Source organism: Pseudomonas sp. PDM31, from assembly GCF_019218965.1.
Lineage (GTDB): Bacteria > Pseudomonadota > Gammaproteobacteria > Pseudomonadales > Pseudomonadaceae > Aquipseudomonas.
Map to the genome: position 1 here is coordinate 634,387 of NZ_JAHUWS010000001.1, position 57,671 is coordinate 692,057.

Consider the following 57,671-nt stretch of genomic DNA (forward strand, 5'->3'; position numbering starts at 1 on the left):
CGACCTCAGCCATGTGCTCAACGTGGCCAGGCAGATTGCCGACTACATGGAGGCCGACCGCACCCTGATCATCAAGTCCACCGTGCCGGTCGGCACCGCCGACCAGGTCAGTGCCACCGCCCTTCAGGAGTTGCAGCGCCGGGGCAAGAGCGGGTTGAAAGTACGGGTGGTCTCCAACCCGGAGTTTCTCAAGGAAGGCAGCGCCCTGGCCGATTGCATGCGCCCGGACCGCATCATCATCGGCACGGCTGACGATGAGGCCCGCAGCCAGATGGCCGAGCTTTACGCGCCGTTCTGCCGTAACCATGAAAAACTGATGTTCATGGACAACCGCAGCGCCGAGCTGACCAAGTACGCAGCGAACGCGATGCTGGCTACGCGCATCAGCTTCATGAACGAACTGGCCAACCTCACCGAACTGCTCGGGGCGGACATCGAATCGGTGCGTAAAGGCATCGGGTCGGACCCGCGCATCGGTTATCACTTCATCTACCCGGGTTGCGGCTTCGGTGGTTCGTGCTTCCCCAAGGATCTGCGCGCCCTGCTGCATACCGCAGAAAACAATGGCATGCCGCTCAAATTGCTGCGCAGTGTCACAGACGTCAACGACAGTCAGCGGCATATCCTGTTCAGCAAACTGCGGGCGAAGTTTCCCGAGGGGCTCGCCGGCAAGTCCATCGCGATCTGGGGGCTGGCCTTCAAACCCAACACCGATGACATGCGCGAAGCACCCAGCCGCTATCTGATGGAAGCACTGTGGGCCGAAGGCGCGAGCGTGCAGGCCTACGACCCGGAAGCCATGTCCGAATGCCGACGCCTCTACGGCTATCGCAATGACCTGCACCTGTGCGCCACCCGCGACGACACCCTGGAAGACGCCGACGCCCTGGTGATCTGCACCGAATGGAAAAACTTTCGCGTCGTCGACTTCGATCTGCTGGCGGGCAAACTGCGCTCACGAGTGATCGTCGACGGACGCAACCTGTACAACCCTGAACAAGTCGCGGCGGCGGGTCTGCACTACAGCGGCATCGGTTTGCGCCACATCGTCCCCGAGGCTGTACGCCCATGAAAATCCTCGTCACCGGAGCGGCCGGCTTCATTGGTGCCCATTGCGTATTGCGGTTGTTGCGCGACGGGCACCAGGTGTTCGGTCTCGACAACTTCAACGACTACTACGACCCGCAACTCAAGCACGATCGCGTGCGCTGGGTGCAGGAGCAGGCCGGCCCTTTCCAGCTCTCGACGATTGACCTGGCCGATGCCACGGCCATAGAGACTCTGTTTGCCCAGGAGCTACCCGAGGTGGTCATTCACCTGGGCGCCCAGGCGGGGGTGCGTTACTCCCTGGAAAACCCGCGAGCCTACGTCGACAGCAACCTGAGCGGGTTCCTCAACATCCTCGAAAGCTGCCGCAAGCACCCGGTCAGGCATTTGATCTACGCCTCGTCCAGTTCGGTGTACGGCGCCAACCAGCACACCCCGTACTCGGTGCAGGACAACGTCGATCACCCGCTGTCGCTGTACGCCGCAACCAAGAAATCCAACGAACTGATGGCCCACAGCTACAGCCACCTGTTCGGCATTCCTTGTACCGGCCTGCGCTTTTTCACCGTGTACGGTCCGTGGGGCCGCCCCGACATGTCGCCGATCCAGTTCGCCCGGGCGATTGCCGAAGGCCAGCCACTGAAGCTGTTCAACTACGGCGAGCACCAGCGCGACTTCACCTATATCGACGACATCATCGAGAGCATCGCCCGCTTGATCGACCGTGCGCCACAGGCCAATGCGCAATGGGACCGCGAGCTACCGGACCCGGCCACCAGCATGGCGCCCTGGCGGATCTACAACATCGGCGGCCAGCATCCGGTGGAGCTGAAGGATTACCTGGCGCTAATGGAGAAACACTTGGGGCAAAAAGCCCAGGTCGAGTTGCTGCCCATGCAACCCGGCGACGTACTCAACACCTGCGCCGATGCCAGCGACCTGGCACGAGCGACCGGTTTCCAGCCGCAAATCGAGCTGGATGAGGGACTCGGGCGGTTCATCGCCTGGTTTCGCACTTACTACTGATAACTACCCATCGACCATGCTGCTCGCGGCGAAGACTGCGGAGGACCCTATGACTGGACATGAGAAAAGTGTGCCGCTAAATCAACTGCGCCCCGACAAGCGCCTGGATCCCGAGCAGCGCATGCGCATCGATGCCGCCATTCATATGCAGGGCCGTGGCTGGGTTACCGGTCGAGACGGTGGCCGCCCATGGACCTTGTCGCGCACCAATCGCGTGCTCGCCTGCCTCGGTGCGCTGTCGATCCTGTTGATCATTTCGCCCGTATTGCTGGGGCTGGCACTGGTCGTCAAATTCACCAGCCCGGGCCCGGTGATGTTCGTACAGAAACGCACCGGTTACCGCGGCCGCATGTTCGGCATGTACAAGTTCCGCACCATGGTGGCCAATGCCGAGGAGCTCAAGGAGTCCCTGCGGCACTTGAACAAACACGGGGCCGACGCCATCGATTTCAAGATCGACAAGGACCCGCGCATCACCCGCATCGGCGGGTTCATGCGACGTACCAGTCTCGACGAACTGCCCAACCTGTTCAACGTGGTCACCGGCGACATGCGCCTGGTAGGCCCCAGGCCGACGTCGTTCAACGCCTACCGCTACAAGGACAGTCATCTCGCTCGCCTGAGCATTTACCCCGGCATGACCGGCCTGTGGCAAATCTCCGGGCGCAGCAACATCGACTTCGACCAGCGCGTTGAGCTGGACCTCAGCTACATCGCCAAGCAGAGCCTGCTGCTTGATCTGAAGATTCTTTTGAAAACCCCCTTCAAAGTGTTCAGCGGACACGGAGCCAGTTAAATGGACGGTTCAATTGCCAAAAGTCTCAGCATTGCCAACCCGAGCGAGTCCAACCTGACTTCGGCCGTACTCGATCAAGATCTGCGGATCCTCTTTCTGACCGCCGCCAACCCCGGCACGGGTACCACCACCAGCGCCCTGGCGCTCGCCAGCCAGCTGGCGCAAATGAGCGGCGGCCTGGTGTTGCTGGTAGACGCGAGCCAGTCGGCGACCAACCTCACACAACAGTTGGGGCTGACCAGGGAGCTGGGGTTTCGCGACCTGCTGTTCAATGATCAGAGCCCACCGCTATTGCAGGACTGCGTGGTCAACGTGTCCAGCCTGCCCTTCCACATCCTGCCGTTTGGTCGTTACTCGCGCAGCACCGAACACCTGACGCCGGAGCGCCTGAGCCCGCTGTTAAATCAGCTTGGCAGTCAATACCGCTTCGTGGTGATCGACGGTGACGCGGTGTATTCGGCCGCCGATACCCTGGTCATCAGCGCACAGGTCGATGGCGTGGTGATGGTCGTGCGTTCTGAAGACACCCGCTGGGAAGTCGCTCAGGCGGCGGTCCAGCGCCTGAGCCAGGCCGGGGCGAAACTGGTCGGCAGCGTGTTCAACCGACGCAAGTACTACATGCCCAAGTGGCTGTACAAAAACCTGTAAGCAATCAGAAAAGGATGACGCCATGAACGCCAGAATGCTTGTCCTGCTGTTGCTGCCGCTTGCAGGTTGCTCCAGCACCTCCGATAACGCGCAAAGCATGCCGGTGCAGATTCTCACTGCCGCACCGGCCAATGCCCAGGCCACCGATGTACCCAAGGTCGAGCAAACCCTGCGCCCTCAAGATGTGCTGGACGTGATCTTCCACATCAGCACCAGTGGCTCGAATGCCTATCGCGTGCAGTCCGGCGACACCGTCGCGCTGAACTTCACTGCCGCCAGCCAGCTCAACGGCACCCAACTGGTGATGCCTGACGGCACCATCGAACTGCCCGGTGCCAACACCTCGGTGAAAATCGAAGGGCTGACCCGTGATGAAGCCCGTCAGGAGATCCAGCGCGCGTACGAGCGCAAACAGTTGTTCCAGCCCAACCGCAATCAGCTGTCGGTGGTCGTCACCACCCCGCTGACCAATGAGCAGAACCTCAGGTCCGTACTCAACCACCCCGGCACCGGCATGAGCCGTGAGATCACCGTGGGCACCGACGGCTACGCCAGCTTTCCGGAAATCGGTTCGGTGCCGCTGCAAGGCATGACCGTCAATCAGCTCGAAGACTTCCTAAACAAACGCTACGCCCAACTGCCCGGGCGGATGACCGTGGACGTGCTGCTCAAGTCCACCGCCGGCAACGAAATCTATGTACTGGGTGAAGTCGGGCAGCCGGGGTCCTACCCCATCCGCCGTCCGGTGTCGGTCCTCGAAGCCCTGACCATGGCCCGTGGCTCCAACATCAAGGCACGCCTGGACTCGGTGATGATCATGCGGCGCAACGGCAATCAGGTGGTCGCGCACCGTTACGACGTGGAAAAAGCCTTGTCTGGCGACGCCACCCAGATCGCCTACCTGCAAGCCGACGACATGCTCTATGTGCCCAAGACCAAACTGGCCAGCGCCGGTGAACTGGCACGGCAACTGGCGGACGTGGTGTTGTTCCAGGGCGTGGGCATGAGCTTCAGCTACCGCGTCGACAACAAAGACAGTGACGACTAACTCACAGGTGACCGTTATGAATCCAAAGGAAAACTACCTGCACGAGTTCTTCAGGATCTTCTTCGCCAACAAGCAGTTGGTGAAACGAGTCTTCCTGGTCTTTGCAGTGATCGCCCTGGTCTTGCCGCTGTTGCTCAAGCAGACCTTCGACATCACCGCCCAGGTGATTGTGCAATCCAAGAAACTCTCCCAGGGCGATGCCACTACCTCGCTCAATCAGGAGAATGCGTCCTTCATTCCACCTTCGTTGGCGGACATGGAAACCGAGAGCAATATCCTGCGCTCGCCAGCCTTGATCCGGCAGACCATCAGCCAGTTGCGCGACAAGGGGGAGTACGATCCCCCTGTCAGCGTGCTCAACAAGCTGGTACTTGAGCCGATCCAGCGTTTTGTGACTCACCCGATTCGCGAACACCTGGTCAATCCGGTGCGCAATATGCTCGGCCTGGAAACCGATCCGGTACGTGACACCCTGCTCGATGCCCTGACCCAGGAAGCGTCCGACGATCTGAAGATCGAGACCTTGCCTGGCTCCAACGTGATTTCCATCATCTACAGTTTCCCCGACCCGGCCCAAGGCACCCGGTTTGTCGCGGCGCTGCTGCAGAACTACCTGGTCAGTCGTCAGGAACTGCAGTCCATCGACCTGCCGCAGAGCTTCTACGAAACCAAGAAAACGCAGTACCAGTCGCGCCTCGATGGCCTGGAAAACAATCGCCTGACGATGCTCGAAAGCATTGGCTCGTCCGATCCCCGGGAAGAAATCACCTTCCGCCTCAACGCCATCAACACCGAGGAACAAGCGCTGAACCTGTATCAGGATCGCCTGCTGCAGAGCCAACGCTGGCTCGACTACCTCAAGACCAACCTGGCCGCTGCCAGCAATGCCAGATTCAACGACTACACCTTCCCCTATACCTTCACCACCACCGTGGATAACGTGGCCTTCGAAGACCGTGAGGTGAAGCAACTGGGCGAGCAACTGACGACCCTGGTCAGCCGCTACATGAGCGACCTGGCGATCTTCCAGCCAAGCAGTGAACCGATGTTGCTGGCGCGTGAGCAAATCACCCGCACCCGCGCCCAGTTCCTCAAAGTGGTGAGCAACCGGATTCAGGAACGTACCAACGACCTGGCGGTTGTCAGCTCGGTGATCGACCAGAAAACCGCACGCATCGCCGAGTTCAAGAACCGCATCCACCAGTTGCAGGAAACCCAGAGCAAGCTGCGACAGATGGACACCGAGATCGACGCCCTGCACGCGGCGTTCTCCACCTACGCCCAGCGTTTTGCCGAAAGCAGCACCGCACGGGCACTGGACAACGACCTGTCTAACGCACGGGTCCTCAGCCCACCGTTTGAACCGACTGAAGCGGCGTTCCCCAAGCCGATGCTGATTATCCCGTTCGGCCTGTTCACCGGCTTGCTGTTGGCGATTGCCCTGGTCTACGTGCGTGAGTTCTTCGATCACCGCTTCAAGCATCCAGCGCAAATCACCCATGAACTGGGCCTGCCGGTGCTGCTGGTGATCAACGAGCAGAACACCCTGCCAAGCAATCCGCACAAGAACTGGAGCGTTCCGGGCCTGCTGCATTGGGTGCGCAATTGAACGCGCCGCTCGGTACCCCTCGCGCCCTGCCGATCATTCATTTGCTCAGCAGCGGCGGCTTCTATGGGGCCGAGCGGATGCTGCTGGACCATTGCCTGGCAACGCCGGGACAGCACCAGGTGCTGTTTCTCGATGCGCCGCCGGAACTCGTCGCGCGCTTTCGCCAGGCCGGCGTCGATTGTCAGGGCTGCGCGGGTTTGGGTCAGTTGCTGGGGTATTTGCGCCAGCGGCGAGACCAGCGCCCGCTGATCAATACGCACAATTTCAAAGGGCTGTTGTTCGGCTGGGTCGGCGCCACGCTGTTGCGCCTGCCGCTGGTGATTACCCAGCACGGCTTCACCCCGCGCAGTCGCAAGCAGAAGTTCTACACCTGGCTGAGCCTGCAACTGTGCCGCACCGCATCGGTGGACCGTGTGGTCTGCGTCGCCGAGAGCATCGCCGTGCTGCACCGCCAGGCCAATGTGCGCACGGAAAAACTGCAGGTCATTCCCAACGGCCTGCCGGCCGCCAACGAGCCGCCGCCAGCGGTCGGCGTACGCCAGCGCTGGCTGGCCGGGTACGTCGGACGATTGAGCAGTGAAAAAGGTCCGGACCTGTTTCTCGATGCATTGATCCCGTTGTGTCAGCAGTACCCGCAACTGGACGCCGTGATGCTCGGCGATGGCCCGGAGCGACAAATTCTGCAGGTGCGGATCGAAGCCGCCGGGTTGCGCGAACGCATTACGTTGCCGGGCTACCAGACCGAGATGCGCCAGTGGTGGCGGCGACTGGATGCGCTGGTGATCAGCTCGCGCACCGAAGGCACGCCGATGATTCTGCTCGAAGCGATGCAGGCCGGCGTGCCGGTGGTGGCGTTCGGGGTCGGTGGCATTCCCGACGTGCTGCAGGATCGGCACAACGGCTTGCTGGCGACGCCCACCGACAGCGTCGCCCTCGCCCGCCAGATCGACACGCTGCTGGCTGAGCCGGCCCTGGCCCGGCAACTGAGCGACAACGCCAGGCGCACCCAACTGGACCGTTACGACCTCAAGGCCCTGGCCGAACGCTGGTCGCAGCTTTATATCCGTACTGCACGGGAGGCACGCGCGTGATTTTTCCGCTCTCGATCGTCAGTTTGCTCGGTCTGGTCTGCCTCGCTTTGCTGGCCAGCCCTTATCCCTTTCTGGCGCCGGGAGCGGTGCTGGGCCTGGTGGGCGTTGCGCTGCTGTACCGCAAGCCGACCTGGGGCCTGTTGGGCATTGCCGCCATCCTGCCCTTTGAAGGCCTGTTCAAGGACAACGCCTTTTCCGGTTCCAAGTTCCTCGGCGCATCGCTGGTGCTGATCCTGATGCTGCAACTGGCGATGCACCAGATTCCCTCCGAGCGTCTGCGCAGCAACATCTGGCGCTACCTGGTCGGCTTCATGACCCTGTACCTGCTGAGCATGCTCAACACCGACAACATGGGCATCTCCCTTGGCCATCTGCGCGAACTGAGCGTGGGCGTGATTCTGTTTGTCATCACCCTGCTGATCGGGCGCGAGATGAATCTGGCCATGTTCTCGCGGCTGGTGGTCGTCAGCATCGCCGTAACCTGTGCCATGGCGATATTCTCGGCCAAATATCAGGAAGCGGGGCGAGCTTCGGGCTTGCTCAAGGACCCGAACAACTTCGCCCTGTTGATTGCATTCGCTGTGCCTTTGGCCCTGCTGCTGGTGATCCGCAGCCCAAACCTGTTGCAGCGGATTTTCTGGGGTGGCTGCACGCTCCTGCTGCTGGGCGGCATGACCAAGACCGACTCCCGTTCCGGCCTGGTGGTACTGTTCCTGAGCCTGATGATCGGCGCATGGCACTATCGCGCTTACTTGCCGCGCATCCGCCCGCGCCACCTGGGTTTCGCCATGCTGGGCCTGGCGATCGTGATTCCACTGGCGCTGTATGCGATGCCGGCCGGATACGTGGCGCGCATTCAGTCGCTGAGCATCCTCAGTTCCGGCGCCAAGAGTCAGGACCCCTCCCTGGGACGTCGCTCTTCCTACATTGTGGTCGGCAGCGCGATGATCGCCGAGAACCCGCTGCTGGGCACCGGCCCCGGCACCTTCCCGCTGCACTACGCAACCACCGGCTACGCCAAGGCGTTTTCCAACACCGGCAAGCCCGAGGACCTGTACCGCCGCGCCCACAACACTTACCTGGAAATCTTCAGTGAACTGGGAATACCCGCCGGCCTGATGTTTGTCGGAATGTTGGGCCTGGGCTTGTACAACCTGGCCCGGGCCCGACGCGCCTGGATGCTGCGGCGCAATTGGGATCAGGCCAATGTTTTGACCCACCTGGGCATGAGTTTCCTGTCGTTGACCTTGTTCCTGATGTTCCTCAGCGCACCGAACCATAAGTACCTGTGGATCATGCTCGCGCTGACCAGCGTGCTGCGCACCCAAGCGGAACAAACGCCACTGACGGAGGCCAGGGCATGAAGAGCATCAGTATCGTCATTCCGATGTACAACGAAGCGCGGCACATCAGCCGGACCCTGTTTGCCGCGCAACATGCCGCCGATGCTGCCGGCCTCAAGTGCGAGTTGATCGTGGTCGACAACGGCTCCACCGATCAGGGCCCACAGATCGCCCGCCAATTCGGCGCCGAGGTACTGGTGATGCCCGGGTTGCTGATTGGCGCCCTGCGCAATCGCGGCGCAGCCATTGCCCGCAGCGAATGGCTGGCGTTCATCGATGCCGATATCGAAATGCCCGAGGACTGGCTGGTGCGACTCATCGAGCTCGAGGCCGATGGCCAGGCCGACGTGATCGGTCTGGACTTGCACACCCCGACCGAGGCCCCGTGGTTCGCCGATGCCTGGCAACGCCGCACAGCGCGCCCCGACGCCCAGCCGCTGCAGGTCGTGCAATGGTTGCCCACCTCCAACCTGCTGATGCGCCGTCGCTGGTTCGAAAAGGTCGGTGGCTTCAATGAACAGTTGCGTACCGGCGAAGACAAGGAACTGACCATGCGCCTGGCCGAGGCCGGCGCGCGCCTGCTCGCGGTCAACCAGAGTGTGGCGTTGCACTGGGGTTACGAAGCCACCTGGCGCGAGTGGATGGGCAAGGAACTGTGGCGCCAGGGCAGCCATCTGCAACTGCTGCGTACCCATGGGGCGAGCCTGCGCCTGCTGCGCTTTCCGATGCTGTCGCTGGTGGTCTGGCTTTTGGATTTTTTGGCGATATCCGCCCTGTTCGATGGTTTCCCCCATCACGCGCTGATGATGGTGTTGGTGACCACCCTGCCGGCACTGGTCTTGAGTGTGCGCCAGAGCGCCAGACACCGTGACCTGTTCCTGACCCTGCAACTCTGGGGCCTGCACTGGGTGCGTCTGCACCTGGCCGGCGCCGCGTTCATCCTCAGCCTTTGTCATTGGAATGCCAGGAGGCCCGCCCGTGGCTGAACTCATTTTCTGGTTGTGCCTGCTATTACCGGTGTATGCCTACCTCGGCTATCCGCTGCTGCTGACCTTGCTCGCGCCCCTGTATCCGGCGCCACGTCACGGCCCGGCACAACCGATGGACGTGAGCATCGTGATTGCCGCGCACAACGAAGCACGGCATATCGAAGCCAAGTTGCGCACCGTGCTCGCCCAGGATTATCAGGCGCGTTCGCTGCAGGTGATTCTGGCCAGCGATGGTTCGACCGACGACACCGTGGCCTGTGCCCGCAAAGTCATCGACCCGCGCATCAGCGTGCTCGACCTGCCACGCCAGGGCAAGACCACCACGCTCAACGCAGCGGTACCCCTGTGCAGCGGCGAGATTCTGGTGTTCACCGATGCCGACAACCAATGGTCGAACGACACCCTCGGTCACCTGCTCGCGCCCCTGGTCGATCCGCAAGTGGGCGCCTGCGCCGGGCACATGCTGATCCCCGTGACCGGCAAAGGCCTGAGCATCGGCGACAGCCTGTATCGGCACTACGAAGGCTGGCTGCGCAAGGTGGAAAACCGCACCGGCTGCATGGTTTCCGCCGATGGCGCCCTGCTCGCCTTGCGCCGCGAGTTGTTCCAGAACATCCCGGCGGAGGTCAACGACGATTTCTTTATCAGCACCTGCGCGCCGGCGGCGTCCAAACGCATTGTCTACGTGCCCGAAGCCCGGGTGACCGATCAGGGCGTCGACGAAGCCGACAAGCAGTTCCGTAGACGCCAGCGGGTCACCGTCGGCGGCCTGCAAAGCCTGGCCCAGCGCCGGGAACTGCTGAACCCGTTCAAGCATGGCCTGTATGCGATCGCCTTGATCAGCCACAAGCTGATCCGGCGTCTGGCGCCGGTCCTCTTGCTGCCGTTGCTGCTGAGCAACTTTTGGTTGTGGGACGAGCATGCCTTCTATCGTCTGAGCCTGATCGCGCAACTGTGCGGTTACACGGTGGCCATCGCCGGCCTGCTGGATTCGCAACACCGTTTGCCCAAACCCTTTCGCCTCGCCGCGTTTGTCCTGGTGACGCTCGCCGGGATGAGTATCGGTCTGTGGCAATTCCTGCGTGGCCAGCGCTATGCCCAATGGAACCCCGAGCAAAATCGATGAGAGGCGCAAGCCATGGCGATTAAACAACTGCTCAAGCGCACCAGCGGCTGGCTGTATCTCAACTCCCCGGTGGGGCGCAATCAACTGCACGGCGCCGGGGTGATCCTGATGCTGCACCGGGTGCTGGCCGACGACAGCGCGGCCGAACTGCCCCATCGCAATGAGCTATGCGTCGGGCCCAAGGCTTTCGAGCACCTGCTGGTGTGGCTGAAAAAACACTTCGACTGTGTGCCGCTGATGGACATCCTGCAGCCGGCGCTAGCCTCGCAACGGCCGAAAGTGACGCTGACTTTCGACGACGGTTGGCGCGACAATGCCCTGCACGCCTTCCCGCTGCTGCACAAGCATCAGGTGCCAGCGAGCGTTTTTCTCTCCACCGATTTCATCGGCAGCCGCCAGCGGTTCTGGTGGGAAAGCATTGGCGAAACCCTCTGGGGCAGCCATGGCGAACAGCCGCGCCTGCACCTGATCGAATGCCTGCAACAGATCGGCCGTCCATTACCGGGCCAGTACGATGATGCGGATGGGCAACGCCGCAGTCTGGCCCTGCTGCACTTTTTGCAGAACCTCAAAACCCTGTCACCCCTGGACCTCAATCGCCTGACCGACGAGTGCCCGCAGGAGTCGTTGCCCCAGGCGCTGGACTGGCAGCAGGTGCGTGCGCTGGAGGCGTCCGGCCTGGTGCGCTTCGGTCCGCACGGTGCCAGCCACGCGATCCTCACCGGGCTCGACGATCAACGTCTTGCGCAAGAATTGAGCCGCAGCCGCCAGGCGCTGATCAACGGTTGCAACCGGCCATTGCCGGTCTACTGCTACCCCAATGGCGATAACGATGCGCGGGTGCGCCGGCAGGTAGCCGATCACGACTACCCGTTTGCCCTGGGTACCGGAACCGGAATCTACCGGGGCACCGAAGAACCGCTGAACCTGCCGCGTTTCGGCGTCAGCCAGCGCACTGCGCGCAATCCTGAGCTGTTGTCCTGGCGCCTCTACCGTGGGGCCCGCCCATGAGTCGCAACCGTTACCTCAAACACTTGGCCCTGAGCATGGGCACCAAATTGGCGATGATTGCCCTGCGCCTGCTGCGCAATGTACTGCTGGCACGGATACTCGGCCCCAGCGAACGCGGGCTGTTTGCCTTGCTCAGCACCCTGCCCGACCTGATCAGCGCCGCCACCAGCGGCGGGCTGAATTCGGCGGTGGGTTTCCAGGCGGCCAAGCAACGGCCGATGGGTTTGCTGTTGAGCCAGGTATTGGTGTTCGGCTGTCTGCTGGCGGGCTTGCTGACATTGCTGGCGGTTGCGCTGACGCGCGAGTTCGGTGCCGAACTGGAGATCACCACGCAACTGGGCCTGCTCGCCTGGCTGCTGTTGCTGGCCGTGCCGCTGACCGTGCTCAAGAGTGGCTTGCTGACCTTGCACAATGCCTCGGGCGGTGTGGTCGCCTTCAACGCCCTGCGTCTGATCGAGTCATTGACCCCGTTGCTGCTGTTCCTGGCGATGTTCTGGATGTGGAAAAGTGCCGCCCTGGAAGCGGCATTGATCAGCTGGCTGGCGGGTATCAGCCTGGTGGTGATCGCCGGCTGGGTCTGGCTCAAGCGCGATCAACCGCTGACCCTGCAATGGGACCGCAGCAGCCAGAAGGAACTGCTGCGCTACAGCGCCCGCAGCCATCCCGATCTGTTGTTTCAGCAAGTGATCCTGCGCTCTGATTACCTGTTCATCGGCGCCTTGCTCGGCACCACCGCACTGGGCCATTACGCCATGGCCAGCGCCGCCGCCGAGTTGCTGCTGATTGTCCCGGAAGCGGTGACCACGCCGCTGATGAAACGCTTGCTGCAACAGGAAGAAGGCATCGAAAAAGTCACGCCCCTGGCCCTGCGCCTGACCGCCACGGTGATGCTCGGCGCCTGCCTGAGCATGGCGGTGATCGGGCAATGGCTGATCGTCACACTGTTCGGCGCGGCCTATCAACCGGCCTATCCGGCCTTGCTCGCGCTGCTGCCGGGCCTGCTCGGCCTGTGCTACGCGAGCATCCTGCGTCTGGACCTGCTGGGCAAGAACCGTCCCGGTACAATCTCGCTGTTGATGGGCATCGGCGCCCTGCTCAACCTGGCGCTGAATCTGCTGCTGATTCCGCTCTATGGCATCGTCGGCGCCGCCGCCGCATCGTCCATCGCCTATCTGGCGGTGACCGTTGCCCTGTTGGTGATGTATTGCCGGCTGAGCCAGGTACCGGTCTGGCAAACATTGATCATTCTGCCCAGCGACGTCGCGCCGATGCTGCAGATGCTGCAACGGAAATCGGCATGAGAGGCCTGCTGTTGCTGGTGAGCCTTGGCCTGGGCCTGGAGGTCCAGGCGGCGCACATGCGTTGGGCCGACATCCGCGACGGTAGCCTGTACCTGCAAGCCGATCGCCCGGACATACTGAAAGTCGTGTGGGCGCCGGCGTGGCAGGCCGAGGCCAATGAAGAGCGCCTCTACCTGCTCGACGGCCAGGGCAAGCTTGCGGGCGAGCGCAAGATCGCTGCCAGTGAAGTGCGCGGCAGCCAGAGCTGGCCCCTGGCACCGGGTGCCGCCAGTTACCGGCTGGAGGTTCCGGGCTACAGCTTCCGGCGCTATACCCTAGAACACGACGATCGCACAGTGGCGCTGTTCGCTCCGGCCAAGGTGCATTTCAGTGCCGAGCCCCGGGACGGCGACGAACTGTTTTTCAAGGTCGCGGCGGGCGAGCACGCGGTGCTGGCCGGCAAGTACCATGGCGGCGTCGGCGGTTTGCAGGCACAGCGGATCGGTGACGGCAAACAGTTGTCGCTGTCGCTCAAACCCTACCCCGCCTATTGGCAGTTCGACAAAGTCGAGCTGCCCGTGGCCCCGGTCGATCAGGTATGGCGCCTGCGCCTGCGCGGCAGCGGCAAGGTGGCGTTCTGGCTCGACGGTACCGCCAACCTGTTTGCGCAGAACCCGCAGCAACTCAAGCCCCTGCGCGAAGATGATGGCCAGGTCCGGCTGACGCTCAGCCCGCAAGTAATCGGCACCACGCCGAACCTGGGCGTCGCCCTGCCGTACGTGCTCCCGCCGGCCTCCAGTTTCGCCGTGCTCGATGCCCTTCAGGTCAAGGCTGCCACCTATTACAGCCTGGTCGACATCATGGCGACGCGGCCGCACTACGAAGACAAATTCCGTCGGCTGTATCAGGACCGTTTCGGCATCACCCAGGACATCACCCTGCTGGCCGGCAGACAACGCCAGGCCGATCTGCGCGCCGACAACACCAGCAACGCCGGTCTCGACGCCTGGCTTGCAGCTACTCGTGCACTGGGTGGCAAGGGCACCCACTACATCGGCTTTGCCGATGAACCAAACCTCAACTACCCGGACTACGCCAGCTATCAGCGCATCTTCGACAGCATGGCCCGGCAAGTGCGCAGCAACCCGGAAAACGCCAAGGCCGGCGTACGCATCGCCATGCCGGCCAGCTCACGTTTCGTCAACGGCCCGTTCATCAACAACGCCGCCGACAAGCGCGGCATCGACTGGGCCCGGCGCCTGCTGGCCGAATCAGGCGACAAGATCGATGCCCTGGCCTGGCATGAATGGATGATTCGCGACCTGCTGGCCACCCGTGTCTATCGCGACAGCGTGCGCCGCGCCGCGGACCTGGTGGGGCTCGACGCCCAGGGCCGGCCGCGCAAGGCCTTGCTGCTGGACCAGACCAACATGTCCAGCGGTGCCAGCCTGAGCCCTTACGATCAGGAAACCCACTACGCCTCTTTGTGGTGGGCCTCGGTCGTGATCAATTCGTCCCAGGACGGCTTGCTCGACATGCTCGCCTTCTTCCAGGCCGCCGATGAGCCGGAGTACCCCAAGGGCATGCTGCGCGTGCTCGGTGACAATCACTTCGAGCTCAAGCCCGTGGGCCTCGCGCAGCAATTCATTGCGCAGCACTGGCTGCACGATGTGATGCGCCTGGAGAACGAATCCTTCGAAGTCGACGCCCTGGCCATGGCCACCGAGCTGCAACGCAGCCTGCTGGGCGTGAACAAAGGCGCGCGCTTGCAGCGTGTGAGCCTGGCCGGCGTGGCGTGCCCGCTGACCAAAGGGGCCCTGCGCTATTTCGGCGCCGACAACCGCAGCCGCGACGCACCGTTCAACTGCCAAGACGGTCGCGTCAGCTTTGATCTGCCGGCAGAAACCCTGTTCGCCCTGAGCTGGAGCGCCCCATGAAGGTCATTGGTTGTTTTGCCGCGCAGCCGACAGCTCGCGCATTGAGTCACTCCACTCACGGTCAACGCCGTCAGGAGTCAACACATGAATATTTTGCAAAAACTCAGCGAACACATCAGACAAAAAGGCCTGCGTGCCACCTTCAATAAAGTCTGGAAGCACTACGTGTTTTTCCACGAGGAACTGCTGTGGATGGAGCGCGACCTGGTCAGCCCGGTACCGCCGCACAAACTTCGGGCCTACAAGCCGCTGCGCCTGGAAACCATCACCGCGCAAAACGCCGTGGCGTTCACCCGGCACTTCGGCGACCGCGTGGGCACCATGGCCGAACTGGCGCGCGAGGGCCATACCGGGCAAATGTACCTGGATGAGAACGGCGACACAGTGGCGTTTATCTGGGGCAGCAAGCGCGATTACCACGACCGCCACTACTACGGTTGCCTGTTCCCGGTGAAGCCCGGCGAGTTCTTCGAATTCGGCGGTGAACTGACCCGGGCCTATTGGGGCACCACGCTGTCGGTGGACTTGCAACTGGACCTGTGGAAAACCATGGCCGCACAGGGTTGCAACAAGGTGGTGGACGTCTGCGAGTCGCACAACATACCGGCCCTCAAGCTGCACATGCGCATGGGCTATCGCGAGCAAGGACGAATCATGAACGTCTACAGTCTGTTCGGCTGGCGCTTCTACCGTGAAACCCGTTACAGCGACTCACGCCTGGATGCCCTGCGCAAACCGGCACCCTCTCCCGTTACAGCCGAGGCGACCTGACCTTATGTCTGCACGATTCGAATGGCGCACTTCACTGTGTGCCCCCGACTTTCCGGCAGCGGCTTACGAAGCGTTGCGCTTGCGCGTAGCCGGGCACACGCCATTCAACACCCTGGCCTGGATGTGCGCCTCGCAACAGGCGCTCAGAACCGGGGAACAGTTGCACGTGTTGCTCGCCTGGCAGGGCGATGAACTGCTGCTGTGCCTGCCATTGGTGGCGTCCGTTGAGCGCTTTGCGCGCTTGCCGTTTCGGGTCCTGCATCACCTGGGTTATCCACTGGCCGACCGCCTGGCACTGCTTTCGAGGCTGGACGGCGAATCATTGGCAAAAGCGCTGACGCAGATCCGCCAGCGCTTGCCCCACGCCTTGCTGCAACTCAATGAACTGCCCGGCCTCACGGGTGAGCAAAGCCCCCTCGATGCATGGGTGGCGCGCAGCTCGACCGCTGAGCAACGCCTGAGTTGTCGGGTGCCGGTGCATCTGATCAGCGAGGCCGATCACCAGGAAGTCTCTGGCGATCCCCGCTACAAACTGCGCCGGGCGCGCAAACGCATCGCCGCCTGTGGCGCGCAAATCCGCCGCATCACCCCGGACGCGTCGACCATGGGGCCGCTGCTCGAGGCCATCGCCGAAGTCGAAGCGGTGAGCTGGAAAGGCGACGAAGGCGTGGGCATATTTTCCGATGAGCGCCATCGCCAGTGCATGCACCGCGCCTTCACCGCCCTCGCCGCCCAGGGCCTGGTGCGCGTGGTGTTGCTGGAACTGGAGGGGCGGTGCATCAGTTATCGCCTGGGTTTGCTGGAGCAGGGCCGGCTGTACGACTACAACCTGGCGTTCCTGCCGCAGTACGCTGATCTGGGCAGCGGTCGGGTGCTGCTCGAAGAATGGATTCACTGGGGCCTGGACGACCACTGGCAATGGATCGATGCCTCGCGGGTGAGCCTGGAAAATTCCAGCCACCAATTGCATGAGCGCATGACCGGGCTACTGCACCACTGGCGCTGGAGCTTCTATTCCTGGCGCCCCGGGGGACTCGCGCTGGGTCTGGCCCTGCGCTTCTGGCAACGTTTCAAGCCCTGGTTGCAACAGCGACGCGCCCGGCGTGCAGCAGCCGCCGTGTCTCGGGCGCCCGCGGCCACTGCGGCAATCAAAGTCGCAGCGCCTACCGAATAGCGGCACCTAACGAACAATTGATGGAGGGAGAACATGCCTCGACAAGTCATAGTCAACGCTGACGATTTCGGCCTCAGCGCCTGCGAAAATGCGGTAATCCTCGGCGCGTTCCAGGCCGGGATCATCAGCTCCGCCACCGCCATGGCCAACATGCCGGCGTTCGAAGCGGCTTGCGTCCTGGCCCGCCATCCTTTGCTCGAAGGACGCATCGGCCTGCACTTCAACCTGACCTACGGCAGCCCGCTGAGCCAGGCCATTGCGCAGCGGCCAGGCTTTTGCGACAGCGCCGGGGTATTCGACCTCAACCTGCCGCGCAGCCGCCTCTGGCTTGGCCGCCAGGATCGCGAGGCGGTGCTGCAGGAGCTCGAGGCGCAATGGCAACGTTGCCTGGACAACGGCCTGCGCCCCAGCCATCTGGATTCTCATCAACACGTGCACAACATCTGGCCGATCGGCGAAATCGTCGCGCGTTTCGCCGCCCGCCAGGGCGTGCCGGTGCGCCTGGCGCGCAATCTTGGGCAAAACCTGAGCCTGCCCAAGCGCGTGTTCAAGGACTTGCTCAATCGGCGCCTGAACAGCCTCGCCGGGGCGACTGCCGACTACGTATGCACCCCGGTGGATCTGCGCAACGGCGAGCCACCGCTCGACGGACTGCTGGAAATCGTTGCCCATCCCAACCAGCTCGGGGCGGACTTCGGCGATGCCTATCTGGAACCGGGAGAATCCCTCAGCGCGTTATTGGCGCAGCGCTTGCCGGGGGTGCCAAGGGTGGCCTATGACGTCGCCCGCAGCAGCGAAAGCGAAGCCGCGCAGGCAGTGCTTTAGTCATCGCCCAGCGCTTTGAACCGGCGATTCAGGTCATTGAAAACCTGCGAAAAACCCGTGGGGATGGTGGCTTTTCTGGCGCCGGAAAACCGCGTCAAGACTGACACATAAGTTGATACAAATTGCTTTCAGTGGGGGTGCCATGCAATTGCCATTGGTGATCTATACCCATCAACAACCTTCACCACACACGACCCAGCCTTTGCAACGGAGGGCTTCATGAACGTACTCGACAAGCTTCGCGAACTCATCAAACGAAAGGGCCTGAGCCGCACGTTCAGCACGCTGTGGAAGCGCTATGTATTCTTCCACTGGGAGTTGCTGTGGATGGAGCGTGACCTGGTCAGTCCGGTTGCGCCGCACAAATTGCGTCCCTACCCTGCCGTGCGCCGGGTCACCATCACACCGCACAACGCCACGGCCTTTGCCAAGCACTTTGGCGACCGCGTCGACACCATGGCCGAGCTGGCCGCTGAAGGCCATACCGGGCACATGTACCTGGATGACGAAGGCAACGCGATAGGCTTCATCTGGGGCAGCACCCGCGACTATCACGACCGCCACTACTACGGTTGCTGGTTCCCGGTAAAGGAAGGCGAGTTCTTCGAGTTCGGCGGCGAAATGATCCGCGCCTTTTTCGGCACCTGCCTGTCGGTGGACGTACAAGTGGCGCTCTGGGAAGCCATGGCCGCGCAGGGTTGCAACAAGGTGGTGGACGTCTGTGAAACCCACAACATTCCAGCGCTCAAACTGCACATCCGCATGGGCTATCAGGAACAGGGACGCGTGACCCACGTCTACGGCCTGTTCGGCCGCTGGCGCTTCTTCCGCGAAACCCGCTACACCGGCTCACGCCTGGAACCGCTGCGCAAACCGGGGCGGCCGGTGGTGACTGCGCCGGCTTGAGTTCAAGGTTTTATCTGCAAGGCCGAGTCGCCCCCTTCGTCGGTTCGCCACCCGGGCCGACTCGCTCCCACAAGTTTGGCGGGTGTATGCAGAATCTGCGGACACCCTCCATCGCGCGCACGCCAGCTCTGGCGAGCGCACACAAATCAACGGACACCCAAGGTCACTATAGGAGCTGCCGCAGGCTGCGATCTTTTGTTCCTGGCTGCTTCATGGGAAATTGCATTCCACTTGACCAGCCGTTTGCATTCGACCTGACCAATCATTTTCATTCGTCTGACTACCGATTGCATCGGATTTGACTGCACGTTTTTGTGACCATGACCGGCAGAGAACGGGCAAAAGCGGACCCTCCGACCTACCTCGCAACAATCTTCGTCCCCCTCCACCCTCTGTCCCAGAATGCGAAGAAACTGTCCCGCTGCGCCCATAAGCTTGCGCCTGAAATCACTACTGTAGGACCACCCCCCTCAATAACTGGCAGGGGTCAGTTACCTACACCGGATGCTCATATAGCGCACCGCCGTACAGCTCGGATTGGAGACAACAATGACAACAGTCGCCGCAGCCCAAGACACTCCTACACCCCTCGTCCTTTCGGCACCTGCCACTATCCGGTCGTCAGTGCGCCAGCATTCGATCAAGGTGGAGATTTGCTCCCCCGCCATCGGTGCCGAACTCAGCAACATCAATCTGGCCGACGCAGCCCAAGACCCTGAACTGATCGCGGAAATCCGAGCGCTGTGGCTAAAGCACAAAGTGCTGTTCTTTCGCGACCAACACATTACTCCCCAGGAGCAACAGCACTTCGCTACGCAATTCGCTGAACTGGAAGCCCATCCCTTGGCGCCGAGCCACCCAGAGGCGGACAAGTTGCTGATGCTGTACCGCAATCTAGACCCGAGCAAGCCCAAGAGCTATGTTGAAAAGGCCAGCCGGGAAAATCTCTGGCATGCGGATGTCACCTATAAAAAAGCACCGCCGCGCGGAGCGGTATTGCGCTGCGAAATGGGCCCTGAGACCGGCGGAGACACCCTGTTTTCCAACATGGTAATGGCTTACGAAAACCTGCCAAACGCCATCAAGCAACGGATCGAGGGTCTGTACGCAAAGCACGGGGCCGAGCAGACCTTTGGCGCCCAATTGCCCCGCGAGGAACGTCACGCCATGGCCGTGAAAAACCCCTCTGCTGAACATCCAGTGGTACTTACCCATCCTGAGACAGGCGAAAAGGTGTTGTTCGTCAACTCCGCGTTCACCACCCATTTCGCGAACTTCTTTAACTTCGAGGATATTCGCTACGGCCAGGACTTCATGCCGGAGGCTCATCATCTGATGAACTACCTGACGTCTCAGGCCGCGATTCCGGAGTACCAGGTACGTCTGAAGTGGCGAACCAACACGGTTGCCATGTGGGACAACCTTCAAGTCCAGCACTACGCGGTGGCTGACTACGGCAATGCGCCAAGAAAGATGCTACGCGCCACTCTTGCGGGCACTCCGCTCACCTGAATTCGAACCGTCTCCCCCAGAGAAAACCAGGACACCCGACCATCAGAGATCGTCGGGCTGTCTTGGCTGCCGACAAATACTCGATCTGAACCGCGTCAATGGAGATAAACATGCTCTACGAACACGTCGACACCGCAGTCATCGATGGCGAATCGCTGCCGTGGGTACCCTTTACGCCCTATGCGGAAAACGTTCTGCTGAAGTACTTCAAGCTTGACCCGATTCGTGGTGAATGGATTGTCATGATGAAGTCGCCGATCGACATGCAATTGCCCAAGCACCATCACACGGGGACGGTGATGGTCTACACGATCGAAGGCCATTGGAAATACAAGGAACACGACTGGATCGCTGGCCCTGGCAGTATCGTGTATGAGACTGCTGGATCGACTCACACGCCTGAAGTCGTCAGCACGGGAAGCACAGACGGATATGTACTCACCCTGGTTCAGGTTAATGGCGATCTCGCGTTCCTGGACGGCAACGACAACATCGTCGCGCTCGAAAACTGGAAATCAGGATTGCATCGCTATCTGGCTTATTGCGAGCAGCATGATATCGCGCCGAAAGACCTGACGGCATTCAACTGAGTAACAGGCATTGCCGCGAAAACCGCGAATCGGGCGGGCGCAACAAAGCGCTCGCCCCCCATGGTTAGAACTGTTCGAGAAACTCAAGAAGCAGTTCGTTCACTTGCTCGGCACTTTCTTCCGCCGCGCTATGACCCACACCGGGTAGCAATACCTTCTTCTGTAGTCCCGGTAAATAGGTGTCGAGCTGCTCGTAGAGACTACGGATTTCGACGGGTTCGAGTGATGGGTCGGCAGCACCACCGATGAACAGGCTCGGCTGGCGGACGACCGCACCGTCGAGAAACGCGGTAATTTCCCAGTTCCGGTCGCGACAGCGATAGTAGTTCAGGGCACCGGTAAACCCTGTGCGCGTGTATTCAGCGACGTAGTAGTCGAGCGATCGCGCACTCAACCATGACGGGAACTCGCCCTTGGGCTCGGTGAAGGCATTGAGAATGGGCTCACCAGGTTCGACAAACAGGCGCCAGCGATCAGCTCCGACGGCGCCACCGGAGATTGAGTAAAAAACGCTACGCAATGTTTTTCTCGTATCGCTGGCCAACTCGCGATCCGGCTTGTCGAGCTGCTGGAAATACAGGTGGTGATACACCCTGCCCTTCGCCATAGCCTGTAAACCTACAGTCGGCTTGATTTTGCCGCGCGGTGGCACCGCCGTATTGAGCATCACCAGGCCACGGAACAGATCCGGCCGCAGCATGGCTGCCGCTTGGGCCACCCAGGCGCCCAGGTCGTGCCCGATGATCACCGCGGACGTTTCGCCCAAAGTCGTCATCAAGCCCACCATGTCGCCGACGGACTGACTCATGTCATAGGCTTCGATGGCATCCGGTCGGTCCGATTGGCCAAAGCCGCGTTGATCGGGAACGACAACTCGATAGCCGGCTTCGACCAACGCCACGATCTGGCGTCGCCACATGTACCAAAGATAGGGAAAGCCGTGCAGCAAAATGACGAGCGGGCCCTCTCCCTCGTCGATGTAATGCATGCGAATGCCGTTGAGTTTGGCAAAGCAGTGGTTGAATGCATCGGGATCGTCAGCATCGATTTGCTCCATTGCAGCAAGCGGCTGACCGATGCGCATTGCGGTGCGCGTATCCATTACCTACCTCTATATTTTTGTCGTTGTTGGCCCGAAGGTAGCCGTGACAAGGTGTCCTGCACTAAGCTTCGCAGGACACAATCTTGTGAAATTGGGACATGAGGGGATGCATGTACACCCTGACGCGCAGTGCCAGCCTTACCGACTTTGAGCAGGTTGCCCGTTCCGTGGGGATCGATCCTTTTCGCATGCTGCGTTTGGCCAAGTTACCGGCCAGTGTCCTTGATGATCCGAACATCATGATCAGCATCGATTCGGTGGGGTGGCTGCTGGAGGAGTCAGCCCGTCTGTCCGGCCAGGAAGCCTTCGGATTGTTGCTTGCGGAAACCAGGCACCTATCCAACTTCGGCATGCTGGCGCTGCTTATCCGCGAAGAACCGACACTGCGTGCCGCCTTGCAATCGTGCGCGCGCTACATGCGATTGCATAACGCTGGGGTGGAGTTACGACTTGAAGATGCAGGCGACCTGGTGCTATTGCATGTGGGAGTGAATATGCAGGGTCATCACGGTGTCTGGCGCCAGGCTATCGAACAGTCGACGGGCATCGGGTTGCGCACTTTGAGCGTGCTGACAAACAATACGTTTCGCCCGGTAAGGGTCTGTTTTACCCACGAGCGACCTGCCAGCCTTGAAGTACATCACCGCGTGCTGGGAACAGCTATCGAGTTTTCCCAGGAATTCAATGCCATCGTTTGCCGCGCGCGCGATTTGGACATGCCCATTTCCGCGGCAGACCCCGCGCTACATCGCGAGGTGAAGCGAACGCTGGACATGCAGTTGTCCAACCTGCGCGAGGAGCCGGCGCAGCGGGTACGGCAGATCGTCAAGATGCTGCTGCCTAGCGGACTGTGCTCTGTCGATGGCGTGGCCCAGCATCTGGGCATGCATCGACGCACCCTTAACCGACACCTGGCGTCCGAGGGAGAGAGTGTCACAACGATCATCAATGCTGTACGCGCCGAACTCGCCGAAGAGTATCTGGCCAACAGCAAACGCCGATTGTATGAGGTGGCCGAACTTCTCGGATTTTCCTCGGCTGGTGACTTTTCCCGCTGGTTCCGAAGCCAGTTTGGCAAGACGCCCTCGAATTGGGTTGCCTGCTACCGGGAGAGCAAGGCCTCACCGTCGCTTTAACCCACCCTACTGTCCCAATACGCGAAGAAAATGTCCCGCCATGCCCATGACGCGACACTCGCGCTTCCTACTATGGGCCTGCGGCCATATCCCTCCCCGCCGCACCGACAAAGATTGGACCAACAATAACGAGCGCCGCCGTACATCAAGGCACGATGTCACCTGCCCCCCGCCCACGGTCTGGCCAAGAACCATCGAAATGGAGACGCAATGCGAGTCGAACAATTGACCTGTGCCATCGGCGCGCAACTGCACAATGTGAATCTTGGCGACGCCGTGCGCGATGACGACTTGTTCAACGAGGTGTATGCGGCGCTATTGAAATACAAGGTGCTGTTCCTGCGCGATCAGGATCTGGACAAGCTCTCTCGCCGCGATCATGAAGCATTTGCCATGCGTCTCGGCCAACTCGAAACTCACCCGATGCTCCCCAGTCACCCGGAAGCTCCGGGTCTCGTGCAAATCTACAAGACTCCGGAGAATCCGGCGGATCGCTACGAGAATGCGTGGCACTGCGATGCTACTTGGCGTGAATCGCCACCGATGGGCGCTGTACTGCGATGCATCGAATGCCCTCCCACCGGTGGCGATACGATGTGGGCCAACATGGTGATGGCTTATGACAACCTGCCAATCGATGTGAAGCAGGAAATCGACAGTTTGATTGCCAACCACAGCTTCAATTCTTCCTTCGCCGCCGCCATGCCAAAGGAAAAGCGCTTGGCCATGAAGGCGCAGTACCCGGATGCCGAGCATCCGGTGGTGCGTACCCATCCTGAAACCGGCGAGAAGGTGCTATTCGTCAATGCGTACGCAACGCATTTTGTGAATTACCACAGCCAGGGACGTGTCCGTGTCGGCCAGGACTACAACCAAAAAGGCGTCGACCTGCTGAAGCACCTGATTAGCCAAGCCTACAACCCCGAGTACCAAGTCCGTTGGCGCTGGAAGAAAAACAGCGTGGCGATATGGGATAACCGCTGCACCCAGCACTATGCCGTGATGGACTATCCACCTTGCCATCGCAAGATGGAGCGTGCGGCCATTATCGGCGACAAACCCTACTGATAATAAAAACAGACCAGAGACCAGAGGCGCTTCTGAGCGTCTCCTTTGGGTCGAAATCAGCCCTTCAAAGCAGGCAGTAGTCTGCCAGAAGCAACCACTCGCTCAGGACAGTACACAAGCTTCTTCCTGACTTTGGCACTCTCCAGAGCAAGGGAGGATGGGATATCTTGTCGACGTGCCGATCCGCTCAACCATTCAGGGAATTCAATGCTGAGTTCACTCGTATTAAATGGTCAGCCACTGAAGTGCGCGCCATCAGATCTTTCGCCCCATGGTGCAGCTTGCTCATCGGTAGGCTCATTGAACGGCTGACGGATCTCACGCTTGAAGAGGCAGTGGGCCGACGCGTATTGATGCCCTTGGGCCTGTCGAGCGTTCGCTTCGCCAGGACGCGAGCAGACTTACAGGACTCCATATTGCAAACCTTTCAATTTATGACCCCGCCTGGGTCTATCACGGCTTGCTGATCGCACCGATTCCCAAGCAGCGCTATTGCTAGACCGCCTTCTCGCGGGACATGTCCTCCCCCCGGACTTGCTCCATGCAATGCAGACAGCAAAAACATTGGGTGGCTCGATTCCAGGACGACGCCGGATTACCCCGGGTTATGGCCTTGGCTTGATGCAGGGTTCGATCGAAGGTGGCTATACACTGCGAGGACTCACAGGCTGCGGGCCTCGCAGCGTCATTGCCGTCCACCGTATCTGCGATGGCGCCGCATCGGCCAGTTGCGCTGTTTTTGCTGCAGGCACCAGTGAAGGCGCTGTCGAAGCCCTGGTTGTTGATCAGTTGCGACAGGTCCTGTGGCAGGGGCTAAACAGTCAGTAAAGGCCTGTGGCGCTATCCGGTTCGCATACGGGAACCTGGTGCGCGCTGACCATGTTGTAGTTGAGCATGAAGCCGACGCCGCCCTCGGACTCCGCCACTTCAGCCACCCAGCCAATAGGGTTGATGAACAATGAGTTGTCGTGGTTCAGCACTCCGACAGCCGCAGTGGTTTCATCAAAATCCCAAACGACATCGCCCCAGTGCCAGCCTTGCCCTTTTACGTATTGGTTGCCTAGCAACGCTCCAAGCGCAAATATTTCGCCCTCGGGCAGCGTTGTGCCACTCTCTTTGCAATTACGCACCCGCTCTGTAATCGCCGCAACCACATCAGCCGAGGCATGATCCTGAGTAAGGCTCAGTAAGTCGAGCCCCTGTTGGCTCAACACTTTGATCTCCTCTGCCAACTCGGCAGGCACCTTGCTGATTTCAGCCATTTTCATTCCTTCGTTTAAAAAACCGGGTCCAGATTCAATATTGGCACAACGTATTGGTTTTGGCTGCCAGCCTCATCAGCGGATACTGGGTACTCAAAGGGTTGCAAGGTGTCAAGCATCGCGGTCCGGTTCGTTCATCGAACGTGCGAGCATTGAACCTTCATTGGAAAAAGTGATCGCACATCGACTACGATCTGTCTCTGCGGTTCAAGGAAGAACAGGTTCATGAAGTCACGCCAGGGAAAAGGAACGCATTGATGATTGTCGGAATCGACCTGGGTACCACCAACATCCTGGTAGCTGTCTGGCATAACGAGGTTAGTGTTCTGGTTCCTAACGCACTGGGTCAGGTGCTGACCCCATCGGTGGTGGGACTGGACGATGAAGGCCGCATTCTGGTCGGCCAAGCTGCCCGCGAGCGCTTGCACACCCATTCCACCATGACCGCCGCATTGTTCAAGCGCTATATGGGCAGTGCACACACCGTGCAATTGGGTACTGGCAGAGACCGTTGCCACTCGTTTCCCCGACCTGCTGGGGATGTTCCCCAGCCATGATCCCTAGTTCTGGAAGACACTCATCGGTCACAAGGACCCGCCCCATGGCGTGAAACGTGCTGCCTGCGTCTTGACCCTGACCCTTGCACTGCACAACCTGCCCGGCTCCGGACTCATGGTGACGCTGCTCATGCTGCCACTCTATGCACTGGGTGGTGTGTTGGCGGCACAGGTCGGCAAATGGCTGCTCAGCCATTGGACCACCTTGACGCAATCGCTGCATGACCTCGACCAGCGTGCCAGTGAATGGTGTGTACGACACAAACTGACCGCGGATCGCCGTTACCTGGTGATCCGCAATAGCGGCCCATTGTTGGCACTTGCCATTGTGATCTGGAACTGGCTTGGGGTGCTGGGGCTGGCGACTTATTTGGTTAACGGGGCGATCGGCCTGCTGCAGCCCGCCAGCGCAGTCCCGGCGAACCGCCAGTACCGTTGGCGAACGCCACTGCAAGCGACCTATCGGATTGCCAGGCTCAGTTGGCTGCAATGGGTGTTTTGCGTCTCGATGGTGGTTGTCATTGGCTACGTGCAACTGCACATGCCCGGCACCCTGCTCACTCAAGGCCGATTGCGCTAAATATCGTGCAGTCAATTTATCAAATCAGGAGACATGGAATGTTCGAAAACATCAACGTCATAAGCGAGCCCAGGGTGCTGTCGACAGACGCCGAAGTCGATCAAGCGCAACATGCGCTGGGTAGTCGATTTCCCACCGGTTACCGTGAATACGTGACGCAATTTGGCGAAGGCATTCTCGGTGGTGTGTACATCCGGATATACCCGCCACATCAGATACTGCACGGTGAAAACAGTCAGGCTAACTGGCTGGAACGCATTGACCAATACTGGTTCTGGGATGATGACAAAGAACTGATGCCCAAGGAAAAGGCCCTGCAGTGCATCATCATTGGTGATACCTACGACGGTGACGAACTCATTATTCACCCCGAGGATCCTGAGCGCATTTATGTGTTGCCGCGACACAGCGAAGCCGCGCTGGTTGCCGGCCACGGACTGGTGGAAGCGATTGAATGGCTGTGCAGTTCGAACGTTCTGACGGAATCCTTTACCGAGCGGGATTTCGAACCGTTTGACAGCCGAGTCGAAGCCTCTTGATGCATCTGAAGGTGCGTTACACCGAAAAAAACCCGCCTGCAGACGTAGAAAAGATCACCCGCACGGCGCAACAGCTATCCATCAACCCAGGTTCATGGATAACCAGATTCTGGTGGTCCTGCGACGGCGCAATGATCGAAGACCTCGTAAAAATCTATTCGACGGATGAAATAGCCGAGCGTCAACAGACATACGAAATAGCCGAGTACTTCCCCGGATATCTGTTGATCGGTGATGACTCAGGCGGCCGGCTGATCCTGATGGACAGATCTGCGATAGAACGTTTTTATCTGCTGGACTCGGGGTGCCCATCCATCACCGACGGGCTGGCCTTTTCATCCATGGATGCCTTGATCAAAGTGGTTGAGGGCTAATCCTACCCATCACCGGCGCTGGACGACATCACTGAGCAGCCGTCATGAGGACCCTATGAAAACTTACAGCATCCGCGAAGTTCTACAGCAGATCGAGCACATGCCCAATGCCTGGTTCTATTTGCCCAATACCGGGTGGACGCTGGACACACTCGGCGCGTTCTCACTGGACAGCCGGGATTTCCCCGTCAACTCGAGTGAACACCTGCCACCACAGGTGCACAATGAAGGCTGGGTGGAGACTCTGGAAACGGCCATGATCGAGGATGTAATTTCCAACACAAACCAACAACTGGTCCAAGCCACACTGGATGATTACTTCATGGCGTTTAAATACTATTACCAGAACGATGCGTTCATCGTGCTCAAGCCTGGCGATGACTCATGACCCGTCCAGCGGCAAGCCCGATGTTGACCTTGAGTGGCGAACGTCTTCAACGAGAAATTCAGGCAGCGTCCCTCAAGGCAATCGAACAATTTCGCAAGGACTTCCCGAACGCCGAGGTCTGCGGATTCGCGTTGTTCGCAATTTGACTGTCGTTACCCCATCGCGCTCAAGCTCAAGGAAGAATAATGCGATGTTCGCTACGCTTCCGGCTCGGGTCATGGCTTTTTGGATCAAGGAACTTCCAATGAATCTGCCACAGTTCACCTACCACCCGGACCCTGTTGCCAGCGGTTCGGTACAACCCTGCACAAACACCTGCATCAGCTGCGACCAGGCTCGCGGCTACATCTATGTGGGGCCGGTATACGCCGTCGAAGATTACGAAGCCTGCATCTGTCCCTGGTGCATTGCCGATGGGAGCGCTCACCAACGGCTCGGCGCAACCTTTATCGATGGAGACAGCATTGGTCTGGACGCTGAAGAAGAACTTGACGAAGCGCTGATCGCCGAATTGAGCCAGCGCACACCCGGTTTTACTGGCTGGCAGCAGGAGCGATGGTTTACCCATTGCAATGACGCAGGCGAGTTCATCGGCAAGGCAGGCCATGCCGAACTGCTTGCACTAGGGGCAGAAGCAATGATTGCCGTACAGGACGCGACGGGGCTGGAGGATGGGCCTCAATGGCTCAGATTCTTCAGTGCACTGGACAAGGACCACGGCCCTACCGCCTACCTCTTCAGATGCCGCCATTGCTCTGCATTGGGTGCCTATCAAGACAACCATTGAACGAAAAACCAAGCGCATTGAGTCCGATCCCACCGCTATAGCAAGGACTACATTCATTTGCCGCAGTGATCCTACGGAATAAAGTCTGTCGGATTGTGCTCAGCAATTTCAGGGACTAGTCAGCGGGCTAATCAGAAATAAAGTCTGTCGGGGACATGCCAAGCTATTGGTTAAAAATAGTTTTCCAATGCTCCGACACTTAGGTTGTGCACATCAACCCTGTTCAATTGCTCAGCCGAGCAGCCGAGAATTGTGCCTGGGAGGACGCGAAACAAAACACGTCCCCGGCTCTGGTTTCGCTGATGAGCCTACCTTCAGGCTGCCACGCTGAGAGTCCGGGGCCGTAATACAGCCAACAGAACAACACACAATGACCACTACACAGATTCCCGGCGCGCCGAAATCCGAAAGCCCCAAAATAGTGGTTACGCAGCCATTTTCGGTTAATATTTTCTGAGTGTTCGGCGCGTATTTTAAGAAAATCTTGGCTCGGTTAAAAAAATCTAGCCAACGACAGGGGAAAAAATGGGAAATCTAGTGGGTTACGCCCATTTGATCAATGCGATGGGGCTGAAGGCTTGGGTGAAGCCATGTCCATCTCAGTCCCGCCATCTCCACTAGCTTTCAAACTCCTCAGCTTTGAAATTGCCCAAAGCGTGCGGTCGTTCACCCACGTGGCCATCACTGGAATACCTGAAGTCTATGAATTTCTGCTCGCAGCCGGAGATTTCGCTTCGTTGCTCGCAGACTTCGCGGCCTATCGGGAAAGCGCCAAGGGAGCCTGACTGCCGTCCCGATAGACCATCCGATCTTTCTGGGCGTCGAAGCGTAGCTGCTGTTCAAGTCCCGCCGACCGCTGGCCCCTGCCCATGTTTTGGAATGACCAGGAGGCGCAACGCGGCTGACGAGTTCATACCGTCGTTTGCACGACCGCTGCCTCCCGGCCCTTGAACGCCACGGAAAAACAGAAAAAGATCGCCAGCGCAAAGCCCGCAGGGAACAGCCAGATGCTCTTCCAGTCATGACTGCCGGTTGTGGCGGCATAGTAGTCGGTGACCTGCCCCGCAACCCAGAAACCGATCAGCATGCCCAGGCCATAGGTCGCCAGGGTAATCAAACCCTGGGCTGAACTTCTGAAACGTTCCGAGGCCTTGGCGTCGGTGTAGATCTGCCCGGACACGAAGAAGAAGTCGTAGCAGATGCCGTGCAAGGCGATACCGGTGAACAGCATGAATGCCTGGTCGCCGTTATTACCGTACGCGAACAACAGGTAGCGCAAAGCCCACGCCAGCATCCCCACCAACAGCGCAATCTTGATCCCGAAGCGGTGAATGAACAGCGGCAGGAGCAGCATGAACAGCACTTCGGAAACCTGCCCGATGGCCATTTTTGCCGTGGGGTTGGTGACGCCGATTTCCGCCAGGAACGGGTTGGCATTCTGGTAATAAAACGCCAGCGGAATGCAGATCAGGATGGAGGCGATGAAGAACACCAGGTAACTGCGATCCTTGAGCAGCCCCAGGGCGTCCAACCCGAGCATCTGTTTGAGGCCGCCACTGCCGGCTTCGCCTTTGAGCGGCGCGGTGCGCGGCAAGGTGAAGCTGTAGAGCCCCAGCATCAGCGATGCAATTGCCGACATCAGGAAGGTGTTGCGCAATCCGCCTGAGGAAATCACGGCTGGCGAGTCCCAGGCAAAGACGAAACTGATCACCACGCCAGCCACGATCCAGCCGATGGTGCCCCATACGCGGATGCGGGAAAACTCCAGCGCCGGGTCGCTCATCTGGCGAAACGCGACAGAATTGACCAGGGCCAGGGTCGGCATGTAGACCATCATGTAGGCCAGCACAAACGGATAGAACGTGCTGAAGTCCGGCGCTCGATACAGTTGATACAGCAACACCGCGCCGACCAGATGCAACACCGCCAGAATGCGCTCGGCATTGAAGAAACGGTCGGCGATCAGACCGATCACAAACGGCGCGATGATCGCGCCCCATGACTGGGTCGAGAACGCCATGCCGATCTGCCCGCCACTGGCGCCCAGGTTACTGGCAAGGAATGTACCGAGGGTAACGAACCAGCCACCCCAGATGAAGAACTGCAGGAACATCATTGCGCTAAGCCGCGCGGTCATCGTGGTCATAACTGTCACCGTCTTATTGTTTTTTTTGTACGAGAAAAGTGTTCAGGCGTCAGGCAGCCCCAACAGCCGTCGATTGAAGCGCTCGTCGGACGACACACTGGCGAAATCGTCGAACGCCTTCAGTGTCTTGCTGATCATGTGCCGCTCGATGAACGCCGCCCCTTCTGCGGCGCCCTGCGCGGAGTCCTTCAGGCAACATTCCCACTCCAGCACCGCCCACCCGGCGAAGTCGTATTGGGTCAGTTTGCTGAAGATCGACTTGAAGTCGATCTGGCCATCGCCCAATGAGCGGAAACGCCCCGGCCGCTCCACCCAACCCTGATAACCGCCATAGACACCGGAGCGGGCATCGGGGCGGAACTCAGCGTCCTTGACGTGAAACATGCGGATGCGGTCGTGGTAGCGATCGATGAAACCCAGGTAGTCCATTTGCTGCAGCAGCAGATGACTCGGGTCATACAGAATCGCCGCGCGGGGATGGTGATCGACCGCCTCCAGGAAGCGTTCGAACGAGGCACCGTCGTGCAAGTCTTCGCCGGGATGGATCTCGTAGCACAGGTCGACGCCGGCTTCTTCGAAACAGTCGAGAATCGGCAGCCAGCGCTTGGCCAATTCGGCAAAACCTTGCTCTACCAACCCGCTCGGCCGCTGCGGCCAAGGGTAGATGTACGGCCAGAGCAACGCGCCCGAAAAAGTTGCATGGGCTTTCAAACCCAGACGCTTGCTGGCACGCGCGGCCAGCTTCAACTGATCGATGGCCCATTCGGTACGTGCCTGGGGCTGGCCGCGCAGATCCGCCGGTGCAAAGTCATCGAACAGCGTGTCGAACGCCGGATGCACCGCCACCAGTTGGCCTTGCAAATGTGTCGACAGCTCACTGATTTCGATACCGGCCTGGGCGCAGACGGCTTTCAAGTCGTCGCAATAGCTTTGGCTTTCGGCAGCGCGCGCAAGGTCGATGAACTGCGTGCCCAGGGTGGGCAATTGAATGGCTTGGTAGCCCTGGGACGCTGCCCATTGGGCAATGTTGGCCAGGGTATCGAAGGGTGCTTCGGCGGACATGAACTGCGCGAGGAAAATCCCCGGGCCGCGCATGCCAGCAGGAGTAGCGTCGGTCATGGAAGTCTCCAGTGTCATGGGGTGCAGACCAGTTCGGTCCACTTGGCGTCGCCACGATGGTTGGCGATGACGGTTTCGATGAACGCCATGCCGCGCAGGCCGACGTCGATCCCGGGCACGCCGGGGGCGTCGTGCCCCTCGACCTCGCCACGGATGGCACGGGCAAAATCGCCGTAGAGGTTGGCCATGGCCTCCAGATAACCTTCGGGATGTCCGGCAGGCAGGCGCATCCGTTGGCTGGCAGCCTCGCATAACCACGGCTGGCCGACGCCGGAACGCAAGATGCGCAGGGGTTGATCGAGGGCGCGATGGATCAGGCTCGCGGGTTGCTCCTGACGCCACTCCAGCCCGCCCTTGTCGCCGTAGACGCGGATCTTCAGCGGGTTCTCTTCGCCGGCGCAGACCTGGCTGGCGATCAACACGCCGCTGGCGCCGTCAGCCATCTTGAACAGCATCGAGGCGTCATCGTCGAGCTGCCGGCCGGCGATGTGCACGCCCAACATCGCGCACAAGTGCTGGATCGGTTGATCGGCGACAAATTCCGCCAGGGAAAAGGCGTGGGTACCGATATCGCCAATGCAACCGCCCAAGCCGGACTGTTCGGGCCGATCGCGCCATTCGGCCTGCTTATTGCCCTGCCCGGCCACATCCTGGCTGAGCCAGCCCTGGGGATACTCGACAATCACTTTGCGCACCGCACCGATCACGCCGCTGCGGACCATCTCTCGCGCCTGCCAGACCATCGGGTAGCCCAGGTAAGTGTGGGCCAGGCCATATAGACGGTTACTGCGCTCCACCACCTCCTTGAGCGCCAGCAATTCGGCCAGGTTCAGCGCTGCGGGTTTTTCACTGAACACATGAAAACCCGCACTCAGTGCCTGGCTGGCGACCGGTGCATGCAAGTGATTAGGCGTGACGATCACCAGCAATTCCATGCGTTGCACGGCGGGCAACGCATGCTCAGCCTCGAGCATCTGCTGCCAGTCGCCATAGCAACGCGAGGCCGGTAAACCCAACGCTGCGCCGGTGTTCTGATTGTTCTGTGCATCGCGACTGAACGCGCCGCACACCAGTTCGAAACGGCCATCGAGCCCGGCGGCCTGACGGTGGGCCTGAGCGATGAAAGCGCCCTCGCCGCCCCCGACAAATCCCATTCTTATTTTTGACACTGTAGCGTTCATCGCAATTTTCTCTGTTTGAAGCGAGCTTTTCAGACTTGAATCCCGGCCATGATGTAACCGGTTACATCGTGGCGGAAATTTAGGCTCAGTTCAGGCACCTGTCAAACCCCGGATTGACTCGATGAACATTTCAGCGCAGGGCTAACCTGCGTTAAGCTCGCCGGTCGCACGGTTCGATAACGAGGTGATTTTGTCCAATATCCGTGAAGTAGCCCGGCTGGCCGGCGTCTCGGTGGCCACGGTGTCCAGAACACTGAAATCGCCTGAACGCGTGCTCCCCGAAACGCGGGACAAGGTCAACGCGGCCGTGGAAAAGGCCGGCTACCGGCCGAACCTGATGGCGGTGCAATTTCGCTCGCGCCGCACCGGCAACCTGGTGATTCTGGTGCCGGCCATCGCCAACACCTTTTTCGCCCGTGTGATCAGCGGCGCGCAACAAGCGGCCCAGGCCGCCAACTATCGGTTGCTGCTGTGCGACACCCAGGGCCGCGAAGAGATCGAACGGGAATTCGCCGAGCTGGTGTACAACCATCAGGCCGACGGCGTGATCCAGTTGCGCGCCTACGATCCATTCGAAGCGCCCTTCCCCAGCGCCGAGGTGCCGCCCATCGTCAACGCTTGCGAGGTCATTCAGGGCGGTCGGCATCCAACCATCAGCCTGGATAACCGCGCGGCTGCCAAGGCCATGACCGAACACCTGATCGGACTGGGCCATCGCCGGATCGGCCTGATAAAAGGCCCGAAAAGCAGCCCACTGACCCGCGACCGCGTGGCCGGTTATCAGGATGCATTGCACGAGGCCGGAATCGATTCCGACCCGGCATTGATCTGCCACGGTGATTTCAGCCTGAAGGCCGGCGATGACGGTGCCGCCGCGATGCTGCAACTGCCCGAGCGCCCCACCGCACTGTTTTGCGAAAACGATGAAATGGCCATCGGCGCGTTGAAGCGCATCAAGCAGCTGGGCTTGCGGGTGCCCGAGGATATTTCGCTGGTGGGTTTCGACGACATTCCCTTTGCGGCCTATTGCGACCCGCCGCTGACGACCATCGCGCAACCCGCCGAAGTCTTCGGCCAGAAAGCCGTCGAGATGCTGATTGCGCTGATCGAGAAAGAGCCGCTGGTACAGCGGCATGTGGTGTTGCCGTTCGAGTTGACGTTGCGCGACAGCACTGCAGCCGCAAACCCGTGACAAGTTCGGCTTAGAGGGGCGCGACCGATGAGTTCACGCTGGCGGTCGCGGAAAAAAAGAGAAAAAAGAGAAAAAAGAGAAAAAAGAGAAAAAAGAGGACAGATTTACTTTCCCTTCCCTTTAAATTCCGTCCCCTTTTTCTCGGGGCGGATGACTGTCTACTGTATGAACAGGACCCAAAGCTGACTGTCGATTTTGTCTCAGAAACATGCATGTGAATAGCATTTGACCAACCGCTTAATAGGGTTAAAGTCTAAGTGAAAGATCGACCCCGTCAGTCTTTGATCCGCAACGGCGATCGCCACGCAAGTCCCTCAATGGCAGGTACAGAAACGGAATATTGCTCATGACCAAAAACCTTCGAATGATGGCAATGATTTCAATCCTCGCTTTCTCGGCGGGCTGCCAAATGCATCAACCCACTTCCGCCTCAGATGTGAAGGCTGCTAACGCGCAAATGAACCGCGACGCGAACGCGGCGTTACAGAGTTTGTATGCCAAAACGCCGCAAGCGCGCGCCCTCGCGCAGCGAGCCAAGGGTATTCTCGTTTTCCCTGAAGTGCTGAAAGCCGGCCTCATTGCCGGCGCACAGCATGGCGAAGGCGAGTTGATTGAGAACGGAAAAGTCACGGGGTATTACGCGACCACAGCAGCCTCATACGGCCTTCAGGCGGGCGTGCAGAAGTTTGGTTACGTGATGTTCTTCATGACCTATTCAGCGATGAACGATCTGAAAAATGTTAATGGATTTGAGGTCGGTGTGGGCCCAAGCATCGTGGTCGTAGATTCAGGCATGGCCAGGTCGTTGACTACTTCAACAGCTCAGTCCGATGTCTATGCGTTCATCTTTGATCAAAAGGGCTTAATGGCCGGGCTGGGATTGCAGGGTTCAAAAATTACCAAGCTGAATCGCTGAGGCCGTCTGCAAGTCCCTTCACAAAAAAAGGGACCACAACAAAGCACAAACACAAAAAAGGGGACGGATTAATCTTCCCTTCCCTTCTTTTCCCGTTAAATTCCGTCCCCTTTTCTCAGGGCGGATGTGTGGCGACAGCATGACTTGGATCGACCCAAAACTGCCTGTGGCCACAGGCAGAAAACAGCCAGAAGCGGTCATCGAGACAGCAAATCTCTCAGCGCGTTGAATCCTGAGGCAACGAGATATTTAAACAGCGCCCCCTAGAACTTTTCCCTACATATCGGTCTATGTGGATAGGCACATTCGCTTGCATGCGCGAACCGGCAGACTTCCTGCAACCAGATGCCAACAGGTCCAATCGCTCAATCAGAGGTTGTCTTCGCTCATGAAATTCCCTGACCCACGGATGCTACTCCTCGGCCTCTTCGCGTTCGCGGCGGTGGGCTCGGCATCAGCTACACAGATGAAGCCTTCAACCCCTGTTTACACAACTGAAGTTACAGCCGTTCAAGCTCAGGCCCAGGCTGCCAGCAACCCATGGCCAACCTTGGCCAGTATAGGCGACGCGCAGCCATTGCTTGCCCATGACGATCGGTACTGGCACGACGACCGTTGGCACGATCGTAGACATGACTGGCGCCGCGACGACTGGCGCAGGGATCAGTGGCGTAGAGAGCAGGCCCGCCGAGAAGCTGAACGCCATCGTGATTGGGATCGCCACCAGGACCGGGCCATGCGGCACCGTTACGAGGACGATCGCCGCTATTATCGTCGCTAATGCGAAGCCTCAAAAACTCGCTTTGACCGAAACCATGAAGTTGCGTGGATCGCCGTAGTAGTTCCCGAAGGACTCGGTGCCGATGGTGGCGTAGTAGCGCTTGTCAAACAGGTTGTTGCCATTGAGCGCGACAGACCAGGTGTCATCGATGCGGTAGCCGATGCGGCCGTTCCAGATTGCATAACCGGACTGGGTGATGTTCTCGCCACTGGCGGGAGAAACCCGAAAGTTATCGCTTTGCGCGTTGACCCCTGCACCAATGGTGAAGCGTTCAAGCGAACCACTCAACGCATAGTCCCCCCACATGCGCAGCATGTGTCGAGGTACATAGGTGTTGAAGGCGGCGCCGTCCAGGCTGTCGTCGATGTCATCAAGGGTTTTGGTCTGGGTGTAGGTGTAGCCTGCGAGCAACTGCAGGCGCTCGATGACTTCGCCACTGATCTCGGCTTCGAAGCCTTGGGCGCGAACCTTGCCGGCATTGACGTAGCAATAGCCGTCGGATGACGGGCAGGAAGAATTGAAGTCCGTCTGGGCCTGGTCTTTCTGGATCGTGCGGAACAGATTGAAGGCGCTGTTCAGGCGCCCTTCGAACCAGGCTCCCTTGATCCCCAGTTCATAACTCTGACCCACCAGTGGCTTGAGCGCTGAGCCGTCTTCGGAGCGGTAGTTGCCCTGCGGGGTAAAGATGTCCGAGTAACTGGCATAGGCCGTCAGGTTTTCGTTCAAATCCAGCAGCACACCGGCAAATGGCGTGACCTGTCCGGTCTCCGTGGTACTGGAGTGCTCCGAGGTGCCGGTGTTGATGAAGTCATAGTCGGTGTCCGAGTTGTACCAGCTCACTCGACTACCGGCGACAAAGGTCAGAGGGTCCGCCAGCTTCAATCGAAGGATCGAGTAGACACCCTTTTGTTTGGCCACCGAATTGACCGGCCCGCCGCGCGACGAATTGTCGATAAAGTAGCTGTCGTCCGGCTCGGGAATATGTTTATCGGGGTTGAACACATTCTGCCGCTGCGGCAGAAACGCCACCGAATAGAAGTCGTCTTTCTTGCCGCGACTGGCATTGGCACCCACCACCAGTTCATGCTGCTGACCGAACGCGTCGAACTTGCCATCCACGTAGGCGTCCAGACCGTAATCGACCTGATCGTAGTCGTACATACTGCCCAGCATGCCAGTGGTATTGATGCCTGGGGTCACCGCACCGGAAGCGAACGCGTACTTGATGTCCTGGGTGTTCTTTGTATAAACACTGGCGACCTTCAATGCCCAGTTGTCGTTGATCTGATGCTGCAGATCACTGAAAACGGTGGTGCGCTGACTGCGCCACGTGTTCCAGGACGGATCGAGGCAGGTCGAGCGGCTGAGCTTCAGATCGCTTCGGTCCCTGTAGCGCGGCAGGCCACCCCAACAAGGATTGGCATCGACATCTTCATAGGCAACGCCCAGCCCGACAGTCGTGTCGGGGCTCACATCCATGTCGACAGCGCCGTAATACACCTGGTCCTTGCGGCTGGCGTCGTCGACAAAGTAATGCCGGCTCTGCTCGGCGACGACGGCGCGGCCGCGTAGCGTGCCGGCGTCATTCAGCGGGCCGCCGGTATCGACCTGTCCACGATAGTTGTCCCAACTGCCACCGGACAGCGTGAGTTCGGTATGCGGGGTTGCCTGGCCACGTTTGCGCACGAAGTTGACGCCACCGGCGGTGCCACCCGAGCCTTTCATCATTCCCGCTGCACCGCGCAGGATTTCTACCCGGTCGTAATAGGCCATGTCACCACTGAAACTGTCGGCCTGGACATAGAGGTTGCCCATGTCCAGGGGGACGCCATCGTACTGATATTGGCCCGACATCCTGAAACCGCGGGAATAGAAGTATTTGCCGCCCATGGTTGAGTCATACACGGTAATGCCCGGCGTCTTTTCCATGACTTGATCGATGGTGTTGAGGTTTTGATCATCGAGCATCTTGCGGGTCATCACCGTGACCGATTGCGGCGTTTCCTTGAGGGAGTGCTCGCCCTTGCCAATGGTCACGGCGCCCGTGGTGTACGAGCCGCTGTACTCGGTCGTTGCGCCAAGCACCTGAGCATTGATGGTGGTGGCGCCCAGTTCCAGCGCCGAACCGAAAGTCGGTACCGGTCGCAGCACATAAGTCCCGTTGGCTTGGTACTGCGCTTGCAGACCGCTGCCGTAGAGAGTCCGTGCGAAGCCTTCATCGACCCCAAACGCCCCCTTGAGCCCGGGGGATCTCAACCCTTCGGTTTGTCGCGCATCGAATGAAATCGGCGCGCCCGCCGCACTGGCGAAATGGCTGAGCACTTCGGTCAGGCTACCCCCGGCAATGTCGAAGGTTTTGACCTCACTCTGATGCTGCGCCGCAACCTGTGCCGCAATCGTTGAAGTCGACCAGACACCCGTCGCCGCGATCCATAGACCTACCTTCAAGGTCGTCGCCAGACGACCAGGCTTGTACATCCGAGACATGCTTACCCTCCCCCAAAACAAGATCAATAAAAACTCATTGAGGGATGAGCCGAACGAGGAGGACAAAAAGTGCAAACCCACGAAAACTATTTTCAACGGCCTGTGGGAGTGGCCTTGCCCGCACGCTCGGCGTGTCCGTCGACGTCAACGCAGGCCTGCATGCCGCTACGCGGTGCCAGGTCCATATTCAGCGCGGATCAGCGCCCGATACGTTGACCCAATAGCGGCTGTACCGTGTCACGCGCAGGGACAATCCACTTTCCAGCGCCGCCAGCGCCATATCCGTGTTATCGATGGGGAACGCTCCGGAGACCTTCAGTTGGGCAATACGCGGATCACAGCGCAGCACGCCGCGGCGATAGCGCGAAATGTCTGCGAGCAATTCACCCAAGGGGCGATCGATTGCGATAATGCTGCCCTGCTGCCATGCCCCGACCGAAGCATCGTTACGCCGCAACGCCCCCACTGAGCGACCGTTGAACGCCACCGATTGTCCGGCCTCCACACGCATCATCGCCCCGCCCGCAGCCGAACTGACCTGAACGGCCTTCTCCAATACCGCCACTTCGCCACCCGGCTCCCGGGAGCGGACGATGAAGCGCGTTCCCAGCGCCAGCACTTCGCCGTGGCGGGTGAGCACCTTGAACGGGCGCTGCGACGGATCAGCAGCGGTCGTCACAAGAATTTCACCCGACAACAGTTCCAGCACCCGCCGATGAGCGTCAAATCGAACGTTGAGGGAAGTGTCGGTGTTGAGAAGCACTGAGCTGCCATCGGCCAACCGGACTTCACGGCGCTCGCCCACGGCGGTACGCAAATCGGCGAACAAACTGCGGGAGGTTTCACTGCGCCAGCCCAACCAACCAATAGAACTGGCGCAAGACAGCAGCAGCACACCGCGCACCAGCTGACGCCGGGACAGATCAGCATCGCGCAACGCGGGTGAAGCCAGGGCGCCCGGCACGCTTGCCATCTGCTCGCCGACGGCCGCCATGCGTTGCCAGGCTTGACGATGGTACGGGTCAGCGGCCAGCCAGTCGTTCCAGGCTGATCGATCCGACTCAGTCGCGACACCGGAGTGAAGTCGCGCGTACCACTTGGCAGCGGCGCTGATCGCCTTTAACTCAATGTCTGAAAGGCTCATGCCATTTGCATCTGAATCTGCATCAGACAGCAATGCTCCATGGCCTTGGCCATGTAGTTGTTGACCGTGCGCGAGCTGATACCCAGGCGCTGGGCAATCTGCGGATAGGTCAACCCCTCGAACTGAGACAGGATGAACACCTGCTTCACTTTAGCCCCCAGCCCTTGCAGCAAGCGGTCGATTTCCATCAGCGCTTGCAACAGGATTGCCTGCTCCTCCAATGAGGGTTGCGCCTGTTCCGGCATGGCAGCCAGGGCTTCCAGATAGGCCTGTTCCAGAGAACGCCGACGGAACAGATCGATCAGCAAGCCCTTTGCGACCATCGAAAGGTACGGTCGCGGCTCGCGAATCTCCAACGCATTACGCGCCCTGATGACCCGAACGAAAGTGTCCTGTGCCAGATCAGCCGCATCGAACGAATTGCCCAAACGCTTGCGCAGCCAGCCATTGAGCCAACCATGATGCTCGTAATACAAAGCATTGACGGCACTGTGCAGGGTTAAATCATTGGCGGACATGGTGATGGAATGATTCGCGACTGATAATGACTCTTATTGTCATCTGTTCGCTGGATGATTTGCAAGAGGCGGTAATGAGGTGGTCGTGTCAGCGGGGGTGCTTTGATTGACTCCGGTCATTCAACGCTATTGCCGTCGTCTGCATTTAAATCGTTCGCCCATTCAGGAATCGTTTCTGTAGACAGCTACGTGGCGTATTGCCATCATTGTGCCTCTTGTATCTGAAGAGTGCTCCTCTATGCGTACGCTACTTTTTCTGGTCCTGCTGGCTGTTGTGGTAACTGGCTGTTCCACCCGTAAAGACTTCTACGCAACAGGCGGGAGCCGAGCGGACGGCTCAATCGATATGGCTTATGATTTCAAACCCTTTGAGACACCGGTCGTTGACTATAAACAAGCCGAATCAATTGCAAACAGCAAGTGTGCTGTATGGGGTTACAACCGCGCCGAATCCTTCGGTGGGCAAACCCAGAATTGCCAGGCCCGCGATGGCTGGGGTAATTGCACCGCAGGCCAGATGATCGTCAAATATCAATGCATCGGAAACATCACACCCGCTAACCAAGCATCAGCTTCGACGCTCTCGTCGGTACCGGTTGGAATGCTGACTCCTGCTCAGTACAAGGAAGCGCGCGTAAAAGCATTGATGGATCAAAACCTGCCCTATGCCGAGTACCAGAAGCAGTATCAGGCGATTATGGCTGAGTAACGTCCGCAACTGGCTTATTACCCATTGCGGGTTAGGCGCCCTACGGTACTAGCGATGGTTGTGATAGCGCTCGGTCAAGGATCAAAAAAGGGACGGATTTTTTCCCTTCCCTTTACGAAAATTAAATCCGTCCCAATCCGTCCCCTTTTTCCCTAGGCTATTCAGATACTCAGCCATGCGTACAAATCCCTGACTAATCTCGGCCCCCTGTTTAGCCTGCCCGGCGCTGTGATCGCACAACTGTGCAAATGGAACGCAAGACAGTACGCCTCACTGTTCTCATTGATCCCGTAAAGAAAAAAGCATTCGAAAATCTCTGTGCCGCAAAAGACCTAACGCCTTCGCAAGTCTTCGACCGGCATTTCACTCCTACCCCCTCGACCAACAAAATCACCGATGCATCCCGGTGGAAGCTGTGTACGCAGTTTCGCTCCTGTACAGCGCGTGCGACTGCAGATCAGGCAGATCAGCTGTCTTGCGTCTAGCTTTACCTTGAACACTAAAGCCTCCATCCACAAGTCCACCAAGCAAAGGTTAGTTATGACTAAAAAAATCGATCTGACGATCCCCCATGATTACCTCAATCCGTTTGCCTCGCCGGCCACCCCCAAGCTGAGCCCCGAACTGGTGGACTACCTTTCGGATAGCGCCTGGTACCACTCCGAGCTGTGCCTGCAGATTTGCTGCCCGCAAGATGAGCGTGAACGCCTGCAGCAAGCCATGAGCAATACCTTTGAGGAAAAGAGCGAACAACTCAGAGGGGATATTCGCAGCCAGCGGCTGGTAGCGCTGATACTCCTGGGCTTGGCACTAGCCTTGGCGCTGACAGGCACGGCTCTGGGCATTGAAGGCACGATCCCCGTGGGGGTCGTTACCGTCACCGCGTGGATGCTGCTGTGGCGCAGCGGAGAGATATTTTTTCTGGATATCCGCAGCGCTAACCGGCAGCTGCGTAAGTACCAACGCATTGCCAGCGCATCAAAGCAGTTTGATTGAGGTTGGATAGCTCCCACTACGTGTTGGAGTGCAGCCGTCTGCGCGACGCTGACAAATTCATCAGCCTCTGCCCCGTTTCCATGCTACTCGGTCCGCCGCACGCCACGGGGCCGGGAGAAATGCGCCAACGCGCATGCTTGCCCGCGACGGGGCCCTCGGGGGCAAGCCTGCTTGTGTCTCGCTACGCGCATAGGCTCTGGGGGGATTCAAAGTCCAGGGCATGACACCGATAGCCAAAGAATCTGCAATGGGTCGCGAAAGCCTGTACAAGGCTTTCGCACCCGGTGCAAAGCCACGCTTCGACACGGTCCTGAAGGTCATTCATGCCTTGGGTATCGAGCTCTGCGCACAGCCCGGTCACTCGACCAGTCACTCAAATCTCTGATCGGCATCCCCTACGCTATCCCGCCCCTTCACCGCCACCCACGTAAAGCACAACGGCAACTGCGCCACCTGCTGCTGATAGCGGTCATAGGCCTCCTCGCGGTTGGAATGCGCATATTCCTTGAAGTGGCTGATCTGCAGCCCCGCCGCAATGGCGCCGCTGAACAGGTCGCCCAGGGTGTGGACGAACCAGTAGGACGGCGCGGACGGTTGTTCGACCTTGCCTTCATAGACGATCGGTTCGTGCTGCACGAACGGCTCGCTGCGAAAATAGGAGCTTGAGAGGCGAAACGGGTCAGCGGCCTCGGGATCGAACATTTCCAGGAACGGGTGAGTTTCGTACACCACCAGCGCGCCGCCCGGTTTCAGGGTTTGCGCGACGTGACGCAAGAATGCGCCGATGTCCGGCATCCAGTTGAGGACGCCGATGGTGATCAGCGCCACATCGAAACGCCCCTGCAAGTCGGCCGGTAACTGGTGGATGTCTGCTTCGATAAATTGCGGCGCATGGGGTGAACGCGACGCCAGTTCCCTTGCCTGTTCGAGGAAGGCCCCTGACTGGTCGACGCCGACCACGCTGCGGGCTCCCAGGGCAAACAGTGACAGGCTTTCGCGACCGTTGTTGCAGCCCAGTTGGACCAGGTCCTTGCCCGCGACCCCCACCTGCCTCAGTAAACCGCTGAGGGTTTCATCCAGACAGGAATAATTCGCCTGGCGCACCGCGTCTGCCAGGGCCGGCCAATCCGGGGAGTCTTTGTGATGGCGGGCGGAGTCGTTCCAGGCCTCGCGGTTGCTCGCGATGGCGGCTTCTTTTGTCGGCATTTCCATTGCACGCTCCAGTGGACGGTCGTTTGAATAATCGGCCGGAGTCTAAATCAACCCTGCTGGCAACCCCATGAGCAGTTTGTTGCGAACCTGTAAGTGACCCGCACCGGCGGCGGCCCCACGGGAGGGCTATAGTTAATGACCTTGGGGAAATGCATTGGAACCGCTTTCGCAGGTGCCGCCATGAAAAAAACCGATCTGACGCTGCTGCTCACCCTCTGCCTGATCGCCTCGCCGGGCGCCTACGCGGACGACAGTGCGATGCAAACCGACAGTGACAGCAGTGAATTCAATTATTACGGGACAGACCAGCCCTTCGCCCACCCTTCCCCGCCTTCGCTGAGCACCATACCGCCAGGTTCATACATCCCGACCGAGCCGGGCAATTTCATCCCTGCTTCGAGCGAGCATGTGTTCTCCGACTCGCGTTTACCGACAGTGGCCGATGCCACCGTTCGCGTGTTCATCCGCGCCTATGATCCGGAGCGCGGCATCTACGTGAACCAGGAAGTCGTCGATCCCTCATGCATGATGAGCTGCGGTCGAAAGCCGCCCAGGCTGCAGTGACATCTACCACTGGCGCTTGTCCGGGCGCGCAAGGCCGAGTTTTTCGATGCGGTAACGCAGCATGTCGCGACTGAGCCCCAACAGGCGCGCCGACTTGGTGACGTTCCAGTCGGTCTTGTCGAGCATCTTGCGCACCATGTCGCGTTCCACTTCCGGCAGGTTCATCGACTCGCTGCCGTTGTAGGCCGGACGCTGGTCGTGATACTGCGGCACCTCTTGCTGCGCCAAGGGCTCGTCCACCAGGCTCAGGCAGACATTGAGTTGATGGGCGGCAATGGTGTCGCTTTGCGCGAGCAACACGGTCTGTTCGAGCATATTGCGCAATTCGCGCACGTTGCCCGGCCAGCTGTAGCTGAGCAGCAGGGCTTCGGCGTGCTCGCTGAAATGCAGGTTCGGCTTGCCGTAGCGTTTGCCATGGGTGGCCAGAAAGTGCCTGGCCAGCAGCAGGATGTCGGCACCACGGGTGTACAGGCGCGGCACCTTGATCGAAATGATGCGCAGGCGGAAAAACAGGTCTCGGCGAAACTTGCCCTGCTGAACCATCTGTTCGAGGTTGCAGTTGGTGGCGCTGATCACCCGTAGATCGACCTTGCGCTCCTTGACCGAGCCGACCCGGCGGATGGTGCGGTCTTCCAGCAGTTTCAGCAGTTTGGCTTGCAGCAGCAGGTCCATTTCACCGATTTCATCAAGGAACAGCGTGCCACCATCGGCCGCTTCCACCAGCCCCATGCGGCGGTCCTTGGCGTCGGTAAAGGCGCCCTTCTCGTGGCCGAACAGTTCCGACTCCACCAGATTGGACGGAATCGAGGCGCAGTTGAATTCAATGAACGGTCCTTTGCTGCGCGGGCCGTCAAAGTGCAAGGCCCGGGCCACCAACTCTTTGCCGGTGCCGGTCTCGCCTTCGACCAATACCGGCGGCAGATCACTGTTGGCCATTCGCCGTTCGGCGTCGAGCAACTGGGCAATGGTGCCCTTGAGGTACTGCATCGGCTCCGACTCGCCAATCAAAGCCTGCACCCCGGACTTCTGGGCTTCACGCTCCTGGTAGAACGACAGGGTGCGCTCCATTCGGTCGGTGGCCAGGGCCTTGTCCAGCAGCAGCTTGAGCTCCGGCAGGGCCACAGGTTTGGTGACGTAATGAAAGGCGCCCTCTTTCATCGCGACCACCGCGTCTTCGACGTTGCCGTAGCCGGTCATCATGATCACTTTCAGATCCGGCGCGCTGACGCGCAGCTTCTGGATCAGGTCGTGACCACTCATGCCGGGCAATGAGTTGTCGGTCAGTACCACATCTGGAACGAAAGACCTCAAATGCTCCAGTGCGTCTTCAGCCGAATGGCAGACAGTCACCTCGAAGGCCTTGCGCTCCAGGTAGGTCTGAATATTCTCGGCAAGGATTTCGTCATCCTCGACCAGCAGTACGCTGTGCTCCATATTCCCCTCCCGTTGCCACTTTGAAATTGAGACACACGCGGGTTCCTTCCTGCTCCTTGCTGGTCAGTTCGACCGAGCCTTCAAACCGCTCCATTATTCTTTTTACCAGGGCCAGGCCTACGCCCAGCCCGCCCTGCTTGGTGGTGAAAAACGGTTTAAAGACCATTTGCTGCTGCTGTCTGGACATGCCCTTGCCAGTATCGGTCAGGGCCATGCGCAGCTGCCCTGGCGCAGGCGACTCGATATCGATCGTCAATACGCCGCCCTTGGGCATCGCTTCCAGTGCATTTGCAAACAGGCTATTGAGTATTTGCGTCAACAGCATCTGCTGGCTGACGATCGGTGGCACGCTTTTGGGGGTGAAGCGCACCTCGACCTGCGAGCGCTTGATCAACGACTCGAAGGCACTGAGGGTGTCGTCGATGACCAGCACCAGATCGACGGTTTCACAGTCGTCGTTCACCGGTCGCAGCGATACCAGCAGGTCGCGGACCCAGCGCGACATGCGGTCGACCTGGCTGATGATGTCGCCGATGTTTTTCTGCGCTGTCTGGCTGGCGATTTCCTGGGCCAGTTCGGCACTGGAACGGATGTTCGCCAGAGGATTACGCAAGCTGTGCGCCACTGCCGAGGACATCTCCCCCAGGGCGACAAAGGTTTCATTGGCGATCAGCTGCTTCTGCTGGCTCTGCAACAGCATTGCGGCGTGCCGCACGATCCAGAACAGCCCGAGATAAATCGCCGCCCCTCCGATCAGGGTGGCCAGCCAGATCGCCTTGAACCCGCGCTGGATGCGTCCCACCAGATCAACCGGTTCCTTGTAGATCTCGACCATGGCTAACACTTTGCTTTTGTCGGCATTGAACAGCGGGATGTAGTTCTCGACGAACAGGTATTCCGGCTCACGCAACAACCGTTGCTCGGGACGTCCCTCATCGATCTCGTGGTAACTGGTAGACACCGGTTCTTTCATCTCAAAGGCCTCGGCCAGCTCATCGTCATCGTCGATGCGCGTGCCGATCAGTTCCGGGTTGGTCGACCAGACCACCGTGCGATCGTGGGCGTAAACCGTTGCCAGCAGAATGTCCGGCAGATGTTCCACGTGATCGAGAAACTCAATACGAGAAGCAGCCCGGGCTGCGGGGCTGACATCTGGATAATCATTGTCCATGCGCGGGTCGAGCATCTCGCCCATGGTCCGGTTCGGGGAAATTCCGGCATGGCGGATCTCCGCTTCACCGATGGCCTGGATGAACTGCGCAGTCAGCATCGAGTCGCGCTCGATGCTTTCGTCCACCACAAAACGCGTGGAGATATAACCCAGACCCAGCGCCACGATAGCGATGATGAAAAAGCTGGCCAGGGAAAACCAGCGCAACAGATTGAACTGAGGCCGCCACCCCTTGCTTTGTGGTGCCGGTGGCACCGGTATGATTTTTTGTTGTTCGATTATTTGCATGGGCGGGTCCTGCTTCCTTGAAATCAAACCTTTTCAGCCCTTTGCATCAGTGTAGGTAACATTGATGCAATGGACTGGCCAACGTCACTATTTCGACACTTCCACTTCTCAATCACTGCACCTGACTCATGTTCGACGGCGCAATTGCCGGCTCGTCGGTACCGCTGACCAGTGGTGCTACCGATGGCTGCTGGCGCTCGGTTTCTTCGTGCAGGAACTCGATGATCGACTGCGCAGCAGCCTGGTCAAGGCGCAGGTTGGGCATCGGGATCTTGTTGAAACGCTCGAACAGCTCCATGGCAATAGGGTCTTTCTCGGCCAGCATGCGATCCGGTTCGCGAATCCAGCGGGTGAGCCAGGCCGGATCGCGCAGACGGGTCACGCCGATCAGATCCGGGCCGATGCTGCGCAGGCCAATGCCCTGACCGTCCAGCGGGCCCAGGCTGTGACAGGAGGCGCAACGGGTGCGGAACAGCTCTTCGCCATTGCTCGGCGGACGGATTTCGGGAGCGTCCGCGTAGCTTTCTCCCGTGCTGGCTTGCTTCCAGTTCTGCAAGGTGTTGGCCAGTTGATCGGCGATTATCCAGGGGTTCTCGAAGGGCGAGGCTTTCATCCAGCGTCCGGTGCTCTGGTTGCCGACGATCAGGCTCAGGTTGTGGTCCTTGTTGCGGCCGTTGTCGACGCCGTCGATGAACAAACCGAGCTTTTTGCGCAGATCGGTGATATCGGCAAATTCGCCGGTGAGGAACTGCCAGCCCGGCCCGATCTGAAAGCGTTGCGCATAGGCCTTGAGTACTTCAGGTGTATCGCTCAAGGGATCGATGCTGATGGAGTAGAAAAAGATGTCCTTGCCGACACGATCGCCCAGCAGCTTCTGCACCTGGCGCAGGCGAGCGGTTTCCAGTGGGCAGGAGTCGCTGCACGAAGTGAAGATGAAGTTGATCACCACCACTTTGCCTTTGATCAGATCATCGAAGAAACGCACCTGCTGACCGTCCTGGTTGGTCAGCAGAATATTGGGGAAGTAGTCGCCCCCCCACGGGGTGGCAGACTCGGACTCAGCTTCGACAGCCGGCTCAGGTGTCGACGGCGCGCGCTTGGCGAGCAGTAGCTGGCTGGCCAGCAAACCGACCACCACAGCCAGTACCAGATGCATGCCCCAGGCTCGCGAGCGCACGTTGTTTTTCATCACCAGCCGCCTCTACGTCATGAAGGAGGTGATGAAGGTTTTGCAAGGACCTCGCCAGACTTGCAACTAACTGACGCAGAATTGTCAACTCTATTAAATTCAACGACTTACCAATATAAACACACCATAAACCTGGAGAAAAACGGGGACTTCCCCCCGCAAATGGGGAAAGTTCACACCCAACTTCAGGGAACCCGCTTGAACGTCAGGCGCACAGAGGTGCCCTCACCCTCGCGACTGTCCAGGGCTACCGCACCGCCGAAACGTTCCATGATGCGTTTGACCAGCACCAATCCGACGCCCAGTCCGCCTTGCTTGGTGGTAAAAAACGGACGGAATGCCATGCTTTGTTGCTCGTCGCTCATGCCTCTGCCGGTGTCAGTGACGACCATGCTCACAGCCTGGGCATCGCCCGGTTCGATCTGGATGGTCAACTTACCGCCCGTCTCCATTGCTTCCATGGCATTGGCCAGCAGGCTGTTGAGGATTTGTGTCAGCTGCCCGTGCTCGCTCAAGACCATCGGCGTCTGGTCCGGCTTGAACTCCACGGTGACTTTAGCCTTGGCGATCTGCTGCTCGTAGGCCATCAGGCTGTCATGCAAGGCCGCCACCAGGTTTACCGGCTCGGGCTCGTCATTGAGCGGACGCAACGACTGCAGCAACTCCCGCACCCACATCGACATGCGATCGACCTGACCGATGATGTCGGTGATGTTCTTATGCGCCGCGCCATCGTCAAACTCCTGTGCCAGCTCGGCGCTTGAGCGGATGGTCGCCAAGGGGTTGCGCAGGCCGTGGGCCACCGCCGACGACATCTCGCCCAGCACCACATAGGTTTCATTGGTGATCAATTGCTCCTGCTGTTGCGCCAGCAGTGTTGCCGCCCGTCGCACAATCCAGTACAGGCCCAGATAGATCAGGCCGCCACCCAGGGCGGTGGCCAGCCAGATCAGCACCAGGCCACGCTCCATGCGATTGATCAGGTCCTGGGGCTCTTTATAGATCTCGACCATGGCCATGACCGTCTTGCCATCGGCATCGAACAGCGGAATGTAGTTTTCGATGAAGATGAACTGCGGGGGTACCACGAACTTCTGCTCCTTTCGCGTCTTGTCGACAGTGTGGTAGCTGGTCGACACCGCAGTCTTCAATGCGAATGCCTGTTCGAGGTCTTTATCGGTATGGATCGCGGTGCCCATCAGGGCCGGGTTGGTCGACCAGATCACCATGCGATCGGGGGCATAGATGTTGGCCAGGATCACGTCGGGCAAATGTTCGATATGGTCGAGGAATTCACCCCGGGCACTGGCGCGGGCCAGCGGGTCGACATCGGGAAAATCCTGGTCCTTGCGTGGATCCAGCAACTCGCCCATGGTCCGCACGTTGGGGATCGACACATGTTCCACCTCGGCCGTGGCTATCGCCTGGACGAACTGCGAGGTCAACAAGGCATCGCGCTGCACACTTTCGGTGATCACGAAGCGGCTGGACACCGCCCCCAATGCCACCGCCGCCGTGCCGATGACCGCCATGCTGATCAGCGAGAACCAGCGCAGCAGATTGAACGGCTGCTTGCGCGAGTTCAGGCGAATCTCATTTTCGGTCGGCATTGCTTTGGCAAGCGTAGTCATCGACGTGGTTCCCCGTAAACCTCCACTAGTTTTATAGCCCATTCAAGCCGGTTTGCCCGACTTTGGGTCCCCCTTCCTCACCTCCCAAACTACCCCCACGTCTGGGCGCTGTGGCCCTTTGCGCCAAGCGCTGGCCTATCGGCGCCAGCTGCGCACAGGCCCACGGGCCGGCCTCTTCACGGCTGTTTTCGCAAATTGGTATGGAATTTGCCGACACCCTGCCAACTGACCCGCCCAAGGGGCAGGAACTCTGATAGAGGGAATACTCATGCACCCTTTACTGTCCAAAACCACGATCGCTCTGGTCGTGTCCGCTCTGGCCCAAGGCGCCGCCCAAGCGGCGCTGTTTGCTGTCGACCCCGGCCCCTACCTGCCCGGCAACGGAAGTTTCGCCTCGTGGTATCAGGACACCCACGGTCGGACCCTCGATCTTTGCCTGTCCAAGGCTGTCAGTTCTCGTGTAGCGAGCGTTCCGGGTGCCCCGACCTACATGTGCAATCTACTGCCGACTCCCGGGGTGTTCGACGACGCGCAACCGATTGTCTTCCCGACCAATTTTCCCGACGAAGCGTTCTGGTTTACCGCCGATGGCGCCATCGTCGATGCGGCCAGGGGCATCGACCTGACCTACGTCTCGGCCATCGAGGCCGCATTCGCTGCCGAAGAACCCGTCGAGGGTGACCAGGTCAGCTTTGCCCGCATCCGCATTCGCGTCGACGTGCCCACCGCCGGCACCTACGTGATTACCCACCCCTACGGTGTCGAGGTATTCAACATCGACACCCCCGGGCAGCGCGCAATCAACATGACCCGGGACATCGGCATCGGCTCGCCGAAAACCTACGACGGCGCACTCAAGGGCGATATCGGCCCGTTCCTGCTCAGCGTCAATGGCCCCTACACCGAGACTAACCCGCTCACCGGCGCGGCCGAACAATTCGTCGGCGACCCGAACCTCGCGGAGGCCGTCACCGGCAGTCCGTTCAACACCAACTTCGTACGCATTGAAGGGCCCAATGGCATCGACTTACGCACTGACGTCTTCGCCGTCTCCGGCAAGCTGTCGACCGTGGTCCGGCCGACGCCGATCATCGCCGAGCGCAGCACCTACTCGCGCAAGGCCGGTGAGAGCGCACCGGTAGCCCAGCAGGATGTGTTCGTCATGGCCCCCCCTGCGCCGGCCACCGTGATCCTGGCCAGCAACAGCCCGGTACTGAACCTGACCGAGGCCAACTCCACCGGCCACTGGTATGCCCAGTCGCCGAGCAATCCGACATTGCCAAGCACGTTGCAAGTGACCGCCGACAACCACCTGGCCATCGCCAGCAGCACGCCGACCACCTTGCCTATGCCCCTGACTGACCTGGTGGTGATTTCAAGTGCCGAATACAAACTCAGCACCGGGCAAATCACCGTGATCGCCTCGACCAGCGATGAAACCTCGCCACCGGTGCTCACCGCCACCTCAGACACAGGGATCGCCATCGGCGCCTTGAGTGGGGACGGTGCGGTGAAAAGCCTCAGCACCGGCATCACACCGATTCCGCCAGCCAAGGTTCGGGTGTCGTCATCCAATGGCGGCAGCGACACCGAAGAAGTGGTCATCGTGCAATGAACGCTCACATGCCCAGATCCTCATCAGGAGGCATCATGAACAATTGGCCACGCCTGGCGCTCAACACCCTGGGATTGACTCTGTCGCTGTCCGGCAGCGCGTTCGCGCAACTGGCCGCCGTCGACCCGGGCCCTTACACCTTTGCCACGGGGAAATACCCCATGTGGTATCAGGACAACAACCAGATGAAGCTGGAACTGTGCCAATCCCGAGCAGCCAGCTCGAGGGTACCGGCCAGCGTACCACCGGCCTACATGTGCACCTTGCTGGCGGAACCGGGCATCTACGACGACGCCCAGCCGATGATTTTCCCGGACAACTGGCCGCCGGAAGCGTTCTGGTTCCTCGCCGAGACCAGCATCAACAACAACGCGGCAGGCTATGGCCTGGACGTCTACGTGGCCGGCATTGAAGCGGCATTCGCCTCGGAAAACCCTGTCGATGGCGACCAGCAAAGTTTCGCCAGGATCCGCCTGCGGGTGAACGTGCCCACCGCCGGCACCTACACCATCACCCACCCCTATGGTGTGGAAACGGTCAACGTCACGACCCCGGGACGCCGGGCCATCAATATCACCCGAGATATCGGCATCGGCGCGCCGGGCAATTTCAGCGGCGTCTTGACCGGTGCGATCGGGCCATTCCTTAAAAGTGTCAACGGCCCCTACACCGAAGTGAATCCGGACACCGGTGCCATCGAAACCTTCGTCGGCGATCCGAACCTCACTGAAGCGGTCACCGGCAGCCCGAACAACACCAACTTCGTGCGCATCCAGGGGCCGGCCGGGACCATCCAGACCAACCTGTTCACCCTGTCCGGCAAGGTGCACGACAACCGTGCGCAGACGCCGGTGGAAATCAGCCGTGCCTCCTACCGTCGTACCGCGGCGGGCGCCGGCGCCGGTACCCGGGTCGAAGTCTTCGCCAAAGCGGCCAACGGCTCGGCCCTGTGCTTCCGCGAATCCGTCGCCCTCGTCCCCGGACCGCCTCCAGCGCCGTGCCAGACCACCATGGTGGGCGACAACACTGGACAGTTCTTCGCCCATCACTTGTTTACCGGCAGCGTGCCTCCGGTCGTTGTGGTGACCGCCACCAACCCGGCCGGTACCACTCGACCTACATCGGTGTCGAGCAAACTCTCGGACGTGGTGAAAATCCAGACCGCTCGCTACAACTGGAGCAATCACAGCCTGCTGATCGAAGCCACCTCCACTGATGAAGTGGTCGTACCAGACATGGTCGCCCAAGGCTACGGGCGTCTGTCGAAGAGCGGCACGCTGCAACGCTTGACCGTCTCCGACCTGCCTCAGCCACCGGCTACTGTCACCATCAAGTCTGCCGCCGGCGGCAGTGATACCGAGCCGGTCGTCGTGCTCGGCACGGCGCCGGACTCTGGTGAGAACCAGCGGCCGATTGCTGTTGCCGATGTTGGCAGCACCACCTTTGGCGTGCCGGTCACCCTCAATCTGTTGGCCAACGACAGCGATCCGGACAACGACGCGCCACTGAGCGTTACGGCTCTGACGCAACCGGCCGCAGGCCAGGGCACCGTGGCATTGGCTGTCAACAATGTGATCTATACCCCGCCGGCCGTGGTCAACGCACCGCTGACCACGACCTTCACCTACAAGGTCCAGGACGCAAAAGGTCTGGTCTCGACCGACGCGGCGACCGTAACCATCACCGTTGCGCCGAACCGGCCACCGGTGGCTGTCGCCGACGCTATCGCTACCCAGGGTGTACCGGTGACGATCAACGTGTTGGGTAACGATTCCGATCCGGAAGGCAACGTACCGCTGGCGGTCGCCAGCGTCACCCAGCCAGCGATAGGGCGCGGCACGGTCAGCACCAACGGCACGACCGTCACCTACACCCCACCGGCAGTGGTCCTGTTGCCGTTCACCACGACCTTCAGCTATATCGCCCGGGACAGCTCCGGCGTCCAGTCGGCACCGGCCACGGTCACGGTACAGGTCTCGCCACCACTGGTACTGGAAGTCTTCAACGTAACGGCGGCCACGGTCACCGCCCGTGCCGGCAACCGCTTTACCTGGAACTTCACCGGTACCTCGTCGACGATCCCCGGCAACACGGTCACCGTCCAGGTCACCACACCGGCCGGGCTGGTCACTCTGGGCACCGCCGGCGTGGCGATTACCGGGCGATGGACCCTGAACGTCACCAACTTGACCGCGCCATCGGTCAACCCGACGGCCACCATCCGTTCAACCCCGGGCTCGGTGCGCAACGTCTCCGTCACCGTGCAGTAATCGCTCGTCCCACTGGCCGGTTCAGCCAGTGGGGCAAGCCTTCGACTCAAGGACTTGACCATGAAAACGTCGACCGCCGCCCTGCTCTGCCTGCTTGTGCTCTGCAGCAGCACAGGCGTGCGTGCCGATGACCTGATGGAAAACGACGACCTGGGCCCGGGTGGCGATCTCGGTGAGTTGCCACCACCGGTTGGCCAGCACGCGCTGATCGACCAGAACGGCCAGGCCAACATCGCCTTGTTGCAACAGAACGGCCAGTCATTGCTCGGCACCATCGTGCAGTCGGGCAGCAATCAGGAGGCTTACATCCTGCAACAAGGCAGCGACCTGATGGCAATGATCAATCAGCAAGGTTCGGGCAATAACGCCTCTATCACTCAGACCGGTAGCCACAACCGTGCGCAGATATCCCAGAACGGCAACAACAACGACGCCAGCATCGACCAGGCGGGTTCGGGGCTGCAAGGCGCCGTAACCCAGTCCGGGAACGGCATGAGCGTTTCGGTCAAACAATATCGTTAAAGCACTGCACCACTTGGAGGTTTCATCATGTTCAAACTGACGCCCCTTACCGCCGCCATCCTGGTCATTGTCAGTGCCCAGGCACTGGCAGACGACAGTGTGTCCAACCAGACCCAACTCGGTGATGCCAACATCGCCAATGTGAAACAGACCCTGGCACCGCTCAGCACCGCCAACCAGCAGCAAGACGGTGAAGGTAACGATGCGGCCAGCGTACAAGACACCGCCACCGGCGCCATCAGCCAGAACCAGGTCGGCAGCTTCAACGCCGGCTACGCCGAGCAGTTGTTCGATAGCGGCAGCCAGATAATCCAACTGCAGAGCGGTACCTTCAACGGCACCCACGCCAGCCAGTCGATCGGCCTTGGCGCCAGCGAATCGCTGCAGCAACAGGACGGCAACGGCAACTTCTCGCTGGTCTACCAGGACAGCCAGGACGGCACATCCGCCAAGTCTTTCCAACAAGGTGACGCCAACGAAATCTACATCGAGCAAACAGTCAACGGCATCGCCAACACTGCGACAGTCACCCAGCTTGGCAATGAAAACTACGGTGCGGCCGAACAGGTGACGCAAAACGGTGGCCAGATCACGATCGACCAGACCGGCGACGGCAACTATGCCTACGGCGACCAGCGCAACGGTATAGGCGGCAACGTAAACATCAACCAGGCGGGCAACCTCAACGGCACCGAAGTCTGGCAAGAAACCCAGCTCGCCAGCCAGACCGCTATCAGGCAGCAGGGTGACAGCAACGAAACCGTGGTTGACCAGAGCTTCGGCGAAAACAACCTTACGACCGTGCTGCAAGTCGGCGACCTCAATGCCATCTATGCCGACCAGTTCGACTCGGTCGGCTCGACCGTGGCCCTGTACCAACAGGGCACCAGCAACGTCCACTTCACCTATCAGAGTGGCGACAGTCACGTGCTCACTGCCAACTCGGTGGGCACCGGCAACACGGTCCTGGCCAGCAACTGGAAGGGTGAACAAAAAGGTGGCCAGTTCGGCAGCAACCAGCGTGCGACCATCAATCAGAACGGCACCAACAACACCGCCAACTTCACCCAGAATGGCACCAGCAACCTCGTGACCACCAACCAGAACGGCACCGGCAACAAAACCACCATCAGCCAGGCAGATTCCTACAACGAGCTGTATTTCGACCAGAACGGCAGCGACAACATCCTCATCTCCGACCAGCGCGGAGACCTCAACCTGGCCATGGGCAGCACCACCGGCGATCGCAACACCAGCAGCTTCGATCAGTCGGGCAGCGGCAACCGTGCGTATACCGAGCAGCAGTACGGCAGCGACAACCTGATCAGCGTCAAACAGGCTGACACCATGAACGTCGCCTATGTAACCCAGGGCGGTACCGGCAACACCACCAGCATCGACCAGAGCGGCATGACCCAGACGGCCACCGTGCAGCAGTTTGGTGCGGCTAACCAGGCGACGGTGTTGCAGCAATAAATGTGTGGCGCGAAAAAAACCGCGGCTCTTGATGGAGTGTCGCGGTTTTTTTATGGGGATGGTGTTCAGGGTCGGGGGGGGGCAGAAAGGGATGGGTTGGATGTCAGACCGCCTTCGCTGGCAGGCCAGCTCCCACAATTGGATCCTGGTGTATCTGAGAGAGATTGGTTGGTTGTCAGGTCGCCTTCGCTGGCAAGCCAGCTCCCACAATTGGATCCTGGTGTATCTGAGAGAGATTGGTTGGTTGTCAGGCCGCTTTCGCTGGCAAGCCAGCTCCCACAATTTGAACTGTGTGCATCAGCAGGGGATGGGTTGGATGTCAGACCGCCTTCGCTGGCAGGCCAGCTCCCACAATTGGATCCTGGCGTATCTGAGAGAGATTGGTTGGTTGTCAGGCCGCTTTCGCTGGCAGGCCAGCTCCCACAATTGGATCCTGGTGTATCTGAGAGAGATTGGTCGGCTCGTAGGCCGCCATCGCTGGCAGGCCAGCTCCCACAGAAGAGCAAAAGCAAAGTTGCGTACACCCGCCCCCGCTCTTCACCACTCAACAGGCCGAGCGTTAGCTCGCCTGCAGCTTTTGATCTTGATCCACCCGCCCCGTCGGGAGGCTGAGTGGAGGTGTTCATCCGGGGGGTAGGCGCGCAGCGCCGTTCGACGAAGTCGAACGCATCGAGAGGAGGTCGAAGCGAAGCCGACCGGAGGCGATGCCCCCGGATGGACACCGGAGCGAAGGAACGCCGAGCCTAAGCGAGGGGCCGGACGCTGGGGCAAGCGTTTTTGGTTACTTTTAAGGCGTTTGTTAAAAGTGACTCGCCGTAAGGGCGAAACCATAAGCCGCCGTTACCGAAGCAATGGATATGTACACAACCCACCAGGAACATGGTCGGCCCAGAGGCCGCCAAGACCAAAAAGCCGATCAACAAGCTCGATAATAACTATGCGCAAGGGTGTTTTTTCATCACCAGGCTCCAGCTCTAAAGTGGACACATCTTCTCCCCCACCCCCTGGAGCAACACCATGAAAAACATCATCAGCCTGGGTTTCACCCTTACCCTGCTCGGCGCCACATCCGCCATCGCCGCGCCACACACCACTTCACCACAGATTGCCGTGAGCAAAGCCGCCCAACCGGCAATAGTAAATGTGAACACCGTCGGCAAAGACCAACCAGCAAAACTCTACGTCGCAGAAAACCGTCCCGAGTTCGGTTCGAAGTATCAGCGCTATTGATCCACGGTTTTGTACCGCGCCGAAATGACAAACCCCGCCAATCGCGGGGTTTGTCATATATCTGAGCTTTTATTGCACCAATCGCTGCGCCAGGGCCTTGGCCTGACTCGCCACATCGGTCACCGCCGTGCTTTCCCACCAAATACCACGCAACGGCGGCCCCATGGCAAACAGACGACTGGCAGCCTGGCCATTGGCATCAACCACCGCGCCGTCAACCTCTGCAGCGATACCCAGCGCCAATGGCCCCGGCCGCACCAGTCCCCGGGCCAGCAATTGCCTGGGCAGCGGACGCGCGACCCGGCGCCAGTCATATTCGATACCGCTGGAGTTGATCAACGCTGCACCATGAACCACGGTGGTCTGCGTCTCACCACGACGTCGAATGCGAATACCGACGCCGTCATTCGTCGAAGGCTCAAGCCCCTGGAAGGATGCCGCCTGAATGCGCAACCGCCCTTCCCGGTGCAAGCGCTCCACCAGTTCTGCGCTCAACGGTGGCGAGCGATGATGATGGCTTTCCCACCACGGCCGCACATGCCGCACGAATTGCCGGCGCTGCACGTCCGTCGCCTGGTGCCACAAGCGGCCGATATGTACGCGCACGGTGTCCAGCGGTGCCTGCCAGTCAATGCCCTGGGCGATGGCGTCCCGGCAGTGCCGGCGCAGTTCGCGCAGCAGTTGCCGGGGCGTACGGATGCGGTGATCTTCGGCGAGAAAATCCACCCAGACCGGTGGCTGACGGCGCACATGGGGTAGCAGGCCATGTCGGGAGAACACTTCGATCGGCCCGCGATGCCCGGCCTGTTCCAGCGACACCACGGCATCGACCATGGTCAGGCCCGAGCCGATGATCAACACCGTCGACTGCGGGTCGAGTCGCGCCATGGCGGCCACGTCCCAAGGATCCAGGCCGGCAGCATTCAAGCCGCTGGATTGGGTCTGTGGCGTGCGCGCTGCGGCAAACATCCCCGTGGCCAGCACCGCAAAAGCGCCCTGCATGTGTCGACCGTCGCTCAAGGTCAATCGCACCTTGTCCGGATCGACCTGCAGGTCCACCACTTCAGCTTGTACATGCTCAACGCTCGAGCCGTTTGAGGCGCCCAGCGCTTGCGCCTGTGCCAGACGCTGTTGTGCGTACAGGCCGAAAATGCCCCGGGGCGGGAACAATTCGCTGATCGGCACCTGTTGCTGGTCCGATTCCGGCCAGCCGCCGGCGGCAATGTATTCGGTTAGCCATTGAGTCAGGTCGTCGGCGTTGTCCGGGTCGACGCTCATGCGCGCCGCATTGCCGTTGAGCGTATGTCCCAGCTCCACCGCACTGTAGGCCTCGCCCCGACCAAGTTCACCACGGGGTT

At 59.8% G+C, this 57,671-nt stretch carries 52 protein-coding genes and 5 pseudogenes (2 of these 57 only partly in view); 43 read left to right on the forward strand and 14 right to left on the reverse strand.

Features of this window, described 5'->3' with window-relative positions:
* The 19 genes and pseudogenes from KW839_RS02545 to KW839_RS02635 all read left to right on the forward strand — a co-directional run.
* Nucleotides 1–1,072, forward strand: partial view of a UDP-glucose/GDP-mannose dehydrogenase family protein gene (locus KW839_RS02545; protein WP_218423292.1) — the 3' portion only. 281 nt of this gene lie to the left of the window's left edge; 1,072 of the gene's 1,353 nt are visible here — the last part of the coding sequence; the start codon falls outside the window, past its left edge; its stop codon occupies nt 1,070–1,072.
* A complete protein-coding gene (locus KW839_RS02550) occupies nt 1,069–2,073 on the forward strand; it encodes an NAD-dependent epimerase (protein WP_218423293.1) in 1,005 nt (334 codons plus the stop codon). The genes KW839_RS02545 and KW839_RS02550 overlap by 4 nt, the downstream gene beginning before the upstream one ends.
* Nucleotides 2,074–2,122: 49 nt before the next feature.
* Nucleotides 2,123–2,869 carry a sugar transferase gene (locus KW839_RS02555; protein ID WP_218423294.1) on the forward strand — a complete coding sequence of 249 codons (747 nt, stop codon included), beginning with the start codon at nt 2,123–2,125 and terminating at the stop codon, nt 2,867–2,869.
* Nucleotides 2,870–3,517: a CpsD/CapB family tyrosine-protein kinase gene (locus tag KW839_RS02560; protein ID WP_218423295.1), complete on the forward strand. Its 648-nt coding sequence runs from the start codon at nt 2,870–2,872 to the stop codon at nt 3,515–3,517.
* Between the two features lie 22 nt (nt 3,518–3,539).
* A complete protein-coding gene (locus tag KW839_RS02565; RefSeq protein ID WP_218423296.1) occupies nt 3,540–4,565 on the forward strand; it encodes a polysaccharide biosynthesis/export family protein in 1,026 nt (341 codons plus the stop codon).
* Nucleotides 4,566–4,581: 16 nt separating this feature from the next.
* Nucleotides 4,582–6,174, forward strand: coding sequence for a Wzz/FepE/Etk N-terminal domain-containing protein (locus KW839_RS02570; RefSeq protein WP_218423297.1), 1,593 nt, complete (start codon nt 4,582–4,584; stop codon nt 6,172–6,174).
* Nucleotides 6,171–7,265, forward strand: coding sequence for a glycosyltransferase family 4 protein (locus KW839_RS02575; protein ID WP_218423298.1), 1,095 nt, complete (start codon nt 6,171–6,173; stop codon nt 7,263–7,265). The genes KW839_RS02570 and KW839_RS02575 overlap by 4 nt, the downstream gene beginning before the upstream one ends.
* The gene (locus tag KW839_RS02580) at nt 7,262–8,629 is read left to right on the forward strand and encodes an O-antigen ligase family protein (RefSeq protein WP_218423299.1); all 1,368 of its coding nucleotides are present in this window, start codon (nt 7,262–7,264) and stop codon (nt 8,627–8,629) included. Before KW839_RS02575 ends, KW839_RS02580 begins: the two co-directional genes overlap by 4 nt.
* Nucleotides 8,626–9,594: a glycosyltransferase gene (locus tag KW839_RS02585; protein WP_218423300.1), complete on the forward strand. Its 969-nt coding sequence runs from the start codon at nt 8,626–8,628 to the stop codon at nt 9,592–9,594. Before KW839_RS02580 ends, KW839_RS02585 begins: the two co-directional genes overlap by 4 nt.
* A complete protein-coding gene (locus KW839_RS02590; protein WP_218423301.1) occupies nt 9,587–10,723 on the forward strand; it encodes a glycosyltransferase in 1,137 nt (378 codons plus the stop codon). Before KW839_RS02585 ends, KW839_RS02590 begins: the two co-directional genes overlap by 8 nt.
* 12 nt (nt 10,724–10,735) lie before the next feature.
* Nucleotides 10,736–11,734: a polysaccharide deacetylase family protein gene (locus KW839_RS02595; protein ID WP_218423302.1), complete on the forward strand. Its 999-nt coding sequence runs from the start codon at nt 10,736–10,738 to the stop codon at nt 11,732–11,734.
* A complete protein-coding gene (locus KW839_RS02600) occupies nt 11,731–13,035 on the forward strand; it encodes an oligosaccharide flippase family protein (RefSeq protein WP_218423303.1) in 1,305 nt (434 codons plus the stop codon). Before KW839_RS02595 ends, KW839_RS02600 begins: the two co-directional genes overlap by 4 nt.
* Nucleotides 13,032–14,951 carry a hypothetical protein gene (locus KW839_RS02605; RefSeq protein ID WP_218423304.1) on the forward strand — a complete coding sequence of 640 codons (1,920 nt, stop codon included), beginning with the start codon at nt 13,032–13,034 and terminating at the stop codon, nt 14,949–14,951. Before KW839_RS02600 ends, KW839_RS02605 begins: the two co-directional genes overlap by 4 nt.
* 84 nt (nt 14,952–15,035) lie before the next feature.
* Nucleotides 15,036–15,722, forward strand: coding sequence for a GNAT family N-acetyltransferase (locus KW839_RS02610; protein ID WP_218423305.1), 687 nt, complete (start codon nt 15,036–15,038; stop codon nt 15,720–15,722).
* Between the two features lie 4 nt (nt 15,723–15,726).
* Nucleotides 15,727–16,958, forward strand: a pseudogene (locus tag KW839_RS02615) (GNAT family N-acetyltransferase).
* A complete protein-coding gene (locus KW839_RS02620; RefSeq protein ID WP_218423307.1) occupies nt 16,930–17,721 on the forward strand; it encodes a ChbG/HpnK family deacetylase in 792 nt (263 codons plus the stop codon). The pseudogene KW839_RS02615 and the gene KW839_RS02620 overlap by 29 nt, the downstream one beginning before the upstream one ends.
* Before the next feature lie 219 nt (nt 17,722–17,940).
* On the forward strand, nt 17,941–18,627 hold the full coding sequence (locus KW839_RS02625; protein ID WP_218423308.1) for a GNAT family N-acetyltransferase: 687 nt from the start codon (nt 17,941–17,943) through the stop codon (nt 18,625–18,627).
* A gap of 639 nt (nt 18,628–19,266) precedes the next feature.
* Nucleotides 19,267–20,139: a TauD/TfdA family dioxygenase gene (locus KW839_RS02630; RefSeq protein WP_218423406.1), complete on the forward strand. Its 873-nt coding sequence runs from the start codon at nt 19,267–19,269 to the stop codon at nt 20,137–20,139.
* Between the two features lie 110 nt (nt 20,140–20,249).
* Nucleotides 20,250–20,729 (forward strand): 2,4'-dihydroxyacetophenone dioxygenase family protein, encoded by a 480-nt coding sequence (locus KW839_RS02635; RefSeq protein ID WP_218423309.1) that lies wholly within the window; start codon nt 20,250–20,252, stop codon nt 20,727–20,729.
* Between the two features lie 64 nt (nt 20,730–20,793).
* Here the strand turns inward: KW839_RS02635 and KW839_RS02640 are convergent, their stop codons facing one another.
* The gene (locus tag KW839_RS02640; protein ID WP_218423310.1) at nt 20,794–21,831 is read right to left on the reverse strand and encodes an alpha/beta fold hydrolase; all 1,038 of its coding nucleotides are present in this window, start codon (nt 21,829–21,831) and stop codon (nt 20,794–20,796) included.
* Nucleotides 21,832–21,941: 110 nt separating this feature from the next.
* On the opposite strand from KW839_RS02640, the gene KW839_RS02645 reads away from it, so the two are divergent.
* From KW839_RS02645 to KW839_RS27485, 3 genes and pseudogenes are all read left to right on the forward strand, one after another.
* Nucleotides 21,942–22,967 (forward strand): AraC family transcriptional regulator, encoded by a 1,026-nt coding sequence (locus KW839_RS02645; protein ID WP_218423311.1) that lies wholly within the window; start codon nt 21,942–21,944, stop codon nt 22,965–22,967.
* A gap of 210 nt (nt 22,968–23,177) precedes the next feature.
* Entirely contained in the window at nt 23,178–24,035 is an 858-nt protein-coding gene (locus KW839_RS02650; RefSeq protein ID WP_218423312.1) for a TauD/TfdA family dioxygenase, read from the forward strand.
* 281 nt (nt 24,036–24,316) lie between these two features.
* Nucleotides 24,317–24,863: pseudogene (locus KW839_RS27485) on the forward strand (serine hydrolase); the annotation flags it as partial.
* Here the strand turns inward: KW839_RS27485 and KW839_RS02655 are convergent.
* Nucleotides 24,857–25,297, reverse strand: coding sequence for a hypothetical protein (locus KW839_RS02655; protein WP_256352461.1), 441 nt, complete (start codon nt 25,295–25,297; stop codon nt 24,857–24,859). The pseudogene KW839_RS27485 and the gene KW839_RS02655 overlap by 7 nt on opposite strands.
* A 257-nt stretch (nt 25,298–25,554) precedes the next feature.
* Here KW839_RS02655 and KW839_RS02660 point away from each other — a divergent pair.
* The 8 genes and pseudogenes from KW839_RS02660 to KW839_RS02695 all read left to right on the forward strand — a co-directional run.
* Nucleotides 25,555–25,794: pseudogene (locus KW839_RS02660) on the forward strand (Hsp70 family protein); the annotation flags it as partial.
* Between the two features lie 109 nt (nt 25,795–25,903).
* Nucleotides 25,904–26,434 (forward strand): hypothetical protein, encoded by a 531-nt coding sequence (locus KW839_RS02665; RefSeq protein ID WP_218423313.1) that lies wholly within the window; start codon nt 25,904–25,906, stop codon nt 26,432–26,434.
* 38 nt (nt 26,435–26,472) lie between these two features.
* Nucleotides 26,473–26,973 (forward strand): SMI1/KNR4 family protein, encoded by a 501-nt coding sequence (locus KW839_RS02670; RefSeq protein WP_218423314.1) that lies wholly within the window; start codon nt 26,473–26,475, stop codon nt 26,971–26,973.
* Nucleotides 26,973–27,347: a hypothetical protein gene (locus KW839_RS02675; protein ID WP_218423315.1), complete on the forward strand. Its 375-nt coding sequence runs from the start codon at nt 26,973–26,975 to the stop codon at nt 27,345–27,347. Before KW839_RS02670 ends, KW839_RS02675 begins: the two co-directional genes overlap by 1 nt.
* 55 nt (nt 27,348–27,402) lie before the next feature.
* Complete coding sequence (locus KW839_RS02680) at nt 27,403–27,735, forward strand: hypothetical protein (protein ID WP_218423316.1); 333 nt, start codon at nt 27,403–27,405, stop codon at nt 27,733–27,735.
* Nucleotides 27,732–27,881 (forward strand): hypothetical protein, encoded by a 150-nt coding sequence (locus KW839_RS02685; protein WP_218423317.1) that lies wholly within the window; start codon nt 27,732–27,734, stop codon nt 27,879–27,881. Before KW839_RS02680 ends, KW839_RS02685 begins: the two co-directional genes overlap by 4 nt.
* A gap of 98 nt (nt 27,882–27,979) precedes the next feature.
* Nucleotides 27,980–28,522 (forward strand): CbrC family protein, encoded by a 543-nt coding sequence (locus KW839_RS02690; RefSeq protein WP_218423318.1) that lies wholly within the window; start codon nt 27,980–27,982, stop codon nt 28,520–28,522.
* Between the two features lie 590 nt (nt 28,523–29,112).
* Nucleotides 29,113–29,307: a hypothetical protein gene (locus KW839_RS02695; RefSeq protein WP_218423319.1), complete on the forward strand. Its 195-nt coding sequence runs from the start codon at nt 29,113–29,115 to the stop codon at nt 29,305–29,307.
* A 125-nt stretch (nt 29,308–29,432) separates the two neighbouring features.
* Here KW839_RS02695 and KW839_RS02700 read toward each other — a convergent pair whose 3' ends face one another.
* The 3 genes from KW839_RS02700 to KW839_RS02710 are packed head-to-tail and all read right to left on the reverse strand — an operon-like array spanning nt 29,433 to nt 32,968.
* Complete coding sequence (locus tag KW839_RS02700; protein WP_218423320.1) at nt 29,433–30,668, reverse strand: nucleoside permease; 1,236 nt, start codon at nt 30,666–30,668, stop codon at nt 29,433–29,435.
* A 42-nt stretch (nt 30,669–30,710) separates the two neighbouring features.
* Nucleotides 30,711–31,763, reverse strand: a complete 1,053-nt coding sequence (locus tag KW839_RS02705; RefSeq protein ID WP_218423408.1) for a sugar phosphate isomerase/epimerase — start codon at nt 31,761–31,763, stop codon at nt 30,711–30,713.
* A gap of 38 nt (nt 31,764–31,801) precedes the next feature.
* Nucleotides 31,802–32,968: a Gfo/Idh/MocA family protein gene (locus tag KW839_RS02710; protein WP_371318034.1), complete on the reverse strand. Its 1,167-nt coding sequence runs from the start codon at nt 32,966–32,968 to the stop codon at nt 31,802–31,804.
* A 190-nt stretch (nt 32,969–33,158) separates the two neighbouring features.
* Here KW839_RS02710 and KW839_RS02715 point away from each other — a divergent pair, with 190 nt between their 5' ends.
* The 3 genes from KW839_RS02715 (at nt 33,159) to KW839_RS27490 (ending at nt 35,857) form a co-directional block, all read left to right on the forward strand.
* Nucleotides 33,159–34,160, forward strand: coding sequence for a LacI family DNA-binding transcriptional regulator (locus KW839_RS02715; RefSeq protein ID WP_218423322.1), 1,002 nt, complete (start codon nt 33,159–33,161; stop codon nt 34,158–34,160).
* A 346-nt stretch (nt 34,161–34,506) separates the two neighbouring features.
* Nucleotides 34,507–35,076, forward strand: a complete 570-nt coding sequence (locus KW839_RS02720) for a YSC84-related protein (protein ID WP_060543696.1) — start codon at nt 34,507–34,509, stop codon at nt 35,074–35,076.
* A gap of 388 nt (nt 35,077–35,464) precedes the next feature.
* Entirely contained in the window at nt 35,465–35,857 is a 393-nt protein-coding gene (locus tag KW839_RS27490; RefSeq protein ID WP_256352462.1) for a hypothetical protein, read from the forward strand.
* Between the two features lie 9 nt (nt 35,858–35,866).
* Here KW839_RS27490 and KW839_RS02725 read toward each other — a convergent pair whose 3' ends face one another.
* From KW839_RS02725 to KW839_RS02735, 3 genes are all read right to left on the reverse strand, one after another.
* A complete protein-coding gene (locus tag KW839_RS02725; protein WP_218423323.1) occupies nt 35,867–38,344 on the reverse strand; it encodes a TonB-dependent siderophore receptor in 2,478 nt (825 codons plus the stop codon).
* A gap of 187 nt (nt 38,345–38,531) precedes the next feature.
* Nucleotides 38,532–39,488: a FecR domain-containing protein gene (locus KW839_RS02730; RefSeq protein ID WP_218423324.1), complete on the reverse strand. Its 957-nt coding sequence runs from the start codon at nt 39,486–39,488 to the stop codon at nt 38,532–38,534.
* Complete coding sequence (locus KW839_RS02735; protein WP_218423325.1) at nt 39,485–40,006, reverse strand: sigma-70 family RNA polymerase sigma factor; 522 nt, start codon at nt 40,004–40,006, stop codon at nt 39,485–39,487. The genes KW839_RS02730 and KW839_RS02735 overlap by 4 nt, the downstream gene beginning before the upstream one ends.
* 238 nt (nt 40,007–40,244) lie before the next feature.
* Here KW839_RS02735 and yecR point away from each other — a divergent pair, with 238 nt between their 5' ends.
* The 4 genes and pseudogenes from yecR to KW839_RS02750 all read left to right on the forward strand — a co-directional run.
* Nucleotides 40,245–40,715: a YecR family lipoprotein gene (gene yecR, locus KW839_RS02740; protein WP_218423326.1), complete on the forward strand. Its 471-nt coding sequence runs from the start codon at nt 40,245–40,247 to the stop codon at nt 40,713–40,715.
* A 248-nt stretch (nt 40,716–40,963) separates the two neighbouring features.
* A pseudogene (locus tag KW839_RS27495) lies at nt 40,964–41,065 on the forward strand (CopG family transcriptional regulator); the annotation flags it as partial.
* A 190-nt stretch (nt 41,066–41,255) separates the two neighbouring features.
* The gene (locus KW839_RS02745) at nt 41,256–41,711 is read left to right on the forward strand and encodes a hypothetical protein (protein ID WP_218423409.1); all 456 of its coding nucleotides are present in this window, start codon (nt 41,256–41,258) and stop codon (nt 41,709–41,711) included.
* Nucleotides 41,712–41,919: 208 nt separating this feature from the next.
* A pseudogene (locus KW839_RS02750) lies at nt 41,920–42,096 on the forward strand (addiction module antidote protein); the annotation flags it as partial.
* On the opposite strand, the gene KW839_RS02755 reads toward KW839_RS02750, so the two are convergent.
* Entirely contained in the window at nt 42,081–42,923 is an 843-nt protein-coding gene (locus KW839_RS02755) for a bifunctional 2-polyprenyl-6-hydroxyphenol methylase/3-demethylubiquinol 3-O-methyltransferase UbiG (protein ID WP_218423328.1), read from the reverse strand. The pseudogene KW839_RS02750 and the gene KW839_RS02755 overlap by 16 nt on opposite strands.
* 180 nt (nt 42,924–43,103) lie before the next feature.
* On the opposite strand from KW839_RS02755, the gene KW839_RS02760 reads away from it, so the two are divergent.
* Complete coding sequence (locus tag KW839_RS02760) at nt 43,104–43,487, forward strand: hypothetical protein (RefSeq protein WP_218423329.1); 384 nt, start codon at nt 43,104–43,106, stop codon at nt 43,485–43,487.
* Nucleotides 43,488–43,490: 3 nt separating this feature from the next.
* Here KW839_RS02760 and KW839_RS02765 read toward each other — a convergent pair whose 3' ends face one another.
* The 4 genes from KW839_RS02765 to KW839_RS02780 all read right to left on the reverse strand — a co-directional run bounded on the left by KW839_RS02765 (nt 43,491) and on the right by KW839_RS02780 (nt 49,200).
* Nucleotides 43,491–44,921, reverse strand: coding sequence for a sigma-54 dependent transcriptional regulator (locus KW839_RS02765; RefSeq protein WP_218423330.1), 1,431 nt, complete (start codon nt 44,919–44,921; stop codon nt 43,491–43,493).
* The gene (locus tag KW839_RS02770) at nt 44,890–46,380 is read right to left on the reverse strand and encodes a sensor histidine kinase (RefSeq protein ID WP_218423331.1); all 1,491 of its coding nucleotides are present in this window, start codon (nt 46,378–46,380) and stop codon (nt 44,890–44,892) included. The genes KW839_RS02765 and KW839_RS02770 overlap by 32 nt, the downstream gene beginning before the upstream one ends.
* A gap of 112 nt (nt 46,381–46,492) precedes the next feature.
* Nucleotides 46,493–47,569, reverse strand: a complete 1,077-nt coding sequence (locus KW839_RS02775; RefSeq protein WP_218423332.1) for an SCO family protein — start codon at nt 47,567–47,569, stop codon at nt 46,493–46,495.
* A 185-nt stretch (nt 47,570–47,754) separates the two neighbouring features.
* Nucleotides 47,755–49,200, reverse strand: a complete 1,446-nt coding sequence (locus KW839_RS02780) for a HAMP domain-containing sensor histidine kinase (protein ID WP_218423333.1) — start codon at nt 49,198–49,200, stop codon at nt 47,755–47,757.
* A gap of 268 nt (nt 49,201–49,468) precedes the next feature.
* Between KW839_RS02780 and KW839_RS02785 the strand changes: the two genes are divergently transcribed.
* The 5 genes from KW839_RS02785 (at nt 49,469) to KW839_RS02805 (ending at nt 56,313) form a co-directional block, all read left to right on the forward strand.
* A complete protein-coding gene (locus KW839_RS02785) occupies nt 49,469–50,815 on the forward strand; it encodes a hypothetical protein (RefSeq protein WP_218423334.1) in 1,347 nt (448 codons plus the stop codon).
* A 35-nt stretch (nt 50,816–50,850) separates the two neighbouring features.
* Nucleotides 50,851–53,085, forward strand: a complete 2,235-nt coding sequence (locus KW839_RS02790) for an Ig-like domain-containing protein (protein WP_218423335.1) — start codon at nt 50,851–50,853, stop codon at nt 53,083–53,085.
* Between the two features lie 60 nt (nt 53,086–53,145).
* Entirely contained in the window at nt 53,146–53,607 is a 462-nt protein-coding gene (locus KW839_RS02795) for a curlin (protein ID WP_060543735.1), read from the forward strand.
* 27 nt (nt 53,608–53,634) lie between these two features.
* The gene (locus KW839_RS02800) at nt 53,635–55,083 is read left to right on the forward strand and encodes a curlin (RefSeq protein WP_218423336.1); all 1,449 of its coding nucleotides are present in this window, start codon (nt 53,635–53,637) and stop codon (nt 55,081–55,083) included.
* A 1,017-nt stretch (nt 55,084–56,100) separates the two neighbouring features.
* Nucleotides 56,101–56,313 carry a hypothetical protein gene (locus tag KW839_RS02805; RefSeq protein ID WP_060543738.1) on the forward strand — a complete coding sequence of 71 codons (213 nt, stop codon included), beginning with the start codon at nt 56,101–56,103 and terminating at the stop codon, nt 56,311–56,313.
* 69 nt (nt 56,314–56,382) lie between these two features.
* Here the strand turns inward: KW839_RS02805 and KW839_RS02810 are convergent, their stop codons facing one another.
* On the reverse strand, nt 56,383–57,671 hold the 3' portion of the coding sequence (locus KW839_RS02810; protein WP_218423337.1) for an FAD/NAD(P)-binding protein. 118 nt of this gene lie beyond the right edge of the window; the window shows 1,289 of its 1,407 coding nt (coding positions 119–1,407); the start codon falls outside the window, past its right edge — the gene reads right to left on this strand; its stop codon occupies nt 56,383–56,385.

Bases quoted from the DNA above. Each gene is read 5' to 3' on its own strand.
- KW839_RS02720 (WP_060543696.1), top strand. From the start codon at position 34,507: ATGACCAAAAACCTTCGAATGATGGCAATGATTTCAATCCTCGCTTTC.
- KW839_RS02645 (WP_218423311.1), top strand. From the start codon at position 21,942: ATGTACACCCTGACGCGCAGTGCCAGCCTTACCGACTTTGAGCAGGTT.
- KW839_RS02570 (WP_218423297.1), top strand. From the start codon at position 4,582: ATGAATCCAAAGGAAAACTACCTGCACGAGTTCTTCAGGATCTTCTTC.
- KW839_RS02605 (WP_218423304.1), top strand. From the start codon at position 13,032: ATGAGAGGCCTGCTGTTGCTGGTGAGCCTTGGCCTGGGCCTGGAGGTC.
- KW839_RS02675 (WP_218423315.1), top strand. From the start codon at position 26,973: ATGCATCTGAAGGTGCGTTACACCGAAAAAAACCCGCCTGCAGACGTA.
- yecR (WP_218423326.1), top strand. From the start codon at position 40,245: ATGCGTACGCTACTTTTTCTGGTCCTGCTGGCTGTTGTGGTAACTGGC.
- KW839_RS02690 (WP_218423318.1), top strand. From the start codon at position 27,980: ATGAATCTGCCACAGTTCACCTACCACCCGGACCCTGTTGCCAGCGGT.
- KW839_RS02700 (WP_218423320.1), bottom strand. From the start codon at position 30,668: ATGACCACGATGACCGCGCGGCTTAGCGCAATGATGTTCCTGCAGTTC.
- KW839_RS02565 (WP_218423296.1), top strand. From the start codon at position 3,540: ATGAACGCCAGAATGCTTGTCCTGCTGTTGCTGCCGCTTGCAGGTTGC.
- KW839_RS02670 (WP_218423314.1), top strand. From the start codon at position 26,473: ATGTTCGAAAACATCAACGTCATAAGCGAGCCCAGGGTGCTGTCGACA.
- KW839_RS02800 (WP_218423336.1), top strand. From the start codon at position 53,635: ATGTTCAAACTGACGCCCCTTACCGCCGCCATCCTGGTCATTGTCAGT.
- KW839_RS02650 (WP_218423312.1), top strand. From the start codon at position 23,178: ATGCGAGTCGAACAATTGACCTGTGCCATCGGCGCGCAACTGCACAAT.
- KW839_RS02680 (WP_218423316.1), top strand. From the start codon at position 27,403: ATGAAAACTTACAGCATCCGCGAAGTTCTACAGCAGATCGAGCACATG.
- KW839_RS02640 (WP_218423310.1), bottom strand. From the start codon at position 21,831: ATGGATACGCGCACCGCAATGCGCATCGGTCAGCCGCTTGCTGCAATG.
- KW839_RS02635 (WP_218423309.1), top strand. From the start codon at position 20,250: ATGCTCTACGAACACGTCGACACCGCAGTCATCGATGGCGAATCGCTG.
- KW839_RS02600 (WP_218423303.1), top strand. From the start codon at position 11,731: ATGAGTCGCAACCGTTACCTCAAACACTTGGCCCTGAGCATGGGCACC.
- KW839_RS02790 (WP_218423335.1), top strand. From the start codon at position 50,851: ATGAACAATTGGCCACGCCTGGCGCTCAACACCCTGGGATTGACTCTG.
- KW839_RS02760 (WP_218423329.1), top strand. From the start codon at position 43,104: ATGAAAAAAACCGATCTGACGCTGCTGCTCACCCTCTGCCTGATCGCC.
- KW839_RS02780 (WP_218423333.1), bottom strand. From the start codon at position 49,200: ATGACTACGCTTGCCAAAGCAATGCCGACCGAAAATGAGATTCGCCTG.
- KW839_RS02655 (WP_256352461.1), bottom strand. From the start codon at position 25,297: ATGGCTGAAATCAGCAAGGTGCCTGCCGAGTTGGCAGAGGAGATCAAA.
- KW839_RS02745 (WP_218423409.1), top strand. From the start codon at position 41,256: ATGACTAAAAAAATCGATCTGACGATCCCCCATGATTACCTCAATCCG.
- KW839_RS02555 (WP_218423294.1), top strand. From the start codon at position 2,123: ATGACTGGACATGAGAAAAGTGTGCCGCTAAATCAACTGCGCCCCGAC.
- KW839_RS02795 (WP_060543735.1), top strand. From the start codon at position 53,146: ATGAAAACGTCGACCGCCGCCCTGCTCTGCCTGCTTGTGCTCTGCAGC.
- KW839_RS02770 (WP_218423331.1), bottom strand. From the start codon at position 46,380: ATGCAAATAATCGAACAACAAAAAATCATACCGGTGCCACCGGCACCA.
- KW839_RS02620 (WP_218423307.1), top strand. From the start codon at position 16,930: ATGCCTCGACAAGTCATAGTCAACGCTGACGATTTCGGCCTCAGCGCC.
- KW839_RS02730 (WP_218423324.1), bottom strand. From the start codon at position 39,488: ATGAGCCTTTCAGACATTGAGTTAAAGGCGATCAGCGCCGCTGCCAAG.
- KW839_RS02705 (WP_218423408.1), bottom strand. From the start codon at position 31,763: ATGCGCGGCCCGGGGATTTTCCTCGCGCAGTTCATGTCCGCCGAAGCA.
- KW839_RS02560 (WP_218423295.1), top strand. From the start codon at position 2,870: ATGGACGGTTCAATTGCCAAAAGTCTCAGCATTGCCAACCCGAGCGAG.
- KW839_RS02625 (WP_218423308.1), top strand. From the start codon at position 17,941: ATGAACGTACTCGACAAGCTTCGCGAACTCATCAAACGAAAGGGCCTG.
- KW839_RS02785 (WP_218423334.1), top strand. From the start codon at position 49,469: ATGCACCCTTTACTGTCCAAAACCACGATCGCTCTGGTCGTGTCCGCT.
- KW839_RS02775 (WP_218423332.1), bottom strand. From the start codon at position 47,569: ATGAAAAACAACGTGCGCTCGCGAGCCTGGGGCATGCATCTGGTACTG.
- KW839_RS02725 (WP_218423323.1), bottom strand. From the start codon at position 38,344: ATGTCTCGGATGTACAAGCCTGGTCGTCTGGCGACGACCTTGAAGGTA.
- KW839_RS02735 (WP_218423325.1), bottom strand. From the start codon at position 40,006: ATGTCCGCCAATGATTTAACCCTGCACAGTGCCGTCAATGCTTTGTAT.
- KW839_RS02710 (WP_371318034.1), bottom strand. From the start codon at position 32,968: ATGAACGCTACAGTGTCAAAAATAAGAATGGGATTTGTCGGGGGCGGC.
- KW839_RS02550 (WP_218423293.1), top strand. From the start codon at position 1,069: ATGAAAATCCTCGTCACCGGAGCGGCCGGCTTCATTGGTGCCCATTGC.
- KW839_RS02765 (WP_218423330.1), bottom strand. From the start codon at position 44,921: ATGGAGCACAGCGTACTGCTGGTCGAGGATGACGAAATCCTTGCCGAG.
- KW839_RS02695 (WP_218423319.1), top strand. From the start codon at position 29,113: ATGTCCATCTCAGTCCCGCCATCTCCACTAGCTTTCAAACTCCTCAGC.
- KW839_RS02595 (WP_218423302.1), top strand. From the start codon at position 10,736: ATGGCGATTAAACAACTGCTCAAGCGCACCAGCGGCTGGCTGTATCTC.
- KW839_RS02805 (WP_060543738.1), top strand. From the start codon at position 56,101: ATGAAAAACATCATCAGCCTGGGTTTCACCCTTACCCTGCTCGGCGCC.
- KW839_RS02585 (WP_218423300.1), top strand. From the start codon at position 8,626: ATGAAGAGCATCAGTATCGTCATTCCGATGTACAACGAAGCGCGGCAC.
- KW839_RS02685 (WP_218423317.1), top strand. From the start codon at position 27,732: ATGACCCGTCCAGCGGCAAGCCCGATGTTGACCTTGAGTGGCGAACGT.
- KW839_RS02755 (WP_218423328.1), bottom strand. From the start codon at position 42,923: ATGGAAATGCCGACAAAAGAAGCCGCCATCGCGAGCAACCGCGAGGCC.
- KW839_RS02610 (WP_218423305.1), top strand. From the start codon at position 15,036: ATGAATATTTTGCAAAAACTCAGCGAACACATCAGACAAAAAGGCCTG.
- KW839_RS27490 (WP_256352462.1), top strand. From the start codon at position 35,465: ATGAAATTCCCTGACCCACGGATGCTACTCCTCGGCCTCTTCGCGTTC.